This window comes from Streptomyces sp. NPDC029044, assembly GCF_040637495.1.
Classification (GTDB): Bacteria; Actinomycetota; Actinomycetes; order Streptomycetales; family Streptomycetaceae; genus Streptomyces.
In genome coordinates this window covers 1-54,524 of sequence record NZ_JBEZWN010000042.1, presented here as the reverse complement: position 1 = coordinate 54,524, position 54,524 = coordinate 1, and the positions used below count along the sequence as shown (strand labels likewise).

Sequence of the window (54,524 nt, the reverse complement as noted above, 5' to 3'; positions counted from 1 at the left end):
CGCGCCCGGCACGCCCGTGCGGCGCTTCCACGGGGCGCGGCGGGGCCTGGACGGCCTGGCGGACGGGGAGTTCGTCCTCACCACGTACGGCACGATGCGCATGGACGCGCCCCGGCTCGCCGGGGTGCCGTGGGGCATGCTCGTGGCGGACGAGGCCCAGCACGTGAAGAACCCGTACTCCTCGACCGCGCGACAGCTGCGCTCCATCGGCGCACGCGCGCGTGTGGCGCTCACCGGCACCCCGGTGGAGAACAACCTGTCGGAGCTGTGGGCGATCCTCGACTGGACGACCCCGGGTCTGCTGGGCCGGCTCGGCACCTTCCGCAGGCGGTATGCGGAAGCCGTCGAGGGCGGTCAGGACCCGGCCGCTGCGGACCGGCTGGCCCGGCTCGTACGGCCGTTCCTGCTGCGCCGCCGCAAGTCGGACCCGGGGATCGCGCCCGAGCTGCCGCCGAAGACGGAGACCGATCACGCCGTGTCGCTCACCCAGGAGCAGGTGGCGCTGTACGAAGCGGTGGTGCGTGAGGCGCTCGCGGAGATCTCCGGCGCCGGCAGCATGGCCCGGCGGGGCCTGATCGTGAAGCTGCTGACCGGTCTCAAGCAGATCTGCAACCACCCGGCGCAGTACCTCAAGGAGGAGCGTCCCGTGATCTCCGGGCGCTCCGGGAAGCTGGACCTGCTGGACGAGCTGCTCGGCACGATCCTCGCCGAGGGGGCGGGCGTCCTGGTGTTCACGCAGTACGTGCAGATGGCCCGCCTGCTCGAACGGCACCTCGCCGCCCGCGGCACGCCCTCCCAGTTCCTGCACGGGGGGACGCCCGTCGCCGAGCGTGAGGCCATGGTGCGGCGCTTCCAGGACGGCGAAGTGCCGGTGTTCCTGCTGTCGTTGAAGGCGGCGGGCACCGGGCTGAACCTCACCCGGGCCGAGCATGTCGTGCACTACGACCGCTGGTGGAACCCGGCCGTGGAGGCGCAGGCGACCGACCGCGCGTACCGCATCGGCCAGACCCGGCCCGTGCAGGTGCACCGGATCGTCGCGGAGGGAACGATCGAGGACCGCATCGCCGAACTGCTGCTGCGCAAGCGGGAACTGGCGGACGCGGTCCTGGGCGCCGGCGAGGCGGCGCTCACGGAACTGACGGACGCGGAACTGGCTGACCTGGTCGAACTGCGAGGGGGCCTGCGATGACTCGGCACGATGGCGACATGGAACGTACCTTCGCCGCGCTGCCGCCCGCGCACGGGCGGGGCTTCGCCGAGACCTGGTGGGGCCAGGCCTGGCTGAAGGCCCTGGAGGGCACCGCGCTGGACACTGCGCAGCTCAAGCGGGGCCGCCGGCTTGCCCGCGCGGGAGCTGTCGGGGTGGTGTCGGTGCGTCCGGGGCGGCTGACAGCCGTCGTCCAGGACCCCGACGGGTCGGCACACCGGGCCGACGTGCTGCTGGAGGAGCTCTCGCCCGGGCAGTGGGACCGCTTCCTGGACATGACGGCGGAACGGTCCGGTCATGTGGCTGCGCTGCTGGACCGGGAGATGCCGCCGCACCTGGTCGAGGACGCGGCCGACGCGGGGGTCGAACTGCTGCCGGGTCTGGGCGACCTGGAACCGGAGTGCGACTGCGGGGCCTGGGACCACTGCGGGCACACGGCGGCCCTCTGCTACCAGGTGGCACGGCTGCTGGACCAGGACCCCTTCGTGCTGCTGCTGATGCGCGGACGCGACGAGACCGCCCTGCTGGAGGACGTGCAGGCGCGCGGCGGGGCCGGTGCGGCGAGTTCCTCCGGGCCGGAGGGCGTCGACGCGGCCGAGGCGTACGCCGCCGGTGACATCCTGCCGCCGCTCCCGGATCTGCCGGGGCTCCCCGCTGAACCCGGTCTTCCGCCGTCCCTGGACACCGAGGCACCCCCCGGCCCCGGCGTCGACCCGGCCGCTCTGGCGTTCCTGGCCGCGCGGACGGCCGTAGGGGCGCACCGGCTGCTCGCGGAGGCGCTGCGGGGCACGGCCCACGAGGAGTTGACGACCGCGCAGGACGCCGTGCGGCTGGCCGCTGGTGACCCCGGCCGGGAGATGAGCGACCGGCTCGCCGCCGGGTCGGGACGCGGGCGGGAGGGGCTGGCGACAGCCGTGTGCGCCTGGCGTCACGGCGGGACGGGCGCACTCTCCGTCCTCGACGAGGAGTGGCGTGTGGAAGGCGAGACGCTCGCACGCGCGCGTGCCGCCCTGGAATCGGCCTGGGACGCCGCCGAACGGCCGGAGCTGCGGCCGCGGGGAAACCGGTGGACGGTCGCCGGGGCGCCGGTCCAGTTGCGCCTCGGCCGGGACGGCCGCTGGTGGCCCTACCGCAAGGAGCGCGGCCGCTGGCTGCCCGTGGCAGGCCCCGCCCAGGACCCGGCGACGGCTCTGGCCTCCGTGACGGGCCCGGCGCCGGCGGAGCTCGCCCCCACAGAAAGGGACTCCCTGTGACACTCACCCGGTACGGGCCGGACATCCTCACCGTCGCCGACGAGTTCACCGAGGCGTACGCCGAGGTCTTCACGGCACCTCCCTGGGAGCCACGGGACTTCGAGGAGACGCGGGTGGAGTTCCGTGAGCGGCTGGAGACGGACGTGCGCCGTGCGGGTTTCCGGGCGGTGCTGGCGCTGTCGGAGGACGGCGGGGTGGACGGCTTCGCCACGGGCTGGACCACCCAGGCGCCCTTCCGGACCGACCGCGCCTACGGAAAGGTGGCCCGGCGGCTCGGCGCCGAGAGGGTGAACGAACTCCTCGTCGGCCGCTTCGAGATTGACGAACTGGGCGTGCGCTCCAGGGCCCGCGGCACAGGTCTGGGGTGGCGCCTGCTCTCCGCTCTCAGCTCCGGCGCACCCGGCGGCCAGGCCTGGCTGATGACCTGGAGCGGCGCCCCGGACGCACTGGCCTTCTACCGCCGGGCCGGATGGCAGGAGCCTGAACCCCTGCCGGGTGAGGAGACGGACATGGTGGTGTTCGTCTCCCCCGCCCCGGCCTGACGGCGACATCTCCGGTTGCGGGGAGGGGAGGACGTCAGGGTCGGAGGCGTCAGGACGTCGCTCGGAAGCGTCAGGACGTCGGCTCGGAAGCCTCAGGGCGCCGGCTCGGAAGCGTCAGGACGTCGGCTCGGAGGCGTCGGGTCAGGGCGCCGGCTCGCCCTCGTCCAGGGAGGGCAGGAGCGATGCGAAGCCGCTCGGCAGATCTCTGGGCAGATCGCTGGGGAGCCGGGTCGGGAAGCCCGACGGCAGCCGGGTCGGCAGCCCAGTCGGCAGCCCACTCGGCAGCTCCGTGGGGATTCCGAAGGACGGTCCCGGTGAGCTGCTCGTGCTCCCGCCGGACGGCTCGGCGTCCGGCGAGTCGCCCCTGCCCGAGGCCATCAGCACCACGATGGACACGGCTGCCACGGCCGCGAGCACGGCGAGCAGGATCAGCAGCGGATTCCGGCGCCTGGGAGGCCGGGGCGGATGCGGCGGTACGGGCGGCAATGCCATACCGACAGAGTCGCCGCGCACCGCTCCGACCGGGAGGGGCGCACGGGAGCTGATACGGACTCATGGCGTGGATCGCACGATTCCGCGGCATGCCGGGCCCGTCGGCGTGCGGGTCCGGCCGGCCGCCGGGCCCGCACGCGCGCGTGGACTCAGCCACGTGCCCCCAGCAGATGATCCATCGCCAACTGGTCCAGGTGCTCGAAGGCCATGCCGCGCGCGGCAGCCGCCTCCACGTCGAACGCCTCGAACGCCGACCGGTCGGCGAGCAGCGCCTGGAGGCCGTCCGCGGCGGTGGGCTGGGCCAGCTCGTCGAGACGGGCCGCACGCAGGGCTTCCTGAACCTCCGGGTCGGCGCGGAAGGCGGCGGCGCGCTCCTTGAGGATGAGGTAGTTGCGCATACAGCCGGCCGCCGAGGCCCACACGCCGTCGAAGTCCTCGGTGCGCGGCGGCTTGAAGTCGAAGTGGCGCGGACCGCTGTAGCCGGCCGACTCCAGCAGGTCGACCAGCCAGAACGCGGCACGCAGGTCACCGGCCCCGAAGCGCAGGTCCTGGTCGTACTTGATGCCGGACTGGCCGTTGAGGTCGATGTGGAAGAGCTTGCCCGCCCACAGCGCCTGCGCGATGCCGTGCGGGAAGTTCAGCCCGGCCATCTGCTCGTGCCCGACCTCGGGGTTGACGCCGTACAGCTCCGGCCGCTCCAGACGCTCGATGAACGCCAGGGCGTGGCCGACGGTCGGCAGCAGGATGTCGCCGCGCGGCTCGTTGGGCTTGGGCTCGATGGCGAAACGCAGGTCGTAGCCCTGCGAGGTGACGTACTCGCCGAGCAGATCGAAGGCCTCCTTCATCCGGTCCAGGGCCGCGCGGACGTCCTTGGCGGCGCCGGACTCGGCCCCCTCGCGGCCGCCCCAGGCCACGTACACCTGGGCGCCGAGCTCGGCGGCGAGGTCGATGTTGCGGATGGTCTTGCGCAGGGCGTAGCGGCGCACGTCGCGGTCGTTGGCGGTGAACGCGCCGTCCTTGAAGACGGGGTGCGTGAAGAGGTTGGTGGTGGCCATCGGGACCTTCATGCCCGTGGCGTCCAGTGCCTGCCGGAAGCGCTTGATGTGCGCCTCACGCTCGGTGTCGCCCGAGCCGAACGGGATCAGGTCGTCGTCGTGGAAGGTCACGCCGTGGGCGCCGAGCTCGGCCAGCCGCTGCACCGTCTCGACCGGGTCGAGGGCACGCCGCGTGGCGTCGCCGAAGGGATCGCGTCCCTGCCAGCCGACGGTCCACAGGCCGAAGGTGAACCTGTCCTCGGGGGTGGGCTGGTAGCTCATGCCGCGGCTCCTTGCTCGCTGAGGCTATTTCGTCATGCCGATTTACAAATTAGTATGCGAGCACCTCTCTGGGAAGAGACAAGGTGCCTCCGAACGGAGACACGTGCCGCGCGCAGTAGGGAGAAGCCCGATGTCAGCAGCCGAGGGTCCGCTCGTCGTCGGTGTGGACTCGTCCACCCAGTCCACCAAGGCGCTGGTCGTCGACGCGTCCACCGGCCGGGTGGTGGCGAGCGGCCAGGCGCCGCACACGGTCTCCTCGGGGGCGGGGCGCGAGACCGATCCGCGCCAGTGGTGGGACGCGTTGTGCGAGGCCCTGAGCCAGTGCGGTGACGCGGCGCACGAGGCCGCAGCCGTGTCGGTCGGCGGGCAGCAGCACGGCCTGGTGACCCTGGACGGCCGGGGCGAGCCGGTGCGGCCGGCCCTGCTGTGGAACGACGTGCGTTCGGCGCCGCAGGCTCGTCGGCTGACCGAGGAACTGGGCGGCGCGAAGTTCTGGGCCGACCGCACGGGAAGCGTGCCGGCGGCCTCGTTCACGGTCACGAAATGGGCGTGGCTGGCCGAGCACGAGCCGGAGGCGGTGCGTGCCACGAAGGCCGTGCGCCTCCCCCACGACTACCTCACCGAGCGGCTCACCGGGCAGGGCACGACCGACCGCGGCGATGTCTCCGGTACGGGCTGGTGGTCCTCCGGGACGGAGACGTACGACGAGGAGATCCTCGCGCACGTGGGGCTCGACCCGGCCCTGCTGCCGCGGGTGGTCCGGCCCGGCGAGGTGGCGGGCACGGTACGCGACGGCCATGATCTGCCGTTCTCCCGGGGCACCCTGGTCGCGCCCGGCACGGGCGACAACGCCGCCGCAGCGCTGGGTCTCGGAGTGCGGCCGGGTGTGCCGGTGATGAGTCTCGGCACGTCGGGCACGGTGTACGCCGTGTCGCGGCACCGGCCCGCCGATCCGAGCGGCACGGTGGCGGGCTTCGCCGACGCCCGCGGCGACTGGCTGCCGCTGGCCTGCACCCTGAACTGCACGCTCGCCGTCGACCGTGTCGCAGCGCTGCTGGGCCGCGACCGCGAGGCGGTGGAGCCCGGTACGGCCGTGACGCTCCTGCCCTACCTGGACGGCGAACGCACCCCGAATCTGCCCGACGCCGCCGGCCTGCTGCACGGCCTGCGCCACGACACGACCGCCGGCCAGCTGCTCCAGGCCGCCTACGACGGTGCCGTGCATTCCTTGCTCGGCGCGCTCGACCTGGTCCTCGACGAGGACGCGGACCGTTCGGAACCGCTGCTGCTGATCGGCGGCGGCGCACGGGGCACGGCCTGGCAGCAGACCGTACGGCGGCTGTCGGGGCGTCCTGTGCAGGTGCCCGAGGCCAGGGAACTGGTCGCGCTCGGCGCCGCGGCGCAGGCGGCCGGGCTGCTGACCGGCGAGGATCCGGCGGCTGTCGCACGTCGCTGGGACACGGCGGCCGGGCCGGTGCTCGATGCCGTCGAGCGGGACGAGGAGACGCTGGCCAGGATCGCCGGGGTACTCTCCGACGCGGCTCCGTTGCTGGAGCGGCCCACGGACACCCACTGAGGACTGGCGTCAGCATGACCGCACCGCTGCACGAGGCCCGTTCCTCCGGACCGGGACGCGCGTTGCCCGACACTCAGCAGGGCATGCGCCGCCGCAATCTCGCCCGTGTCCTGCACGCCCTCCGCGCCGAGGGGCCGCTGTCCCGGGCCGCCGTCGCCTCACGGATCGGCCTGACCCGGGCGGCGGTCTCGACGCTCGTCGACGAGCTCATCCGCTCGGGGCTCCTCGAAGAACTGGGGCCGGAGCGGCCCGGCCGGGTGGGCCGGCCCGGTTCCGCGCTCGCCGTCAGCGGACGCGGCCCGGCGGGCATCGGCGCGGAGGTCGGCGTCGACCATCTCGCGGTCTGCGCCGTCGACCTGCGCGGCACGACCCGGGCGCGGGCGATACGGCAGGGAGCGAACCGCGACCGCTCCCCTGAACCCGTGCTCGCGGAACTCACCGAGTTGATCCGGCAAGTCGTCGCCGAGGCGGAGGCCGAGGGCCTGCGGCCGGCCGGACTCGCCGTGGCCGTGCCGGGCCTGGTGGCGCGCGACGGCCGGACGGTCGTGCGCGCCCCGAACCTCGGCTGGCACGACACGGACCTCGGCACACTGCTGCCGGCCGGACTCCCGCTGACGGTCGACAACGAGGCCAACTTCGGCGCTCTCGCGGAACTCTGGCTGGGCGAGGACACGCCCCGCGACTTCCTGCACGTCTCGGCGGAGATCGGTATCGGTGCGGCGGTCGTGGTGGACGGCGGGCTGCTCCGCGGAACCCGCGGTTTCGCGGGCGAGTTGGGTCACGTGCCGGTCCGGCCGGACGGGCCGGAGTGCGCCTGCGGCGGCCGAGGCTGCCTGGAGCAGTACGCGGGTGAGGAGGCCGTGCTGCGTGCGGCCGGGCTGGAGCCCGACGAGGACCGGGTCGGGCTGCTCGCGGGTCGGGCCGCGCAGGGCGACGAGAACGTACGCCGTGCCCTGCGCGACGCGGGGACGGCGCTCGGTGTGGCTCTGACCGGGGCGGTCAACCTGCTCGACCCGGAGAGCGTGATCCTGGGCGGGGAACTCTCGGGGCTCGCGCCCTGGCTGCTGCCCTCGCTGCGGGACGAGCTGGCACGGCGTACGGCAGGTCCGGTCTGCCCCGTTTCCGTGTCCGGGCTGGGGCCCGAGGGCCCGCTGCTGGGGGCCGCGCACTCGGTGGTCCGGGCGGTGCTGGACGATCCGGCGGCCGTCGCCGGGCAGGCCTGAAGCGGGCCGTCGCCCGCAGTCACCCGCTGGGTCCGGCCCGGTCCCCCGTCCCCGCCGTTCGTCCCCGTCCGTCCGTCCCAATCACCCGCCCGGGTGAGGGAGTTGTCCACAGTCGCGGCCCCGTCCACCGCGTTCTGCTGACCGGCCGGCAGGCGCCGTAACTTGATCACGCGGGCCACGGCCACAACGGCCGCCGCTCCGCGCAGTTGAGCAAGAGACACTCTCCCGCCGAGCCCGGAAGGCACACAGCCATGGGACGAAACACGGACCGGAACGCCGAACCGACCACCCACTTCCCCAGCCGACGAGGCATCCTCGCCGGCGCCGCCCTCACCGCCGTCCCCGCCGTCCTGCTCTCCGGCACCCGGGCCGATGCCCGGCCCCGGGCCGTCGACCACCCCGGAGCGGCGTGGCACCCCGCGAGCCGCAAGAACTACACGCCGTCGAACCGCCCGCGCGCCCACCCACTGCGCTACGTGATCATCCACGTGGCGCAGACGACCTACTCCGGCACCCTGTCCGTCTTCCGGAACCCCAGGACGAGGGTGTCGGCGCACTATGTGGTGCGCTCCTCCGACGGGCATGTCGCGCAGTGCGTGCGCGATTCCGACATCGCCTGGCACGCGGGGAACTGGGACTACAACACCCGCAGCATCGGCATCGAGCACGAAGGCTGGGTGGACCGGCCCGGGTACTTCACGGACGTCATGTACGAGCGGTCGGCCCGGCTCACCGCGTCGATCTGCGAGAGGTACGGCATCCCGAGGAACCGCGCGCACATCATCGGCCATCACGAGGTACCGGGCAGCGACCACACCGACCCGGGCCGGCACTGGGACTGGAAGCGCTACCTCAGACTCGTCAAATCCGCCTGAGAGCCAGGTCGGAAGCCCTACGTTCCACCTCACGTCCCGGTTACGAATCACTCAACCCCTGGTTGCGGACCGGTAAGCAGGCGACGATGGGGGCATGACTCTGGCCCAGCGCGCCCTGGAGCGCCTGCAGGCCTGGCCCGACCTCATGGCGGGCCCGGCGAGTTGCGGTACCGGAAAGGCGCTCCGTTCCGTCCGTGACGAGATCGTTCACTTCCACTCCTCACGGGATGTGGACCTCCACCTCACACGCCGGGCCATCCAGCGCATCCATTCCGACCTCGCCGGTTCGAGCGCGATCCACCTGCTGCCCGGATCGGGCTGGGTGACGATCCACCTCGACTGCGAGGCGGACGTCGACCTGCTGCTGAGCCTGGTGAGCATCGCCCTCAAGGCCCACCAGGCGCCCCCCGCCGACGACGACGGGCGGCGGCCCGCCGGGTGCAACTTCCGCCGGGTCACGGTGCTTCCGCGTGATGCCGTGGCGGGCGGCTGAACCTTGTCGGACGAACCGGAGGCGGTCAACGCCGAGGCCTGGGACGCGTACGGTGCGCACCATCTGCTACGGGGCACGGTCCTGCCCGAAGTGGCGGACGTCGGCTGGGGGTTCGAGGGCGGCGGGCCGGGGAGCGAGGTGCTCGGGAAGCTGACGGGCCGGCGAGTGCTGGACCTCGGGTGCGGAACGGCCCGGCACGCCGCCCACCTGGTCCGGGCCCACGGCGCGCTGGTGGACGCGGTCGACGCCTCGGCCGGACAGTACGAGCGGGCCCGGGCCCGCTACGGCGCACTGCCCGGGCTGCGGCTGGTCCTCGGCGACGCCGTGGAGCATCTGCGTGCGGCGGAGCCGTACGACGTCGTCTATTCCGTCAACGCCGTCCCGTACGTCGATCCGCACCGACTGCTGCCCGCCCTCGCCGGGGCGCTGAGGCCGGGTGGACGGTTCTGTTTCACGGTGCTGCACAGCAACAGCCGGGGTGACGGACCGTCGGACCGGGTCGTCGCCCGGCCCGAGGTGCTGCGGCTGGCGGGTGGCGGTGAGGTCACCGTCCGGATGTGGGTGCTCACACCGGAGGTCTGGACGGCGCTGCTCACGGAGTACGGGCTCCGCGTGGAGGGGATCGACGTCCTCGACGCGCCGGAGGAGGGCAACCGGGCCTCCTACCGGCTCTTCCGGGTGACCCGGCCCGTCAGGGTCTCCTCCCGGCCGCGCGTCGACAAGGCGCCGCCAGCGCACGCCGCGATCGGGGTGGGCGCCATCTTGTACGGTCCGCGCGGGCTGCTGCTGGGCCGGCACCGGCGCGGGACGTGGGAGCTGCCGGGCGGGACGGTGGAGCCCGGCGAGTCGCTGCGGGAGACGGTCGTGCGGGAGCTCGGCGAGGAGACGGGCCTCGCGGCGCGGCCCGAGGACGTCCGGCTGCTCGGGACGCTCCTGGACGACGCGGGCGGTGTCGTCCGCGTGACCGTGCCCGCCCTGGTCACCGGCTGGCGGGGGGAGCCGGCGGACCAGCCCGGGGAGAGTGTGGGCCACTGGCGCTGGTTCGCCCTGGACCGGCTGCCGGAGCACCTGTTCGTGTGCAGCGCTCAGGCCCTCACCGCCTGGCGGCCCGGCTTGCCGATCGACCACACGCCCGCGCACTACACGCCGTACGCCACCGGAACGGGCGACAACTGAAGCACCCGGAGGGGTGCGATTTTTCAGCCGTTCCCGCGAAGGAGGCGCTCGGTCGCCCTGCCTGCCCCCGCGGTCTGGTGCACTGCCCCTGAGGGTCCCGACAGTTGACGAGGCATCAGGGGGCACGATGGCAGGTCGTCGCAGGCGACGGGGTGCGGGCAGAGCGGTACTGGCGTTCGTCACGGCGTTTTGCGCGCTGACCGGTGCGGCCCTGGCGGGGGCGGCTCCGGCCGGCGCCGCCCAGAAGGGCGTACGGGTCGCACCGGGCGTGACGTACGAGGAGTTCGACATCACGGCGACCAAGGGGGTGACGCACGCACATGTGCTGAGGGTCGACCTGGGCAACCCACAGGTGCGGGTCGATCTGCTGTACCCGGGGGCGGTGGCCGCACGGGGGCGGGTCTCGACGATGGCGAACAGCCAGGGCGCGGTGGCCGGTGTCAACGGTGACTTCTTCAACATCACCGAGACACAGCACCCGGGCGTCGAGGCGACCGGCGCGAGCGTGGGTCCGGCGATCGCGGCCGGGCGGACCCTCAAGGCGGCCGTGCCGAACGGCCAGCGGTTCGGGCCGGCCCTGCCGCCCGGCACGACCACCGAGGACGTGTTCGGCGTCGGCACCGACGGGCGGGCGCGGCTGGACCGGCTGACGCTGGAGGGGTCGGTCAGTACGGCCGAGGCGCAGCTGCCTCTCGGCGGGCTCAACCAGTACGCGCTGCCGGTGGGTTCGGTCGGTGCGTTCACCTCCGAATGGGGCGGCGTCTCCCGGGTGCGTGCCACGTGTGGCACGGACACCGACCGTGCCGCTCCGTGCAGCACGGACACCTTAGAGGTGACGGTCCGCGACGGACGGGTCGTCTCGGCCGCCGGCAGCCCGGGCAGCGGTCCCATCGCCGCGGGGACGACCGTGCTGGTCGGCCGGGAGGCGGGCGCCCAGCAGCTGCGAAAGTTCTCCACCGGTGAACCGGTCGAGGTCGAGCACGGCCTCGTGGCGGCCGGCGACGGCGTCTCCTACCGGCTCGCCGTCGGCGGCTACCCGGTGCTCTCCGGCGGGCAGCCGCTGCCGGGGCTCGACGACACGACGTCGGCCGTCCGTACCGCCGTGGGGATCGCCGAGGGCGGGCGGCGCTTGCTGCTGCTCGCGCTGGACGGCGCCGCCGCCTACCGCAGCGGCCTGACGATCGCCGAAGTCGCCGGCACCCTGCGGAAGCTGGGCGCGGACGACGCCTTCAGCCTGGACGGCGGCGGGTCGTCGACCCTGGTCGCGCGCGAGCCCGGCGCGAGCGTGGTCTCCGTGCGCAACCACCCCAGCGGCGGCGCCGAACGCCCCGTCCCGAACGGGATCGGCGTGTTCTCGGGGTGAGGTCAGGGCCGCAGGCCGCTGACGATCTCGGCCGTCGCGGTGAGGCCGCTGTGGATGGTAGGGGCGACGCTGGTGCCGGCCAGTGAGAAGCCGAGCAGCAGGCAGACCAGTGCGTGGGAGATCTTCAGTCCGCCGTTGCGCAGGAAGATCACCGCAAGGATCCCGAGCAGCAGCACCACAGAGATGGAAATGGCCATCGTCAACTCCTCCGCCACGCCGCCATGTCCGGTTCACGACGTTCGGCCGCAAGTGTGGCGTAGCGGAGGGTTCGTCCGGGCGGCTGAGCTGTCCGCCGAACGTGTGGTGTCCTGCTGCCGTCCCTAGACCGCCCGCCGGGCGTCGAGGAACGCCTCCAGTCCCGCGAGGTCGTCGGTGTTGAGGTGGTCGACACCGGCGGCGAGCAGTTCGCCCCAGACGGCGTCGCGGGCGGGTCCGGCCAGATCCGGGGTGGCCCAGAACCGCACCTTCTGCCCCCGCTCGTGGGCGGTCCTGGTGATGCCCCGCAGCTTCTGCCGCTCGGCGTCCGGGAAGGCGCCGACACCCCGCCAGGTGAAGTTGAGCGTCCAGTTGTCGCTGATCAGCGGGATGAGGGAGGCCGGTGCCGGGCTGCCGAGGTCGGAGAGGCGGCCGTCGTAGAAGGCACGCCGGACGGTCTGGGCCTCCAGGGGCGCGCGGGCCGCGCGGTCGCCGGAGATCACGGCGGTGACCGGGCCGCGGCGAACGCGACCATGGGCGTACGTCGTGAACAGGTGCCGGTGGCGCCTGAGGTGGCGGTCGAGTTCGCGGTACGTCGAGGAGCCCTCGGTCTTGATGTCGATGAGCAGTTGCAGCGAGCCGCGGTAACCCCGGTACACCGTGCCCCGGTTGGAGCGGACACGGGCGGCGAGCGGGTCGAGGTAGAGGGACTCCAGGGTGCGGGCGGGGTCGAGGTCCTCCGGGTCGTGTGCGACGAGGAGCCGGTCGCCCACGAGGTGGATGTCGGCCTCGACGCTGCCGAAGCGGTGGTCGAGGGCGTCGAACAGGGGACGCGGGTGCTCGTAGTCGTTGTGGGCGTGGGCGCGCCACAACGGGCGGGGCCTGTGCGTGCGTTCGCCGGCCGGCGCCGGGGCGGCGGGGAGGGCGATCGAGCCCGCGAGGGCTGCGCCGAGGGTGGTGAGGGCCGTGCGACGGGTGGTGTGGGCCATGCTCTGCCTCCCTGGAGGTGCCGTGCGGGAACCCTGCGAGTATGAGGTCCCGGAGGCTCAAGCAGCAGGTGTGGAGACGGAGTTGGCCGGACTGCCGCCACGCGTTCACTTCGGCGGGGCGGGCGCGCGGAAAGGCCCGCCCCTGGTGGGACGGGCCTTTCCGGGAGAACTCCGGCCGTTCGGCGATGTCGGCCGGCTGGGCGTCAGGGGGCCTGGAGGTCGGCCAGCGCGGCCAGTGCCTCCCGGTGGGCGCCGGCCGTGCCGTAGGCGATCGAGTCGGCCTTGGCGCGCTTGAGGTAGAGGTGCACGGGATGCTCCCACGTCATACCGATGCCGCCGTGCAGTTGCAGGGCTTCCTCGGCGGCGTGCACGGCCACGGGTGCCGCGTAGGCCTGGGCGACGGTGACGGCCATGTCCACGTCGTCGCCGTTCGCCAGGGCGTCGGCGGCGTTGCGGGCGGCCGCGCGGGTGTTGACGACTTCCAGCCACAGCTGGGCCAGCCGGTGCTTGATCGCCTGGAAGCCGCCGACGGGCCGGTTGAACTGTTTGCGTTCCTTCAGGTAGCGGACGGTCTCCGTCAGCGTCCACTCGGCGAGCCCGAACTGCTCGGAGGCGAGCAGTCCGGCGCCGGCGCGCAGGGCTCGGCGCACGGCGGGTTCGGCGTCGCCCAGCAGCCGGCCCTGCACCCCGTCGAGGGTGACGGTGGCGAGCGGCCGGGTCAGGTCCAGGGAGGTCTGGGGCGTGACGGTCGCGGTGGTGGCGTCGACGGCGTACAGACCGCCGTCGTCGGCGGGAACGAGCAGCACGTCGGCGACGGCCGCGTCGGCGATGCCGGTCAGTTCGCCGTGCAGCAGCCCGTTCTCGTGCCGGACGACCCGGTATGCGGCGCCCGGTGCGATGTTGAGGGCGACAGCGAGGGCGCCGATCGTCGTGCCGGTCGCGAGGTCGCGCAGGAGGTCGTCGGTGCCGCAGGCCAGCAGGGCCTCGGTGGCGACGACCGCGCTCGTCAGGTACGGCACGGGGGCGATGGCGCGTCCCAGTTCCTCCAGTACGACGGCGGCTTCGCGGTGTGTGGCGCCCTGGCCGTCGAGTTCCTCGGGCACCAGCAGGCCGGCGAGGCCCATGCCGTCGGTGAGGGCCTTCCACAGGGCCAGGTGGTGCGGGGTGCCCGACTCGGTGCGGGCGATGACGCCGGGCGCGTCGCAGTGGTCGGTGAGCAGATCACGGACGGCGGCGCGCAGCGCCTCTTCCTCTTCCGAGTACAACAGGTCGCTCATCGGGCGAGGTCCTTCCAGGCGACGTCCTTGTCGGTGCGCGGCTCGGGGGGCAGGCCCAGGACGCGCTCGGCGACGATGTTCAGCAGGACCTCGCTGGTCCCGCCCTCGATGCTGTTGCCCTTGGAGCGCAGGTAGCGGTAGCCCGCTTCGCGGCCGGTGAAGTCGACCAGCTCCGGGCGCCGCATGGTCCAGTCGTCGTACAGCAGGCCCTCCTCGCCGAGGAGTTCCACCTCCAGGCCGCTGATCTCCTGGTTGAGGCGGGCGAAGGCCAGCTTCATGCCGGCGCCCTCGGGACCGGGCTGGCCCGCGACGAGCTGCTGGCGCAGCCGCTCGGCGGTGAGGCGGGAGACCTCGGACTCCACCCACACCTTCAGCAGCCGTTGGTGCAGATCGTGGGTGCGCAGCTCGGGCCGCTCGCGCCAGGTCCTGGAGATCGGGCCGATCATGCCGCCCTCGCGGGGCAGCCGCATGCCGCCGATGGCCACGCGTTCGTTGTTGAGGGTGGTCTGCGCGACCTTCCAGCCCTCGCCGACCGCACCGAGGCGCCGCGAGTCCGGGATGCGGACGTCGGTGAGGAACACCTCGTTGAACTCGGCTTCGCCGGTGACCTGCCGCAGCGGGCGCACCTCGACACCCGGATCGGTCATGTCACACACGAAGTACGTGATGCCCCGGTGCTTGGGCACGTCCGGGTCGGTGCGGGCGATGAGGATGGCCCAGCGGGCCACATGGGCGCTGGACGTCCACACCTTCTGCCCGTTGACGACCCAGTCTCCCCCGCTCCCGCCTTCGTTCGAGCGGGAGGGGCCCCCATCCTCCCGGACGGCCCGGGTGCCCAGGGCGGCGAGGTCGGATCCGGCGCCCGGCTCGCTGAACAGCTGGCACCAGACCTCCTCACCCGTCCACAGCGGCCGCAGGAACCGCCGCTTCTGCTCCTCGGTGCCGTACTGGAGGATCGTCGGCGCGGCCATGCCGAGGCCGATGCCGATGCGCCGCGGGTCGTTGTCGGGTGCCCCGGCGGCCTCCAGCTCGGCGTCCACGACGGCCTGGAGGGAGCGGGGGGCGCCGAGTCCGCCGAGGCCCTCCGGGTAGTGCACCCAGGCGAGTCCGGCGTCGAAGCGGGCCCGCAGGAACTCCAGGCGGTCGGTGGAGGCCGGCGGGTGGGAGGCCAGCAACTCCCGGGTGCGGCTGCGCAGTTCCTCGGCGTCGGTCATGCTGCCTCCTCCATGACGACCGCGATCCGGCCGGTGGTCAGACCGTCCGCCACCTTCTGCACGGCGCCGGCCGCGCCGCCGAGCGGCACGCGCTCGCTCACCAGCGGCTTGATCGCGCCCCGGGCGGCCAGGTCGGTGAGCTGCTCGTGGCAGTGCTGGACCAGTTTGGGATTCTTGGTGTTGTACAGGCCCCAGTGCAGGCCGAGGATCGAGTAGTTCTTCACCAGGGCGTGGTTCAGGCCCGGGCTGGGGATGGTGCCGCCGGCGAAGCCGACGACCACGATGCGCCCCTCGAAGGCGACGGCCTTCGTGGACTGGGTGTAGGCCTCGCCGCCGACCGGGTCGTAGATCACGTCGGCGCCCCGGCCGCCGGTGGCCTCCTTGACCGCGGCTACGACGTCCTCGGAGCGCCGGTCGATCACGACGTCACAGCCCAGTTCGCGGGCGACGGCCGTCTTCCCGGAGCCGCCGACGACACCGATGACGGTGGCGCCGGCGGCCTTCCCGAGCTGCACGGCCGCGCTGCCGACCCCTCCAGCGGCAGCGTGGACGAGCAGGGTCTCGCCGGCCTCCAGACCGGCCCGGCGGTGCAGACCGAACCAGCCGGTCTGGTAGCCGATGTGCAGAGCCGCGGCCTCGGCGTCGTCCAGGGCGTCCGGCGCGGGCAGCAGCGCGGCGGCGTCCGCGACGGCGTACTGGGCGAAGCCTCCGTGCGGCAGCGCCGGGTTGGCGATCACCCGGCGGCCGTCCTCGGTCTCGCCGCAGATCTCCACGCCCGGGGTGAACGGCAGCGGCGGCCTGACCTGGTAGTGGCCTCGGCAGAGCAGGGCGTCCGGGAAGTTGATGTTGGCCGCGCGCACCTTCAGCAGGACCTGGCCGTCACCGGGGGTGGGCGGCTCCACGTCCTGGAGCCGCATCACCTCGCCCGGCTCGCCGTTCTCGTGCACTTGCCATGCCTGCATGCGGGGCCTCCACGGGGGACTGCTGTGTCTGACCGGGGTCGGTTCGCATACTAAGCGGTCGCTTGCCCATGAGGGAACAGGTGCCGGGCAAATCCCGCCCGGAAGGTTCCCCGTGTGTCAGGCGCCCTTCGGCCGCGCCCGTACGTGCATCCGCTCGCCCTGCGGCCCGAAGAGGCTGAGGAACTCCACCGGCCCCTCCCCCGTCGACCCGAACCAGTGCGGTACCCGGGTGTCGAACTCGGCGGCCTCCCCCGCCGTGAGCACCACGTCGTGCTCACCCAGCACCAGGCGAAGCCTCCCGGAGAGCACGTACAGCCACTCGTAGCCCTCGTGCGTCCGGGGATCCGGCTCCTGCCTGCGCTTCGGTTCGAGGACCTTGTAGGCCTGTAGGCCGCCGGGCTGGCGGGTGAGCGGCCAGAGGGTGCGGCCGCCCATCACGATCGGCTTGGACCGCACGCGCGGATCACCGGCCGGCGGGGCACCGACCAGCTCGTCGAGAGCCACCCGGTGGGCGCGCGCGATCGGCAGCAGCAGTTCCAGACTGGGTTTACGCAGGCCGGACTCCAGCCGCGAGAGGGTGCTGACGGAGATGCCGGTGGTCTCGGAGAGCGCCGCCAGAGTCACCTCCCGGTCCTTGCGCATCTGCCGCAGCCGGGGGCCCACGCCCGCGAGTACCTCGTCCGTCGTCATGGCCGTATTGCAGTTTCGGCAACGACGTTTGTCAATCCCGCAGCACCGGGGCGACGCTCGGCAGCGGAGGTGGTCACATGACCGAGAAGTACGCAGTGGTCGTCATCGGCGGGGGCGCGGCGGGCCTGTCCGCCGCGCTGGTGCTGGGGCGGGCCCGGCACCGCACGCTGGTGATCGACGCGGGTGAGCCGCGCAACGCGCCGGCCGCGCACATGCAGGGCTACCTGTCCCGGGACGGCATGCCGCCCGCCGAGTTCCTCGCCGCCGGCCGGGAGGAGGTCGCGCGCTACGGCGTGGAGCTCGTGCGGGACCGGGTGGTGGAGGTGGAAAAGGGCGAGGACTTCACCGTGGTGTCGGCCGGCGGCCGGAGCGTGCGGGCCCGGCGGCTCGTCGTCGCGACCGGACTGAAGGACGAACTGCCCGCGGTCCCCGGGGTCGCCGAGCGATTCGGCCGGGACGTGCTGCACTGCCCCTTCTGCCACGGCTGGGAGGTACGCGACCAGCCGTTCGGCGTGCTGGCCACGGGCCCGGCGAGCGTGCACCAGGCGCTGATGGTGTCCCAGTGGTCGAAGGACGTGCGGTTCTTCCTCCACACCGTCGCCGAGGAGGAGCTGTCCGACGAGGATCTGCGCCGGCTCGCCGCGGCCGGGGTGGACGTGGTGCCCGGGGAGGTCGCGGAGCTGGTGACGGAGGACGACCGGCTCACCGGCGTCCGGCTCACGGACGGTACGAGGCACGCCCGCTCGGTGTTGTTCACCGCCCCGCGAGCCGTACCGCAGACCGGTCTGCTGGGGCGGCTCGGTGCCGAGCTGCACGAGACGCCGTTCGGCGCGTATCCGGTGGTCGACGCCACCGGCCTGACGACCGTGCCCGGCGTGTGGGCCGCGGGCAACGCCGTCGGCTTCTCCGAGCAGGTCGTGCACGCGGCGAGCGGCGGGTACCGGGCGGCGTCCGCGATCGTCGGGGACCTGCTCATGACGGACCTCGACGCGGCAGTGCGGCGGCAGAGCTCCGCGTGACCGCGTGCCGCCCACCGGGCCACGGCCCGGTCAGGAGAGGCGCAGGTCGATCCAAGGAACGGTGTCGCCCGGCAGCACCTACCGCTCGATCTCGACGAAGCCGTGCGGGAGGAACCCGCGTGCGCCGCGCGCGTCAACCGGATTGCCGCCGCGCCGCCGAAGCGGGGCGGTGCCCGGTGCCGTACGCCCGGCGGAGCCGCGCCGGGGCCGCCGGGCCCGGTCGCCCAGGTGTAGAGGCCCCGTCTGAGGTGCACCATGGCTGCATGCTGCTGCACCGGCTGGCCCGAGTGTCCCAGGAGGTCGCCGCCACCTCGGCGCGGTCCCGCAAGACGGCCCTGCTCGCGGAGCTGTTCCGGGACGCCGAGGCGGAGGACGTACCCATCGTCATCCCGTACCTCGCGGGACGGCTGCCGCAGGGCCGGATCGGCGTCGGCTGGAAGGTGCTGAGCCGGCCGGTCGAACCGGCCGCCGAGCCGGGCCTGACCGTCCGGGACGTGGACGCCCGGCTCGCGGAGCTCGCCGCGGTGTCCGGCCCCGGCTCCCAGGCGGAACGGACCCGGCTGGTCGCGGAGTTGATGGGCGCGGCCACCGAGACCGAGCAGCGGTTCCTGCTCGGCCTGCTCACCGGCGAGGTCCGGCAGGGCGCTCTGGACGCGGTGGCGGTCGAGGGGCTGGCCCGGGCGACCGGGGCGCCTGCCGCGGACGTACGGCGGGCCGTGATGCTCGCGGGCTCCCTCCAGACGGTGGCCGAGGCGCTGCTCGCGGACGGCCCGGCCTCCCTCGACCGCTTCCGTCTCACCGTGGGCCGCCCGGTGCTGCCGATGCTGGCGCACAGCGCCTCCTCGGTGGCCGAGGCGGTCGACAAGCTGGGCGGCTGCGCGGTGGAGGAGAAGCTGGACGGCATCCGCGTCCAGGTGCACCGGGACGGCGATGCCGTGCGGCTGTACACCCGTACCCTCGACGACATCACCGACCGTCTTCCCGAAGTGACGGCCGCCGCACTGGAGTTGCGGGGCGAGCGGTTCATCCTGGACGGCGAGGTGATCTCCTTCGACGAGGGCGGACGCCCCCGCTCGTTCCAGGAGACCGCCGGCCGGGTCGGCTCCCGCACGGACGTGGCGACGGCCGCCCGCGCGGTGCCGGTCTCCCCCGTCTTCTTCGACGCGCTCTCCGTCGACGGCCGCGACCTGCTCGACCTGCCTTTCGCGCAGCGGCACATGGAACTGGCCCGCTTGGTGCCCGAGCCGATGCGGGTGCGGCGCACGCTGGTGTCCGGGCCGGACGACACACCCGCGGCGGAGGAGTTCCTCGCCGAGACCCTGAAGCGCGGCCACGAGGGCGTCGTCGCCAAGGCGCTCGACGCCTCCTACAGCGCGGGGCGGCGCGGCGCCTCCTGGCTGAAGGTCAAGCCCGTCCACACCCTCGACCTGGTCGTCCTGGCCGCCGAGTGGGGCCACGGCCGCCGCACCGGCAAGCTGTCCAACCTCCACCTGGGCGCCCGCACCGCCGACGGCGGCCTCGCCATGCTCGGCAAGACCTTCAAGGGCATGACCGACGCGATGCTCACCTGGCAGACCGAACGCCTCCAGCATCTCGCCGTCGAAAGCAACGGCTACGTGGTGACCGTCCGCCCGGAGCTCGTCGTCGAGATCGCCTACGACGGACTTCAGCGCTCCACCCGCTACCCGGCCGGCGTGACCCTGCGCTTCGCCCGGGTGGTCCGCTACCGGGAGGACAAGCGCCCGGAGGACGCCGACACGGTCGAGGCGCTGCTGGCCGCCCATCCGGAGGTGAAGCCGTGAAGCGCAGTGCGGGTCTGCTGCTCTTCCACCCCACGGACAACGGCATCGACGTGCTGCTCGGGCACATGGGAGGCCCGTTCTTCGCCCGGCGTGACGCCGGGGCGTGGACCGTCCCCAAGGGCGAGTACGAGCCGGACGAGCCCGCCTGGGAGGCCGCCCGGCGCGAGTTCCGGGAGGAACTGGGGCTGCCCCCGCCCGACGGCGATGCCATCGATCTCGGCGAGGTGCGGCAGACCAACGGCAAGATCGTCACGGCCTGGGCGGTCCGGGCGGATCTCGACCCGGCGTCGATCGTGCCCGGCACGTTCCGGATGGAGTGGCCGCCGCGCTCCGGGCGGCTCCAGGAATTCCCCGAACTGGACCGGGTGGCGTGGTTCGGCCTCGACCGGGCCCGCGCGGTGATCGTCAAGGCGCAGGCGGCGTTTCTCGACCGGCTGGCGGAGCACTCGGCCTGAGGAGACGCTCCCGCGTTGCGGTCCCCTCCGCCGCGCGGGAAGGTCGAGACACAGCCCGCTCCGAGGGAGGTCAGCCATGCCCATCGCAACGGTGAACCCGGCGAACGGCGAGACGCTCAAGACGTACGAGGCCATGGGCGAGCAGGAGATCGAGCGCCGGCTCCAGCTCGCGGAGGCCACGTTCCGCACGTACCGGACGACGACCTTCGGCGAGCGCGCCCGGCTGCTGCACCGGGCCGCCGACCTCCTGGAAGAGGACCAGCAGGACATCGCCCGCGTGATGACCACCGAGATGGGCAAGCCGATCCAGCAGGCCCGGGCCGAGGCGGCGAAGTGCGCCAAGGCGATGCGCTGGTACGCCGACCACGCCGAGGAACTGCTCGCCGTCGAGGAGCCGGCCGACTCCGACGTGAAGGACTCCGGAGCCTCACGCGTCCGGGTGCGCTACCGCCCGCTCGGGCCGGTGCTCGCGGTGATGCCGTGGAACTTCCCGCTGTGGCAGGTGGTCCGTTTCGCCGCTCCCGCGCTGATGGCGGGCAACGTGGGACTGCTGAAGCACGCCTCGAACGTCCCGCAGACCGCCCTCTACCTGGAGGATCTCTTCCACCGTGCGGGCTTCACCGAGGGCACGTTCCAGACCCTGCTGATCGGCTCCGCCGCGGTCGACGAGATCCTGCGCGACGAGCGGGTCAAGGCCGCCACCCTCACGGGCAGCGAGCCCGCGGGCCGCGCGGTCGCCTCCACCGCCGGGGAGATGATCAAGAAGACGGTGCTGGAGCTGGGCGGCAGCGACCCGTTCGTCGTGATGCCCTCCGCCGACATCGACCGGGCCGCGCAGGTCGCGGTGACCGCGCGGGTGCAGAACACCGGGCAGTCCTGCATCGCGGCGAAGCGGTTCATCGTGCACACGGACGTCTACGACGCCTTCGCCGAGCGGTTCGCCGAAGGCATGAAGGCGCTGAAGGTCGGCGACCCCATGGCCGACGACACCGAGGTCGGACCGCTCTCCAGCGAGCAGGGGCGGCGTGATCTGGAGGAGCTGGTCGACGACGCGGTGCGCAGCGGGGCGCAGGTGCTGTGCGGTGGCGAACGGCCGGACGGGCCGGGCTGGTACTACACGCCGACGATCCTCGCCGGCATCACCCGCGAGATGCGGATCCACCGGGAGGAGGCGTTCGGGCCGGTCGCCACGCTGTACCGGGCGGCCGACCTGGACGAGGCCGTGCTGATCGCGAACGATTCGCCGTTCGGGCTGAGTTCGAACGTATGGACGCGGGACGACGACGAGGTCGACCGGTTCGTGCGGGATCTGGAGGCCGGCGGCGTGTTCTTCAACGGCATGACGGCGTCCCATCCGGCCTTCCCGTTCGGCGGTGTGAAGCGGTCCGGGTACGGGCGTGAGCTGTCCGGGCACGGAATCAGGGAGTTCTGCAACATCACCACTGTTTGGCATGGTGCGTGAGTGTTGCGGAGCTACGATCCCGTCTGTGAACCGCGAAGTGACTCTGCCTCTGATCGTCGACGACCGCGGGACCTTGCAGGTGGCTGCGGCGGATGTCAGCAAGCTGTTGCGGACCGTGGGGGGTCGGTGGGTGCGGCTGGTGGAGGGCGGGGAGTCGGGGCTGGACGAGGACACGGTCGCCGAGTTGGCCATCGAGCTGGCGAAACTGGCCGATCGGATCGACGTGGCCTGTATCGCGCACAGCAGTGGGACCGCGACCTGAGCCGTGCGGCACAGTCCGCGCCGCACCTAGGGAGTCGCACTCAGCGCGTCCCAGAACATCGCCTCGTACGTCTGTAGCAGGCGGCCGTAGGTGTGAGCTCGCTGCCGGTCGAGCCGGCCGGCGTCCAGAGCCGCCTCCACCACTGCCGCCGCCAGCCGGTCCAGATCGGGTGACGGCTCCGCGAAGAAGTCGAAGAAGGCGCAGGCCTCGTCGGTGAAGCCGTAGTGCTCGCGCAGTGCGGTGGCGATGGTCGCGCAATAGCCGCCCCACGCCGAGAAGTTGGCCGTCAGCGCCAGGACCACGTCCGCCGGTGCGGCGTTGAGCGCCAGCCAGGCCACGTACGCGGGGTAGGCCTGGCAGCCGGGAAGCGGCTCGTAGGTCGCCTCCTGCGCGCCGCACGCCCGTGCGAAGGCGGCCAGTCGCTCGCCCGCCAGCGCCTCACCCTGCGCGAGGGTCGTGAAGAAGGCCGCGGCCTCCGGCTCGGCCGCTGCGGAGCGGGCGGCCAGGTGCTCGAACGCACGACGGTCCGCGGGGATCACCCAGGTCTGTTCCAGGGCGAGCGCGGCGAGGGCGGCGCGAGGTGCCGTACCGGCGGCGATCCGGGGGACCAAGGGATTGGCGTCCGGGTCCGGGGCGAGGGCCGCCGTGATCGTCCGCAACAGGTCCCGGGCCGGGTGCGTCATCGCTTCCTCCGTCGTCGAGGTGTCGGGACGAGCCTGGCACGGCGCCCCACGCCGCGAGCAGTCCGGCACGAACTCGGCGGTTCCGCAGCGGATGTGCGGGCAGCCCGTTCGGACAGCCCGCACGCGTCGCCCACCCGCCGGACACGCCGACCACGGCCTTCGGGCAGCGCTAGCGGATGGGCACGCCGGCGAGGGTCCGGGCGATCACCAGGCGCTGGATCTCGCTCGTGCCCTCGAAGATGGTGTAGATGGCCGCGTCCCGGTGCATGCGCTCGACCGGGTACTCCCGGGTGTAGCCGTTGCCGCCGAGGATCTGGATCGCCTGGCCCGTGACCTTCTTGGCCGTCTCGCTCGCGAACAGCTTGGACATCGAGCCCTCGGCCGCGGTGAACGGCTTGCCGTTGACCGCCATCCAGGAGGCCCGCCAGACCAGGAGCCGGGCCGCGTCGATGGACGTGCGCATGTCGGCGAGCTGGAAGGCCACGCCCTGGTTGTCGACGATCGGCCGCCCGAACTGCTCCCGGGTGGTGGCGTAGTCGAGAGCGACCTCGTACGCGGCCCGGGCGGTTCCGACGGCCATGGCGCCGACGGCCGGGCGCGAGGCCTCGAACGTGGCCATCGCCGCGTTCTTCACGCGCTCCCCGCCCTGCCTGGCCTTCTCCCGGGCGCGGGCGAGCCGCTCGTCGAGCTTCTCCTTGCCGCCGAGCAGGCAGGAGCCGGGCACCCGCACGTTGTCCAGGACGACCTCGGCGGTGTGCGAGGCGCGGATGCCGTGCTTCTTGAACTTCTGGCCCTGGGACAGCCCCTCGGTGCCCGGCGGGATGATGAAGGAGGCGTGGCCCTTGGAGCCGAGCTCGGGGTCGACGACCGCGACCACGACATGGACGTTGGCGATGCCGCCGTTGGTCGCCCAGGTCTTGGTGCCGTTGAGCACCCACTCGTCCTTGGCCTCGTCGTACACGGCCCGGGTGCGCATGGAGGCCACGTCGGAGCCGGCGTCGGGCTCGGAAGAGCAGAACGCGGCGACCTTGACATCGTTGGCGTCGCCGTACATCTGGGGGATCCAGGTGCCGATCTGCTCCTCGGTGCCGTTGGCGAGGACGCCCACGGCGGCGAGGCCGGTGCCGACGATGGACAGAGCTATGCCCGCGTCGCCCCAGAACAGCTCCTCCATCGCCATGGGGATGCCGAGGCCGGTGGGGTCGAAGTACTGCTGGGCGTAGAAGTCCAGGGAGTAGATGCCGACCTTGGCGGCCTCCTGGATGACCGGCCAGGGAGTCTCCTCACGCTCGTCCCATTCGGCGGCCGCGGGGCGGATCACGTCGGCCGCGAAGCCGTGGAGCCAGTCCCGGACCTCCTTCTGTTCGTCGTTGAGCTCCATGGTGAACTCGGCCATGTCGTCCCCTCCAGCGGCACACGTGCATGTTACTTGCGGTAACAGCAGTCTGTTACCGGTGGGTAGTCGAAGTCAACTCCTACCGACCGGTCGGCACCCTTTCGGTGTCCTGGGCATGCTTCAGTGTTAGTTTGCGCAGGCGTCATCGAAACAGCACGGGTGGGGAGAGACCATGGACACCACGCAGCGGACCGATCAGCAACGGTCCGCCGATCGCCGTCGGCGTGAGCTGCTGGAAGCCGCCGACCGAGTGGTGCTGCGCGACGGCCCGCAGGCCTCGATGAACGCGATCGCGGCGGAAGCCGGCATCACCAAGCCCATTCTCTACCGGCACTTCGGCGACAAGGGCGGACTTTACGCGGCCCTTGCCATGCGGCACACCGACGCGCTGCTGGACTCGCTGCGGGCGGCGCTGGACGCGCCGGCGGACCGGCGGGAGCGGGTCGAGGCCACACTGGACACCTACCTCGCGGCGATCGAGGCGCGGCCCCAGGTGTACCGGTTCCTGATGCATCCGGCCGAGGGGGGCCAGCCGGGCGATCCGGGCTTCGATGTCGGCAAGCACAGTGCGCCGTTGCTGCGGCGGATGGGTGAGGAACTGGCGCAGGTCATCGAGGAGCGGCTGGATCTGGGGCCGGGCGGGCAGCAGCTGGCGCGCGTGTGGGGGCACGGGATCGTCGGCATGATGCATGCGGCCGGGGACTGGTGGCTGGGGGAACGGCCTTGTTCTCGTGCGGAGTTGGTGCGGAGTCTGGCTGACCTGTTGTGGGGGCGGCTTGCTGCTGCGGGGGATCGGGTCGGGGGTCCGGGGTTCTGATCGTTGTGGTTCGGCTGACCGCCGGTGGGGGTTGTTCGCGCAGTTTCCCGCGCCCCTGAGTCACTCAGCCCGGCGCCAAGAGGATCTGGCCACTTGGCGCATCAGTCTGCGGTGGCGCCAGCCCGTGAGATGGTCCGCGTAGATGCGGCCCTCCACGTGGTCGCACTCGTGCTGGAGGCAGCGGGCGAAGAAGCCCGTGCCGTGGACGGTGACCGGGTCGCCGGTCACCGTGAAACCCTCCACCACCGCGTGGTCGTGGCGTTCCGTGCCCGCTTCCAGGCCCGGCAGGGACAGGCAGCCCTCCGGGCCCCGGATCACCACGCCGTCCTTTTCGGTCAGGCGGGGATTGACCACGTGACCCACGTGGCGGACGTCCTCGTCGTCCGGGCAGTCGTAGACGAAGACCCGCAGCGGCTCGCCGACCTGGTTGGCGGCGAGGCCGACGCCCTGGGCGGCGTACATCGTGGCGAACAAGTCCTCTACGAGCCGGGCCAGTTCGGGGCCGAAGTCGGTGACCTCCGCGCAGGGTGTGTGCAGGGTGGGGTCGCCGTGCAGGGTGAGGGGTCTCACGCGGCCGTGGGTGCCGGGGATGGGGCTCTGTCGCATGGCGGCAAGAGTAAGGTCCTGTCGGTCCGCGCCTCCCACACGAGTTCGCCACAGTGCCGCGGTTCGGGAGTGCGAATGGATCTCGATAGGCTGAGGTCCACACCACGTGGCCGTCAGGCTTCAAGGCGCGGCGCGTACGCAAGGAGGATCGAGAACTGATGGCAGGCAACTCGGACCCGCTCTCGCCGCGGGCCAAGCTGGCCGTGACCGCGGGCAAGGCGGTCGCGGCGGCATCGCGCGCCGCAGGGCGCGGCAGCGGTTCGGTGATCGGCGGCCGGGTCGCGCTGAAACTCGACCCCGACCTCCTCGCCCGGCTCGCCCAGAACCTGGACGTGATCCTGGTCTCCGCGACGAACGGCAAGACCACCACCACCCGGCTCATCGCCGAGGCCCTGCGCGCGGCGGGACCGGTCGTCTCCAACGCGCTCGGCGCCAACATGCCGGCCGGCATCACCTCGGCCCTCGCCGGCAGCTCGGACGCCCGCTACGGCGTCATCGAGGTCGACGAGAAGTACCTCGCCGGCGTCGCCCGGGACACCGCCCCGAAGTGCATCGCCCTGCTCAACCTCTCGCGCGACCAGCTCGACCGGGCCGCCGAGACCCGCATGCTCGCCGAGAACTGGCGGGAGGGACTCGCGGGTTCCAAGGCCGTGGTCGTGGCCAACTGCGACGACCCGCTGGTGGTATGGGCGGCATCGTCCTCCCCCAACGTGATCTGGGTCGCCGCGGGGCAGATGTGGAAGGACGACGCCTGGTCCTGCCCGTCCTGCGGCGGCGTGATGCAGCGCCCCGGGGACGACTGGTTCTGCGGGGAGTGCGGCTTCCGCCGTCCGACCCCGAGCTGGGCGCTCTCCGGCGACCACGTGCTCGACCCGCACGGCTCGGCCTGGCCGATCCACCTCCAGCTGCCCGGCCGCGCCAACAAGGCCAACGCCGCCTCCTCGGCCGCCGTCGCCGCCGTGTTCGGGGTGCCGCCGCAGGTCGCGCTGGAGCGCATGTACCAGGTGCAGGCGGTCGCCGGGCGCTACGACGTCGTCCAGTTCCAGGGCCGTGACCTGCGGCTGCTGCTGGCGAAGAACCCGGCCGGCTGGCTGGAGACGTTCTCCCTGATCGACCCGCCGCCCACCCCGGTCATCCTGTCGGTGAACGCGCGCTCCGCCGACGGCACCGACACCTCCTGGCTGTGGGACGTCGACTACTCGCGCCTGACCGGTCACCCGATCTGCGTCGTCGGCGACCGGCGGCTGGACCTGGCGGTGCGTCTGGAGGTCGCCGACCAGCACTTCCAGGTCTACGAGAACCTCGACCAGGCGGTGGCGGCGTGCCCGCCGGGCCGGATCGAGGTCATCGCCAACTACACGGCGTTCCAGGACCTGCGCCGCCGCGTCGGCAACTGAGCACGAGACGTCAGGGGACTTTTGTGAGCGACAACCAACTGCGCATCGTCTGGATCTATCCCGACCTGCTCAGCACCTACGGCGACCAGGGCAACGTCCTCGTCGTCGAGCGCCGGGCCCAGCAGCGCGGCCTGGACGTGGCCCGGCTGGACGTGCGCAGCGACCAGCCGATCCCGACCTCCGGCGACATCTACCTGATCGGCGGCGGCGAGGACCGGCCGCAGCGGCTGGCAGCCGAGCGGCTGCGCCGGGACGGCGGCCTGACCCGGGCCGTGGAGAACGGCGCCATCGTGTTCTCCGTGTGCGCCGGCTACCAGATCCTCGGCCACGAGTTCATCAACGATCTCGGCCAGCGCGAGCCCGGCCTCGGGCTGCTGGACGTCGTGTCGGTGCGCGGCGAGGGTGCGCGCTGCGTCGGTGACGTGCTGGGCGACGTCGACCAGCGTCTCGGCCTGCCTCCGCTGACCGGCTTCGAGAACCACCAGGGCGTCACCCACCTGGGCCCCACCGCCCGCCCCCTCGCCCAGGTGCGGTTCGGCAACGGCAACGGCACGGGCGACGGCACGGAGGGCGCGTACAACGACACCGTCTTCGGCACGTACATGCACGGGCCGGTGCTCGCGCGCAACCCGCTGATCGCGGACCTGCTGCTGAAGCTGGCCCTCGACGTGAACGCGCTGCCGCCGACCGACGACCGCTGGTACGAGGCGCTGCGCAACGAGCGGATCGCCGCTGCTCAGCAGCCCGCGTAGGCACAGCGTCGCAGCGTGCCCGAGGTACGCGTCAACCTGCTGGTCAACAGCCCGTATGACGACCCATCCGCACAGGTGAGCGGGGTCGTCCAGCAGGCGGACGCGTGCTTCGGTCCGGCCCCTCGAAGCCGCTAGGGTGGCGGGGATTCCAGCCGGACAACGTGGTCCGGTCCCCGGCCCACGTTGAGAAGGTATTCGGGCTATGCGCATTGGTGTCCTCACGTCCGGCGGCGACTGCCCCGGCCTGAACGCCGTCATCCGGTCCGTCGTGCACCGCGCCGTCGTCGACCACGGCGACGAGGTCATCGGCTTCCGGGACGGCTGGAAGGGCCTCCTGGAGTGCGACTACCTCAAGCTCGACCTCGACGCGGTGGGCGGCATCCTCGCCCGCGGCGGCACGATTCTCGGGTCCTCCCGGGTCCAGCCCTCCCATCTGCGGGACGGTGTGGAGCGGGCCAGGGGCCATGTCGCGGAGCTCGGACTCGACGCGATCATCCCGATCGGCGGCGAGGGCACCCTCAAGGCCGCCCGGCTGATGTCGGACAGCGGTCTGCCCGTCGTGGGCGTGCCGAAGACCATCGACAACGACATCGCCGTCACGGACGTCACCTTCGGCTTCGACACGGCCGTGGGGGTGGCCACCGAGGCCCTGGACCGGCTGAAGACCACCGCCGAGTCGCACCAGCGGGTCCTGGTGGTCGAGGTCATGGGCCGGCACACCGGCTGGATCGCCCTGCACTCCGGCATGGCGGCCGGCGCGCACGCCATCGTCGTCCCCGAGCGGCCCTTCGACATAGAGGAGCTGACCCGCCGGGTGGGCGAGCGCTTCGAGGCGGGCAAGCGGTTCGCGATCGTCGTCGCGGCGGAGGGGGCCAAGCCCCGGGCCGGGACCATGGAGTTCGACGAGGGCGGCAAGGACATCTACGGGCACGAGCGGTTCGCCGGGATCGCCCGGCAGCTGTCCGTGGAGCTGGAGGGACGGCTGGGGAAGGAAGCCCGGCCGGTGATCCTCGGGCACGTGCAGCGGGGCGGTACGCCGACCGCCTACGACCGGGTGCTGGCCACGCGCTTCGGGTGGCATGCGGTGGAGGCGGTGCACCGGGGCGAGTTCGGGCAGATGACCGCGCTGCGCGGGACCGACATCGTGATGGTGCCGCTCGCCGAGGCCGTGAAGACGCTGAAGACCGTTCCGGACGATCGGTACGACGAGGCGGAGACCGTTCTCTGAGGTCGTGCTCGTGTGCAGGGTGCGGGTCGGGTGGCTTGTCGCGCCCACGCGGCGGAGCCGCGGACCGAACAGAGCCCCGCGCCCCTGAGGGACACTGAACCGCCCCCGGTCGTGATCACGACTGGGGGCGGTTCTACTCTTGTGGGCGGACAGATGGCTGCACACCCCCACGAAACAGGAGCCGGCGGAATGGATCACAGCGGGCACGGCATGACCATGGATCTGCCGCCGTTCACGCTGGGACGAGGGCTGGAGTGGTCGGCTGACCCGTTCTTCCTCGTCGCCTGCCTGGCCGGACTGGCCCTGTACGGGTGGGGCGTCGTACGGCTCGTCCGCCGCGGGGACAAGTGGCCCGTGGGACGGACGGTCGCCTTCGTCCTGGGCGTGCTGAGCATCATGCTCATGATGTGCACCGGGCTGAACGACTACGGCATGGTCATGTTCAGCGTGCACATGGTGCAGCACATGGTCATCAGCATGGTGTCGCCCATCCTCATCCTGCTCGGGGCGCCGATCACGCTGGCGCTGCGGGCGCTGCCGACGGCGGGGCGGGGGCGCAAGGGGCCGCGTGAGCTGCTGCTGATGTTCCTGCACAGCTGGTACATGCGGATCATCACACACCCGGCGTTCACGATCCCGCTGTTCATCGCGAGCCTGTACGGGCTGTACTTCACGCCCCTCTTCGACACCCTGATGGGCTCCAAGCCGGGGCACATCGCCATGATGGTGCACTTCCTCGCCGTCGGGCTGGTGTTCTTCTGGCCGATCATGGGCGTGGACCCGGGCCCGCATCGCCCGGGCTATCTGATGCGCATGCTGGAGTTGTTCGCGGGCATGCCGTTCCACGCGTTCTTCGGGATCGCGCTGATGATGGCGTCCGAGCCGATGATCGGGACGTTCAAGAACCCGCCCGCCTCCCTCGGCATCGAGGCCCTCGCCGACCAGAACGCCGCGGGCGGCATCGCCTGGGCGTTCAGCGAGATCCCCTCCGTGCTGGTGCTGGTGGCCCTGCTGTTCCAGTGGTACGCCTCGGACCAGCGGCAGGCCAGGCGCACCGACCGGGCCGCCGACCGCGACGGGGACAAGGAACTGGAGGCGTACAACGCCTATCTGGCCTCGCTGAACGCGCAGGGGCGCTGAAGACCTCTTCGGCACGGGCCGTGCGCGCCGGGCGTCCGCCGGGCACCATGGAGGGACCGAACCATGAGGAGGGGTGTTGCGATGCCCGGTTCCACGAACGGTTCCAACTCGACGAAGACCATGGGAGCGCTCACACTGGGCGGGCTGGTCGTGGTGACGGCCTACACGGTGGCGCTCGGGAGCAACGGCTGGCTGTGGTTCGGCTGGGTCGTCCTGGGTCTGATCACGCTGGGGCTGGTGGTGACCACGCGCAGCACCTGACGGCTCACTCCCGGGGCAGCCGGCCCGCCGGGTGCACCCCCGGCTGGTACTTCGGGAGCCGGACGGTGATCTTCATGCCCGCGCCCGCGGCGGTCTCGATGACGAGGCCGTAGTCGTCGCCGTAGACCTGGCGGAGCCGGTCGTCGACGTTGGAGAGGCCGATGCCGCCCGAGGGGCTGACCTCGCGGGCGAGGATGCGACGCAGCAGGCCGGGGTCCATGCCGGCGCCGTCGTCCTCGATGACGACGAGGGCCTCGGCGCCCGCGTCCTGGGCGGTGATCTGGATGTGGCACTTGCCGGGAGAGACGGCCTTGCCCTCCAGGCCGTGTTTGACGGCGTTCTCGACGAGCGGCTGGAGGCAGAGGAACGGCAGGGTCACCGGCAGCACCTCCGGAGCTATCTGGAGGGTGACGGAGAGGCGGTCGCCGAAGCGGGCCCGCACCAGGGCCAGGTAGTGGTCGATGGCGTGGAGTTCCTCGGCGAGGGTGGTGAAGTCGCCGTGCCGCCGGAACGAGTAGCGGGTGAAGTCGGCGAACTCCAGGAGCAGCTCGCGGGCGCGCTCGGGGTCGGTGCGGACGAACGAGGCGATCACCGCGAGCGAGTTGAAGATGAAGTGCGGGGAGATCTGGGCCCGCAGCGCCTTGATCTCGGCCTCGATGAGCCGGGTGCGGGACTGGTCGAGATCGGCGAGTTCCAGCTGGACCGAGACCCAGCGGGCTACCTCGCCCGCGGCCCGCACCAGTACCGCCGACTCGCGGGGCGCGCAGGCGACGAGCGCGCCGTGCACCCGCTCGTCGACGGTGAGCGGGGCGACGACCGCCCAGCGCACCGAGCAGTCGAGGCTGTCGCAGGTGAGCCGGAAGGCTTCCCCGCGGCCGGTCTCCAGGGGGCCCGCGAGGCGTTCCATGATCTCGGTGCGGTGGTGCGCCCCGTCGCCGTCCCAGACCAGGACCCGCCCCTGGTCGGTGAGGCAGAGGGCGTCCGTGCCGAGCAGGGAACGCAGTTTGCGGGCGGACTTGCGGGCCGTCTCCTCCGTCAGGCCGGCCCGCAGCGGGGGCGCGGCGAGGGAGGCGGTGTGCAGGGTCTCGAAGGTGGCGTGCTCGACGGGGGTGCCGAGGCCGGCGAGGCTCTTGGCGCGTGCGGTGCGGCGGCCGAGCCAGACCCCCAGGGCGAGTACCGGGAGCACGGCGACGCACAGGCCTGCCAGGAAGCCGCTCATGCCGGCACCTCCGTGCGCAGTTCCTCGGGCAGGTGGAAGCGGGCCAGGACCGCGGCGGTGCCGGGCGGCACCCTGCCGGGCGTGGCCAGGGAGACCAGGATCATGGTCAGGAAGCCCAGCGGCACCGACCACAGCGCGGGCCAGGCGAGCAGGGCGTGCAGGGGGGCGCCCTCGCCCGGGTAGCCCGCCATGGTCGCGGCGACGGCGAGCAGCGCGGAACCGCCCCCGACGAGCATTCCGGCGGCGGCGCCGGGCGGGGTCAGCCGCCGCCACCAGATGCCGAGGACGAGCAGCGGGCAGAACGAGGACGCCGACACGGCGAAGGCGAGCCCGACGGCGTCGGCGACCGGCAGCCCGCCGACCAGGACGCTCGCCGCGAGGGGTACGGCCATGGCGAGGACCGTCCCGAGCCGGAAGTGCCGTACCCCCCGGGAGGGCAGGACGTCCTGGGTGAGGACGCCCGCGACCGCCATGGTCAGCCCCGAGGCCGTCGAGAGGAACGCGGCGAAGGCGCCCCCGGCGACCAGCGCGCCCAGCAGGTCGCCGCCCACTCCCCCGATCATGCGGTCGGGCAGCAGGAGGACGGCGGCGTCCGGGTCGCCGGTGAGGGTGAGTTCGGGGGCGTAGAGGCGGCCGAGGGCACCGTAGAGGGGTGGCAGGAGGTAGAAGGCTCCGACCAGGCCGAGGACCGCGACGGTGGTGCGGCGGGCGGCGACGCCGTGCGGGCTGGTGTAGAAGCGGACCACGACGTGCGGCAGGCCCATGGTGCCGAGGAACGTGGCGAGGATCAGCCCGTACGTGGCGTACAGCGGGCGTTCCTCGCGGCTCGCGGCCTGCGACGGGGAGAGGTCGCCGCCGCCGCTGCGCTCGGCCCGGGGGACGGGGGCGCCGGCGGGGAAGGTGAGGCGGGTGCCGCTGTCGATGCGGTGGGTCCCGGCGGGGAGTTCGAGGCGGGTGCCGGTGTGCGTCCGGCCGTCGACGGTGCCGGTCACCGTGACGGTCAGGGGCCGGTCGAGGGTGAGGTCGATGGTGTCGTCGACCCGGACGACGCGCTGCTCGCGGAAGGTGGCCGGTTCGTCGAAGGCGTGCCGGGGTGCTCCGTCGCTCTGCCAGGTGAGGACCAGGAAGAGGGCGGGGACCAGCAGGGCGGTGAGCTTCAGCCAGTACTGGAAGGCCTGCACGAAGGTGATGCTGCGCATGCCGCCTGCGGCCACGGTGGCGGTGACGACGACGGCGACGATCACCCCGCCGAGCCAGTCGGACGCACCGGTCAGCACGGTCAGCGTCAGTCCGGCGCCCTGGAGCTGGGGCAGCAGGTAGAGCCAGCCGACCCCGACGACGAAGGCACCGGCGAGGCGCCGCACCGCCTGGGAGGCGAGGCGGGCCTCGGCGAAGTCGGGGAGGGTGTAGGCGCCGGAGCGGCGCAGCGGGGCGGCGACGAAGAGCAGCAGGACCAGGTAGCCGGCGGTGTAGCCGACCGGGTACCAGAGCATGTCCGGGCCCTGGACCAGGACCAGGCCCGCTATGCCCAGGAAGGAGGCGGCGGAGAGGTACTCGCCGCTGATGGCGGCGGCGTTGAGGCGGGGCCCGACGGTGCGGGAGGCGACGTAGAAGTCGGAGGTGGTGCGGGAGATGCGCAGGCCGAAGGCGCCCACCAGGACCGTGGCGACGACGACCAGGGCGACGGCGGGGATGGCGTAGCTGGAGTTCATGGGTGGGGCTTCAGCGGTCTTCGACGAGGCGTACGAAGTCGCGCTCGTTGCGCTCTGCGCGGCGGACGTACCAGCGGGCGAGCAGGACCAGGGGGGCGTAGAGGCCGAAGCCGAGGACGGCCCACTCCAGGCGGCGGGCGTCGGGCATCGTGGCGAAGAGCAGCGGGAGCGGGCCGACGAGCAGTCCGAGGACGGCGAACACCGTGAGGGCGGCGCGCAGTTGGGTGCGCATCAGGGAGCGGACGTAGGTGTGGCCGAGGGTGGTCTGCTCGTCGATCTCCGTGCGCGGGCGGTAGTAGCCGGAGGAGGCCCTGCTGCTCTGCCGGGGCGGGCCGGTGACGACGACGCGGCGTTCGGTGTGGTCCTGGGGCACGGTCACGGCCTCCTCATGAGCAGGTCGCGCAGTTCGCGCGTGTGGCGCCGGCTGACCTGGAGCTCCTCGGAGCCGATGAGGACGCTGACGGTGCCCGCGTCGAGGCGGAGTTCGCCGATGTGGCGCAGGGCTACGAGGTGGCGGCGGTGGATGCGGACGAAGCCGCGGGTGCGCCAGCGCTCCTCCAGGGTGGACAGCGGGATGCGCACCAGGTGGCTGCCCTTGCCGGTGTGCAGGCGTGCGTAGTCGCCCTGGGCCTCGACGTGGGTGATGTCCTCGACGGCGACGAAGCGGGTCACGCCGCCGAGTTCGACGGGTATGTGGTCCGGGTCGGGCTCGTGCACGGGGATGCGTGGGGCGGCGCCGCGCAGCTCGGCGGCCCGGCGGACCGCCTCGGCCAGGCGCTCCTTGCGGACCGGTTTGAGAACGTAGTCGACGGCCTTGAGGTCGAAGGCCTGCACGGCGAAGTCCTCGTGGGCGGTGACGAACACGACGAGCGGTGGCCGGGCGAAGCCGGTGAGCAGCCGGGCGAGGTCGAGGCCGTCGAGGCCGGGCATCTGGATGTCGAGGAAGACGACGTCGATGGCCTCGGGGCCGCCCGGGCCGGACTCCAGGGCGCGGTTGATGCGGCGCAGCGCCTCGGTCGCGTCGCCGGCGCCCTCCGCACTGCCGATGCGGGGGTCGGCGTGCAGGAGGTAGAGCAGCTCCTCCAGGGAGGGGCGTTCGTCGTCGACAGCCAGGGCGCGCAGCATGAACCCGGAGTGTAGGGGTGATCCGTACGTCTGGACATGTGCCGGAGGTGGACGTCCGCGCTGGATACGGTGCCCGCGCCGGGCGGGAGCGGGCCGGGATGCCGGTGGATACAGTGCCCGCATGAACAGCAGGTCCACGCCGTTCGACGAACTCGACCGGAAGATCATCACGGCGTTGATGGCGAACGCGCGGACGTCGTTCGCCGAGATCGGCACGGCGATCGGGCTGTCGGCGACGGCCGTCAAACGGCGGGTCGACCGGCTGCGCGAGACGGGTGTGATCACCGGGTTCTCGGCGACGGTGAAGCCGTCGGCGCTGGGCTGGCGCACCGAGGCCTATGTCGAGGTGTACTGCGAGGGCGCCGCCCCGCCGCGGCGGCTGGCCGAGGTCGTGCGCGACTACCCGGAGATCGCCGCGGCGATGACCGTGACCGGCGGCGCGGACGCGTTGCTGCACGTCCGGGCGCGGGATGTGGAGCACTTCGAGGAAGTGCTGGAGCGGATCCGCCAGGAGCCGTTCATCCGGAAGACGATCAGCGTGATGGTCCTCTCCCACCTGCTGCCGGAGAGCCCGGAGGCGGGCGCGAGCCATCCGGCCCCGGAAGGGCCTCCGGGCGGCGCAGCAGACGTGCGCTGAGCGGCCGGAAGACGCAGCGTTCCTGCGCGAACGCGCAATCTTTGTTTCTTGTCGCGCACCTCCGCCAGTTCCTACCGTTGTGTCAACCCCCAGTCACACACCGTGAGGAAGCGGAGGGACCCCTCTGTGCCCGACTCCCGTGTGCCGCGCCGGCGGCGCTACCTCGTCTGCGAACCCAGACACTTCGCCGTGCAGTACGCGATCAACCCGTGGATGCATCCCGACGAACCCGTCGATGTGCTCCGCGCTCTGGACCAGTGGCAGGCGCTGGTCGACACCTACCGAGCCCACGGCCATACCGTGGACAGTGTGAAACCCGTTCCGGGCCTGCCCGACATGGTGTTCGCCGCGAACGCGGCGGTCGTCGTCGACGGCCGCGTCTTCGGCTCGCTCTTCCACGCGCCCGAGCGCCGTCCCGAGTCCGTGCCCTACGAGGCGTGGTTCAAGGCGGAGGGGTACGAGGTGTACCACCCCGAGTCGGTGTGCGAGGGCGAGGGCGACCTGGTGCCGGCCGGACGCTGGATCCTGGCCGGGACGGGCTTCCGGACGACCCGGGAGGCCCACAGCGAGGTGCAGGAGCACTTCGGGACGCCGGTGATCAGCCTGACGCTGGTGGATCCGTACTTCTACCACCTGGACACGGCGCTGTTCGTCCTCGACGAGGAGAACATCGCCTATTACCCCGAGGCGTTCTCGCCGGGCAGCCGTGAGGTGCTGGCCCGGCTGTACCCGGACGCGGTGCTCGCCACCCGCGAGGACGCGATGGCGTTCGGGCTCAACTCCGTCTCCGACGGGCGCCACGTGTTCATCTCACCGGGGGCGACGAACCTGGCCGGGCTGCTGGCCGACCGCGGTTACGTCCCCGTCCCCGTCGACCTGTCCGAGTTCCAGAAGGCCGGTGGCGGCATCAAGTGCTGCACCCAGGAGATCCGGGAGACCCGCTCATGACCGCACCCGTCCGCACCGACGACGCGCAGGGGGCCCGTGACCCGCGGGAGACCCGTGGCTCGCAGGAGCTGATCCGCGCGGAGGAGCCGGTCCTCGCGCACAACTACCACCCGCTGCCGGTGGTCGTCGCGCGTGCCGAGGGCACCTGGGTGGAGGACGTCGAGGGGCGGCGCTACCTCGACATGCTCGCCGGCTACTCGGCCCTCAACTTCGGCCACCGGCACCCGGCGCTGATCGAGGCGGCACACCGTCAGCTGGACCGGCTGACGCTCACCTCGCGCGCCTTCCACAACGACCGGCTCGCCGGGTTCGCGGAGCGGCTGGCCGCGCTGACCGACATGGACATGGTGCTGCCCATGAACACCGGGGCGGAGGCGGTGGAGAGCGGCGTGAAGGTGGCCCGCAAGTGGGCCTACGACGTCAAGGGCGTGCCGGCCGATCAGGCGACGATCGTGGTCGCGGCGGACAACTTCCACGGCCGTACGACGACGATCGTCAGCTTCTCGACGGACGAGACGGCGCGGGCGGGCTTCGGGCCCTTCACCCCGGGTTTCCGGGTGGTGCCGTACAACGACCTGGCCGCGATGGAGGCGGCGGTCGACGAGACGACGGCCGCGGTGCTGATCGAGCCGATCCAGGGCGAGGCGGGGGTGATCATCCCCGACGAGGGTTATCTGGCCGGTGTGCGGGAGCTGACGCGCCGCAAGGGGTGTCTGTTCATCGCGGACGAGATCCAGTCCGGGCTCGGCCGCACGGGCCGCACCCTGGCGGTCGAGCACGAGCCGGTGGTGCCGGATGTGCTGCTGCTGGGCAAGGCGCTGGGCGGCGGCATCGTGCCGGTGTCTGCGGTGGTCGGGCGCCGGGAGGTGCTCGGGGTGCTGCACCCGGGTGAGCACGGCTCGACGTTCGGCGGCAATCCGCTGGCGGCTGCCGTGGGTACGGCGGTGGTGGAACTGCTGGAGACGGGCGAGTTCCAGCGCCGGGCGACCGAGCTGGGCGTGATCCTGCGCGACGGTCTGACGGGGCTGGTGGGCAAGGGGGTCGTCGGCTTCCGCTCGCGGGGCCTGTGGGCGGGCGTCGACGTCGACCCCGCGCTCGGCACCGGCCGCGAGATCAGCGAACGCCTGATGCGCGAGGGAGTCCTGGCGAAGGACACCCACGGCTCCACGATCCGCCTGGCACCCCCGCTCACCATCACGGGCGAGGAGCTGACGGGGGCTCTCGCGGCGCTGGAGAAGGCGCTGGGCTGAGGAGGCCGGCCACCACCTGGTGGGGAGCGGCGTCCACGCGGACGGGTCTCCCCACCGGGGTGCTGCGCGGGTTGTACCGGGGGCCCGGGGCCTTCCGACGTCCGTGACAGCGGGTTCGGGCAGACCGTGCGCATCCCGATGCGCGGGCTCCGAGCGGGGTCAGCGGCCGGCAGGGCCGAATCCGTCCCTTGTCGTCCCCTGCCCAGCGGCGCGGTGCCGCCCCGACCGGCCCTGCACAAGCCGCCCGCTGTCGCCGGAAGGGTGAAGATTGGGGCAAGAGGTGGTAGACCACTCTCAGCGACAGAGAGGTCGGCCGTGGGCGCAGACGAGGTGTACGACGTTGCCCGGCAGCGGTTCGATGTGGCCGACACGGCGCCCCTGTTGCTCGATCCGCAGGGCGTGGTGACGGGCTGGACCAGCGGTGCCCGGCGGCTGCTGGCGTACCCGGCTTCGGAGGCGGTCGGCAGGAAGCTGGCCGATCTGCTGGTCGCCGAGGACGCGCAGCGCGTGCCGGACCTGGTCGAGCGGTGCCGCAGGGACGGCGGCTGGACGGGGCTGCTGACGGTCCGCCGCAGGGACGGTGAGCCGGTGAAGGTGGCGGCCCGGATCGCCTCGGCCGAGGAGGCGCACGGTGGCTCGCGCTGGCTGATGCTCCTGTCGGAGCTGACCGACGCCCCCGGCTGGGACATGAGCCGCACGGTCCTGGAGCAGATGGCGGCGGGCGCCCCGGTCGGTATCGCGATCGTGGACACGGACCTGCGCTTCGTGTGGTCGAACGCCGCCCTGGAGCAGTTCGGCGGCGGGCCGGCCGCGCGACGGCTCGGTCTGCGCTTCGCGGACGTCCAGCCGGGCATGGACGCCCAGGCGGTCGAGGCGCAGATGCGGCACGTGCTGGAGACCGGCGAGCCGGTGGTCGGCTACGAGCACGTGGGCCACGTGCGCTCGGCCCCGTTGCGCGAGACCGCGCACATGCTGTCGTTCACCCGGCTGGAGGACGACCAGGGCCATCCGATCGGCGTGTACTACACCGTCGTGGACATGACCGAGCGGCACCGGGCGCGGCAGCGGCTGGCGCTGCTCGACCGGGCCGGTGAGAGCATCGGCCGCAGCCTGGACCTCACGCGCACGGCGCAGGAGCTGGCGGACGTGGCCGTGCCGGGGCTGGCCGACTTCGTCACCGTCGACCTGCTGGAGTCGGTGCTGCGGGGCGCCGAGCCGGCTCCCGGACCGCTCGCGGAGTCGGAGGAGCCGGTGGAGTTGCGCCGTGCCGGCTACCGGTCCGCGCAGGACGACCTCACCGAAGCGGTCATCGAGATCGGCGAGACGGTGGCCTTCCGGGCCGGAACGCCGCCCTTCCGCTGCCTGGCCACGGGACGGTCCTGGCGGGAGGAGCGGCTCGACCCGCTGACGCGGGACTGGACCACGGACACCCCGAGCGGCCGCCGGGCCACCTTCCGGGAGCTGGGCCTGCACAGCGTGATGACCGTGCCGATCCGCTCGCGCGGCACCACGCTGGGCATCACGACCTTCTACCGGCGCCGGCACCGGGAGTCCTTCGACGAGGAGGATCTGCGGCTGGCCGAGGACCTCGTGGCCCGCGCGGGCGTCTGCGTGGACAACGCCCGCCGCTACACCCGCGAGCGGGACGCCGCCCTCGTCCTCCAGCGCAGCCTGCTCCCCCACCGGCTGCCCGAGCAGGACGCCGTCGAGGTGGCGGCCTGCTACCGGCCGGCCGACGAGCTGACCGGTCTCGGCGGCGACTGGTACGACCTCATCCCGCTGTCCGGGGCCCGGGTCGCGCTGGTCGTGGGCGAGGTGCCCGGGCACGGCATCGATGCCGCGGCGGCCATGGGGCAGCTGCGGACGGCCGTGCGGACCCTGGCGGCGCTCGATCTGCCGCCCGAGGAGGTGCTGGCGCACCTCGACGACCTCGTGGGGCGGTCGGCGCGGGAGGAGGGCGGGGAGCCCGGCGCGATGGGGTCGGGCGGGGCGCGGGTCGTGGGTTCCGGGTGCCTGTACGTGGTCTACGACCCGGTCGACGGCGGCTGTGTGATGGCCGCGGCGGGACATCCCGCCCCGGCCGTGGTGCTGCCGGACGGCTCGGTCGTCTTCGCCGATCTGCCCCAGGGGCCGCCGCTCGGCGTGGGCGGGCCGCCCTTCGAGGCGGTGGAGCTGCCGCTCGCCGAGGGCAGCACGCTCGCGCTGCACACCGACGGGCTGCTGGCCCGGGGCGAGACCTGGGCCGTCGACGCCGGCCGGGAGCGGCTGCGCCGGGCGCTGGTGCGGTCGGGCCCCCTCGATGCGTACTGCCGGGCCGTGGTCGACGCGCTCGTCCCGGCCCGTCCCTACGACGACGTGGCCCTGCTGATGGCCCGGACGAAACGTCTCGGCAGCGAGCAGGTGGCAGCCTGGGAGCTGCCCTCGGACCCGGCCGTGGTCGCCGACGCCCGTCGCACGGCCACCCGGCAGCTGGCGCGCTGGGGCCTGGACGAGCTGTCCTTCACCACGGAGCTGGTGGTGAGCGAGCTGGTCACCAACGCCATGCGGTACGCCACCGGGTCCATCCGGCTCCGGCTGATCCGGGAGCGCGCGCTGGTGTGCGAGGTCCTCGACGGCGGCGCCACCGCGCCCCATCTGCGCCATCCCCGTACGACGGACGAGGGCGGACGCGGGCTCTTGCTGGTCTCGCAGCTCACGCAGCGGTGGGGCACGCGGTTCGTCCCCGAAGGGAAGATCATCTGGGCCGAGCAGTCCCTGACGGATCTCCCGGGATGAGGTCGGTTCATGTTCACCCGGACCGTGCGAAACTGGTGTGATCCCGGCGGTGGTGAGGCGACAGCCATGGCGGAGACGGCGATCGACTACGGTGCGGTGTTCAAGGCCCTGCCCGGCATGGTGGCGCTCTTGACCCCCGAGCTCGTGTACGCGGACGTCAACGAGGAGTTCGTCCGGGTCTCCGGCCGCTCGCGGGAGCAGCTGATCGGCAAGTACCTGTTCGACGTCTTCCCGGACAACCCGAACGACCCGGCCGCGACGGGGATGCGCAATCTGGAGGCCTCGCTGTACCGCGTCCTGGCCACCGGGGAGCGCGACACCATGGCCCTTCAGCGCTACGACGTCGAGGACCCGGAGCGGCCCGGCGAGTGGCAGAAGCGCTACTGGAGCCCGGTGAACGCGCCGCTGCTCGGCTCGGACGGCAAGGTCGTGCTGGTCCTGCACCGGGTGGAGGAGGTCACGGAGCTGATCCGGGCCCGGGGTGGCTCCCCGGGCAACCGGGGCAGCCGGGCCCGGGTGCTGGAGGCCGAGCTGTACACCCGCGCCCGCGAGCTTCAGGAGCTCAACGAACGGCTGCGTCAGGCGCACTCCCGGGAGCGGGAGGTGGCGCTGGCACTGCAGAAGGCGATGCTCCCCGCGCCCCGGCAGGTCCGCAATCACCCCGCCGCCGTCCGCTACCGCCCCGCCGTGGGCGCGCTCAACGTGTGCGGGGACTGGTACGACCTGGTCGACCTGGTGGGCGGTGACCGCATCGGCGTGGCCGTGGGCGACGTGGTCGGGCACGGGCTGGAGGCCGCCGGGGTGATGGGCCAGTTGCGCAGTGCGCTCAGCGCGGCCTCGCGGGTCGCCGCCGGGCCGGCGCAGGCCCTGGACGTGCTGGGGCGCTACGCCCATGTGATCGACGGAGCGGAGTCGGCGACCGCCGTGACGACCTTCGTCGACTGCGACCGCCACGTCATCACGTACAGCAGTGCCGGCCATCCCCCGCCCGTACTCGTCCACCCGGACGGCCGTACGGAGTTCCTCGACCAGGCGACGGACACACCGCTGGACGCCCGGCCGGACCCGATCCCACGGCCCCAGACCGAGACGGCGTTCACGGTGGGCGCCACGCTCGTGCTCTACACGGACGGCCTGATCGAACGGCGCCACGAGGACATCGACACGGGTCTGAACCGGCTCGCCGAGGCCCTGCGCAAGCACCGGGACCAGGACCCGGAGACGCTCGCCGACACCGTTCTGCTGGAGTTGCTGCCGCCGGGTGGCGCCACCGACGACACGGCGCTGATCATCGTGCGGCTGTGACCCGCACCGGCCGTGACCTACAGGCGGGTCCTGCCGTGGTCGAGCAGCCGGACGCGGTCGACGTTCTGCCGGTCCTCGGCGTCCGCGCTGGGCTCACCGGAGAACCACGCGTCGAGGATCTCCGTCAGCAGCGGCTGCGACGTCAGCCGCAGGCTGAGCGCGAGCACGTTGGCGTCGTTCCAGCGGCGGGCTCCGTCGGCCGTGTAGGCGTCGGTGCACAGGGCGGCCCGGACGCCGGGCACCTTGTTGGCGGCGATCGAGGCGCCGGTGCCGGTCCAGCAGCACACCACCGCCTGGTCCGCCGTGCCGTCGGCGACCTCGCGGGCAGCGGCCTCGGAGCACACCGCCCACTGCGGGTCGTCACCGGGGCGCAGCGCGCCGTGCGGACGCACCTCGTGTCCCCGCTCGCGCAGGGCGGCGACGAGGGAGCGGGCGACGGGTTCGTCCATGTCCGAGGAAACAGAGATCCGCATGCCTGGCAGGTTACTCGGCAAAGCGGCCGCGGCCACCGGCCCACAGCGAAGGACCGCGGGCAAGAGCCGCCGGCCCGCCACACACCCTCGCGTTCGCGCCAGGCCACCCGTTCGGCTTGCCCGTCACCCGGCTGCGCAGCACGCTGGTCCCGCGGTTCTCCCCAGCCGCATGAGCACCATCGGAAGCACCTTGCTGACTGACCATCAGTCAAATGGCGAAGGATCTGTGCGGTCCACCCGCACGAGGTGCCCGGTGGCCGTGCCTGCACCTACACTGGCACCCCACGACATGCCGGTTGACCTGCTGGAACGCGGCGGTTGAGTCCACCGCGAGAGTCGAGGAGCGCCCGCTTTGTTCTACTACCTGCTGAAATACGTGCTGCTGGGTCCGCTGCTGCGACTGGTCTTCCGGCCGCGAATAGAGGGCCTGGAGCACGTGCCCGCGGAGGGCGCCGCAATCGTCGCAGGCAACCACCTGTCGTTCTCGGACCACTTCCTGATGCCCGCGATCCTCAAACGGCGCATCACCTTCCTCGCGAAGGCCGAGTACTTCACGGGCCCCGGGATCAAGGGCCGCCTGACGGCGTTCTTCTTCCGCAGCGCGGGGCAGATCCCGGTCGACCGCTCCGGCAAGGACGCGGGCCAGGCCGCGATCCGCGAGGGCCTCGGCGTGCTGAGCAAGGACGAGCTGCTCGGCATCTACCCCGAGGGCACCCGCTCGCACGACGGCCGGCTCTACAAGGGCAAGGTCGGGGTGGCGGTGATGGCGCTCAAGGCCGGCGTCCCGGTGATCCCCTGCGCGATGATCGGCACGTTCGAGGCCCAGCCGCCCGGCAAGGTCATCCCCAACATCCACCCCGTCGTGATCCGCTTCGGCAAGCCCCTCGACTTCTCCCGCTACGAGGGCATGGAGAACGAGAAGGCCGTCCTGCGCGCCATCACGGACGAGATCATGTACGCGATCCTCTCGCTGTCCGAGCAGGAGTACGTCGACCGGTACGCGGCTGTGGTGAAGGCCGAGGAGGCCGCCGCCACCAAGGAACGCAAGTTCCGGCGCATGCCGCTCAGTTGAGCTCTGCTGTCGGCAGAAGCCGGTTCCCCGGGCACCTGCGGCGATCTACGGTCGCGGCATGGGACGTGCGGTGGTGATAGGTGCCGGCGGGCAGATCGGGAGGCCGGCGGTGCAGGCGCTGGCGCGGGACGGCTGGGAGGTGACGGCCGCCTCGCGCGGCGGCGGCCGGGACGAGAACTGGCCCGGCGAGGTGCGGACACTGCGGCTCGACCGCGAGGACGACACGGCGCTCGGCGCGCTGATCGGCGGCGGCTGTGACCTCGTGGTCGACCTCGTCGCCTACGGAGCCCGGCACGCACGGCAGTTGACGGGCCTGGCCGACCGGATCGGTGCGGCCGTGGTGGTGTCGAGCGTGTCGGTGTACGAGGACGGCGCGGGCCGCGGCTTCGACACCATGGGCGAGCCGGACGGCCTCCCCCGGTATCCCGTGCCGATCGGGGAGGACCAGGTGACGGTTGCACCGGGGGACGCCTCGTACAGCACCGGCAAGGTGGCCCTGGAGCGTGAACTGCTCTCGGCGGCGGGCCGGCTGCCCACCACCCTGCTGCGCCCGGGCGCGATCCACGGACCGTACAGCCCGCTCCCCCGCGAGCTGTTCTTCGTCAAGCGCAACCTCGACCGCCGGCCCAGGAGGGTGCTCGCCTTCCGGGGTGAGAGCCGCTTCCACACCTCGGCCGCCCGCAACATCGCCGAACTGATCCGGCTGGCGGCGGCCCGGCCGGGCTCGCGGGTGCTCAACGCCTGTGATCCGCGGCCGCCGACCGTGTCGGAGATCGGGGCCGCCGTGGACGCGGTCATGGGGGTGGCGACGGAGACCGTCCTGCTGGACGGGCCGGCCCAGGCGTCCGTGGGCGGTTCGCCCTGGTCGGTGGAGCTGCCGGTGGTGTGCGACATGTCCGCCGCGGAACGGGAGCTGGGCTACCGGCCGGTCGTGTCCTACCGGGACAGCCTGCCGGAGACGGTCGAGTGGCTCACCCGCCGGCTGTCCGAGCAGGACTGGCGGGACGCCTTCCCCTCGCTCGCGCGGATCTACCCGGACCTCTTCGACTACGCGGCGGAGGACGCCTGGTTCACGGCCCGAGCGGCATGAGGAAGGGGCGGCCGGTGTCCCGGCCGCCCCTCATCGCCGTCGGACGACTGCTACGGCTACGGCTTCGGCGTGGCGTGCGGCGCGCACGTCACGTCGGCGGCGTCCAGCTTGCCGGTGAGCAGGTAGTCGTCCACCCGGGGGTTGATGCACGGGTTGACCAGACCGGTGACACCGTGGGAGCCCGCGCCCTTCTCCGTGATCAGGCGAGAGCCCTTGAACCGCTTGTGCAGCTCCACGGCACCCCCGTACGGGGTCGCCGCGTCCCGCTCCGACTGGACGATGAGCACGCCGGGCAGACCCTTGCCGGTCTTGACGTTCACCGGCGTCTGCTGCTTGGCCGGCCAGGTCGCGCAGGGCAGGTTCATCCACGCGTTGGCCCACGTCATGAAGGGATGGTCCCGGTGGAGCCGCGTGTTGTCGCGGTCCCACGTGCGCCAGCTGGTGGGCCACTTGGCGTCGGCGCACTCCACGGCCGTGTAGACGGCGTTGCCGTTCTCCGAGACCGCGTTGCCCGCCGTGTCGGACAGGTCCGGGGCGGCGGCATCGACGAGCGCCTGGGTGTCGCCGGCGACGTACTTGCTGAAGACCGAGGCGGTCGAAGCCCAGGTGGAGTCGAAGTACGGAGCGCTCTGGAAGAAGGAGATGAGCTCGGCCGGACCGACGACGCCGCCGATGGGGTTCTTCTTCGCGGTGGCGCGCAGTTCGAGCCATTTCGCATGGACGGCGGCGCGGGTGGTGCCGAGGTGGTAGGTCGCGTCGTTCGCGGCGACCCAGTCCTGCCAGTCCTTCCAGCGGCCCTCGAAGGCCACGTCCTGGTCCAGGTTCGCCTGGTACCAGATCTTCTCGCGGGACGGGTTGACGACGCTGTCGACGATCATGCGGCGCACGTGGCCCGGGAAGAGGGTGCCGTAGACGGCGCCCAGGTACGTGCCGTAGGAGACGCCGAGGAAGTTGAGCTTCTTCTCACCGAGGGCGGCGCGGATGACGTCGAGGTCGCGCGCGGTGTTCGGCGTGGTCATGTGCGGCAGCATCCAGCCGCTGCGCTCCTGGCAGCCCTCGGCGTACTCGCGGGCCAGTTTGCGCTGGGCGAGCTTGTCGGCCTCGGAGTCGGGCACCGGGTCGGCCTTGGGTGCCTTGACGAACTCCTGCGGGTCCACACAGGAGATGGGCGTCGACTTGCCGACGCCGCGCGGGTCGAAGCCCACGAAGTCGTAGGCCTTGGCCGCGTTGGCCCAGACGGCGTTCTTGCTGGTGACCCGGGCCGGGAAGCGCAGTCCGGAGCCGCCGGGGCCGCCGGGGTTGTAGATGAGCGCGCCCTGACGCTCGGCCTTGGTGCCCGTGTTGCCGATGCGGTCGACGGCGAGCTTGATCTGCTTGCCGTACGGCTTGGCGTAGTCGAGCGGCACGGTGACGTAGCCGCACTGGATCGGCTTGGCCAGATTCCAGTCGGCGGGGCAGTCCTGCCAGTCGATGCCGGCCTTCGCGGCCCGGGCTGCGGCGATCGCGGTGCCCCGGGCTTCCCGGTCCTGGCCGTGGCCGCCGCCCGCGTTCGCGTTCGCCGTGGGCGCCGCGGCGGCACCGGCTATCAGCGTGGCCGTGACGAGCGCGCCGGCCGAACCGAGCGCCGCCACCCGCCTCTTCGGTCTCGAACCCCTCAAGGGGGACCTCCCCGTACCTCGTTGCGATCAGTACGGGGGATCCTCTCGGTTGTGAGGTCCCTGACAACAGAGGCGGACACCCTTCTTTGCCAATCCGATAAACGGAGAGCCTGTGCTGCTCTGCGGACGCCTATGTCTGTGCGAGCGACGCGAGAGCCTCGTCGAGCAGCCGCCGCAGCCCGAGGGCGTCCGGCGCCACCGCCGTCACCAGGGCGGCGGGCCCGGCGAGCGGCACCACCGAGGCCCCCTCCCCCAGCACCCCGGCGATCACCGGCGCGGCAGCGAACTCCGGCCGCACGACGATGAGTTGACCGACCGCCCGGTGCCCCGCCAGCACGGCGGGCCCGTCCCAGCCGGCCGGCGCGCCGGGTCCGCAGGCCAGTTCCTGGTCGAGCACGGCCTGCCCGGCCACCCGCACGGTCAGACGGCTCGTGAGCCTCCCGGGTTCCTCACCGACGCGTCCGAGGACCTGCTCCTCGCGCAGCACGAGCCGGGCGGTCGCGGCGAGCTCGACCCGAGTGGAGACATGCAGGTCACTGCCGTGGGCGGAGATCAACTGTTCGGGCAGCCAGTGCAGCTCTCCGCCGTCGGCGACTTCCAGCCGGACGTCGTAGCGGGCGTCGCCCTTCGCCTGCCCGGGCAGCGCGATGGTGGCGGCGGCGGATCCGACGGACAGGCGCGCTCCCTCCTCCACCCGGCCCTCCACGGTGAGGTGGTCACCGCCGAGCGGTCCGCTCATCGCTCCGACCAGCATGACCCGCGCCGCGGAGCCGGTGGCCCGGGTGCGCCGCAGCGCCAGGGGCCCGTCGCTCTCCAGCACGGGCAGCGAGGTCCCCCCGCGCCCGTCGGCGCGGGCGACGATCCGCGCGACGGACCGCACCCCGGCCCCGGCACGCCCGCTCACGCGGTCCACGCGGCGAGCTGCGCGCGCACCCACGCGGCGACGTCCGCCACCCCGGTCTCGCTCCGCAACGACTGGAAGACCACCGGCAGTTCGGCGCGCTGCGCCTTGGCGTCGGCCGCCATCCGGGCGAGGTCGGAGCCGACGTAGGGGGCGAGGTCGGTCTTGTTGACGACGAGCAGGTCGGCGGTGGTGACGCCGGGGCCGCCCTTGCGTGGGATGTCGTCACCCCCGGCCACGTCGATCACGAAGATCTGGGCGTCGACGAGGCCCTTGGAGAAGGTCGCTGTGAGGTTGTCCCCGCCGGACTCCACGAGCACCAGGTCCAGCGGCCCCACCGCGTCCTCCAGGTCCTCCACAGCTTCCAAGTTCGCGGAGATGTCGTCGCGGATCGCGGTGTGCGGGCAGGCGCCCGTCTCGACGGCGGTGATCCGCTCCGGGGGCAGCACGGCCTCACGGAGCAGGAACTCGGCGTCCTCCCGGGTGTAGATGTCGTTGGTGACGACGGCGAGCGCCAGCTCGTCCCGCAGCGCCCGGCAGAGTGCGGCGACGGTGGCGGTCTTCCCGGAACCCACGGGGCCGCCGAGCCCGATGCGGAGGGCCCGGCGGGTGCCGTCGGGGCGGTGGGCGTCCGCGCTGAGGGCGGTGGGGGCGTCGGGGTGGTGGTCGAGGTGCATGTGCGGCTCCTGGTGAGGCCGGCCCGGCTGTGCGGACGACGGGGTACGGGGTGGCGTGCGCTGGTGTCGGAGTGCGGGTGGTGGGGGCCGGTCGCGCTCGCGCGGCGGAGCCGCACATCGAACAAGCCCAGCGCCCCAGGGTGGTTGGTCCTGCGCGGCGGTCGTAAGGCGGCTACGAGGCGAACAGCCGTACCGGCCACCCCGCATGCACCTCCGCGCCGATCTCCAGCAGAGGCGCCGACCCCGCCGGCAAGGCGTCGGCTCCGTCATCGACCGCCCTGCGGGCCGCCTCCACCGCCCGGTCCGCGACCCGGTCCACCTCCGGCGCCAGCCGGGCCAGCGCCCGCGTCGCGTCGAAGGGGTCCAGACTCAGCAACCGCACTGTCGCAGAGGCGGGCCCGCTCACACTTTCGTACGCCGCGCAGTACGCCGCGTCCACCGGCCCCAGCCCTGCCGACCGGGCCGCCAGCCCCAGCACCACCGGCTGGTGCGCTCCCTTGGGGAACTCCCGGCCGAGGGCGTCCAGTTCGGCGGAGGGCCAGGTCGCCCGCGCGGCCCGCAGCAGCTGCCGTCCCAGCTTCCGGGCGGCGACCCGCAGCGCGGGCGACGGGGTTCGCGCGTCCGCGGCACGGTCCAGTGCGACGGGATCGATCCCGAGCGCCGCGGCGGCGGACAGTCCTGCCGCCGTCAGCCCCGCCGTGTGCAAACGCCCCCGGCAGAACTCCTCCAGGCTCGCCGCCCCACTGATCCGCCCGGCCTTGACCGCCGCCTCGGCACCGCCGGAGTGCGCGTGCCCTCCGGCGGGGAACCGGCCGTCGGCCAGGACGAGAAGCGCCGCACGCGACATCAGACCACCTCAGAACAGGAAGTACCGCTGGGCCATGGGGAGTTCGGCGGCCGGCTCCGCCTCGACCAGTTCCCCGTCGATGTGCACGGCGAAGCTGTCGGGGTCGACCCGCACCTCGGGCCGCACGTCGTTCTCCCGCATGTCGGCCTTGGTCACACCGCGCGTCGACTCGATCGCCACAAACCGCTTCCCGAGCCCCAGCCGCTCCGGCAGCCCGTGCTCGACGGCCAGCGGGGCGACGAAGTTCAGGGAGTTGGCGGCGGGCGCCCGCCCGATCGCCCCGTACATCGGGCGCGGCAGGATCGGCTGCGGAGTGGGGATCGAGGCGTTCGCGTCGCCCATCTGCGCGTAGGCGATCTGCCCGCCCTTGATGACGAGCTGCGGCTTGACGCCGAAGAACGCCGGTTCCCACAGGACCAGGTCGGCCAGCTTGCCGCTCTCGACCGATCCGATCTCGCGGGCCAGGCCCTGGGCGAGCGCCGGATTGATCGTGTACTTGGCGACGTAGCGACGCACCCGGCGGTTGTCGGCGCGTCCGTCACCGGGCAGCGCGCCCCGCCGGCGCTTCATCACGTGCGCGGTCTGCCAGGTCCGCATGACGACCTCGCCGACGCGCCCCATGGCCTGGGAGTCGGAGGAGATGATCGAGATCGCGCCCAGGTCGTGCAGCACGTCCTCCGCCCCGATCGTGGAGGGCCGGATCCGCGACTCGGCGAAGGCCAGGTCCTCCGGCACCGCCGGGTTGAGGTGGTGGCACACCATCAGCATGTCGAGGTGCTCCTCGGCGGTGTTGACGGTGAACGGCCGGGTCGGGTTCGTGGAGCTGGGCAGCACGTAGGACTCGGAGACCACGGTCATGATGTCCGGCGCGTGCCCGCCGCCCGCGCCCTCGGTGTGGTACGCGTGAATGCCCCGCCCGGCGATCGCGGCGAGGGTGTCGCCGACGAACCCGGCCTCGTTGAGCGTGTCGGTGTGGATCGCGACCTGGATGCCCGTCTGCTCCGCGACGGTGAGCGAGGCGTCGATGACGGCCGGGGTCGATCCCCAGTCCTCGTGCAGCTTCAGGCCGAGGGCGCCGCCCCGGATCTGCGACAGCATCGCCTCGTGGGAGACGGTGTTGCCCTTGCCGAGCAGGCCGATGTTGAGCGGGTAGGCCTCCATCGCCTCCAGCATCCGCGCGAGGTGCCAGGGGCCGGGGGTCACCGTGGTGGCCTTGGACCCCTCGGCGGGGCCCGTTCCACCGCCGACGAGGGTCGTGATGCCGGAGGACAGCGCCTCGTCGGCGATCTGCGGGCAGATGAAGTGGACGTGCGCGTCGATCGCTCCGGCCGTGAGGATCCGCCCGTTGCCGGCGATGATCTCGGTCTCGGGGCCGATGACCAGGTCCGGGTGGACGCCGTCCATGGTGTCGGGGTTGCCGGCCTTGCCGATGCCGGTGATCCGGCCGTCGCGGATGCCGACGTCGGCCTTGACGATTCCCCAGTGGTCGATGATCACGGCGCCGGTGATGACCGTGTCCGGGGTGCCCTCCGCACGCGTGGCACGGGCCTGGCCCATCGACTCGCGGATGACCTTGCCGCCGCCGAACACGGCCTCGTCACCGGCGCGTCCCGGGCCGCCGGAACGGTCCTCCTCGATCTCGACCAGCAGGTCGGTGTCGGCCAGGCGGATCCGGTCGCCGGTGGTCGGGCCGAACAGGTCGGCGTAGGCGGCACGCGAGATCTCAGGCATCGAGGGCACCTCCGGTCTCCCCGCGCAGACCGGGCACCACGCGGGCGCCCGCCAGCGGAACGAGTTCGACCTCGACGGGGATCCCGGGCTCGAAGCGCACGGCCGTGCCGGCGGCCACGTTCAGCCGCCTGCCGTGCGCGGCGGCACGGTCGAACTCCAGGCCGGGGTTGGCCTCGGCGAAGTGATAGTGGGAGCCGACCTGCACGGGCCGGTCGGCGGCGTTGAGGACGGTGAGCCGGACGGCCTCGCGGCCCTCGTTGTAGGCAATCGGCCCGTCGGCGAACAGGATCTCTCCGGGAATCACGGCGGCCTCCCCGTCAGACGATGGGCTCATGGACGGTGACGAGCTTGGTGCCGTCGGGGAAGGTGGCCTCGACCTGGACGTCGTGGATCATCTCCGGGATGCCGTCCATGACGTCGTCCCTGGTCAGGACCTTGCGTCCGGAGGACATGAGTTCCGCGACGGTCCGGCCGTCCCTCGCGCCCTCGAGGATGTGCGAGGTGATGAGCGCGACCGCCTCGGGGTGGTTGAGCTTCAGTCCCCGGGCCCGGCGCTTCTCGGCCACGTCGGCCGCCACGTGGATCAGCAGTCGTTCTTGCTCGTGCGGGGTCAGTTGCACGTCCCACCTCACAGTCCTCGCTCCGGGCCGTGCGGGGCCCGGCTGCCGCGGCCACGGGGCAAAGTGCCAGGTGGCGTGGAGCGGCAGGCTAGTTGGACCGCGTTTCGGGCACGTTAACCAAGCTGTGATCCACCGGTCGGGGCGTCCACGTCCCGCATGTCGATCAGCGCCCGCAGGCCGTCCCTGAGGACCTCGACCGGTGCCGGTCCGAAGAGGGACTGCTGGGCGATGAAGCCGAGTACACAGGCGATCATCGTGCGGGCCACATGGTCCGGAGCCACGTCGGCGCGCATCATCCCGGCCCGCTGGTAGCCCTCGACGATCTCGCCCCAGGCCGCGCGGATCGAGCCGTAGCCCTCCCGCAGGACGAGCGCCAGCTCCTCGTTGCGCAGGGTCTCCGTCCACACCTGGATGACGAGTCGCGGAAAGGCGGGCCGGCCGTCGACGACCAGGGACTCGCGAGCGGCCAGGGTCCTGCCGAGGACGGCGGCGACGAGCTGGTCCGGCGGCGGGGGCGGGCTCTTGCGCACCGCCTCCTCGAAGGCCTCGCGGACCGAACCGATCACCTCGGCGACGATCGCGCCGATCAGCTCCTCCTTGCCACTGAAGTAGCGGTACACCGCGCCCGCCGACAGATCGACCTCCTTCAGCACGTCCTGCATGGACGTGGCGTGGAAGCCGTTGCGGGCGAAGCACAGCGCGGCGCCGTCGAGGATCTGGCGGCGGCGGGCGTCGAGATGTTCCTGGGACACGCGAGCCATGGTCCCCAACGTAAAACGAATATTCATTCTTGACAAGGCGCCGCGAGCGGAGCACGGTGAGAGCAGAGAAGAACGAACGATCCTTCTTTTTAGCGTTCCGGTCCGCTCACCCCAGGAGACCCTCATGCCTTCCCGCAACCGCCATGTGATCGCGGTCGTCGTCCTCGTACCCGTCCTGGCCGCTCTCGCCCTGTGGGCCTTCGCCTGGCCGGCCTCCCGTGTCGCGCCCCGCGACCTGCCGCTCGGCGTCGCCGGGCCACCGGCCGCGGCGGCCCAGGTCGAAAAGCAGCTGGAGCGGCACGAGGGCGCCTTCGAGATCCACCGCTACGCCGACGAGGCCGCCGCCCGGGACGCCATCGAGGACCGGAGCGTGTACGGCGCGGTCGTGGTCACGCAACAGGGGCCCGAACTGCTCACCGCGTCCGCGGCCGGACCGGCCGTCGCGCAGTTCCTCCAGCAGGCCGTGGGACAGCAGGCCGCCGCCGGGGGCGCACAGGTCAGGACGGTCGATGTCGTCCCCACCCCGGCCGGCGATCCGCGCGGCGCCGCACTGAGCGCCGCCGTGCTGCCGCTCGCCCTGGCCGGCATCGCGGCGGGCGCCGTGGTCACCCTGCTCGGGCTGCGCGGCGTCCGGGCCGCGCTCGCACTGATCGGCGCGTCCGCGCTCGTGGGCGTGGCCGCCGCCGGGATCGCGCACAGCTGGCTCGGGGCGCTCGGCGGCGACTGGTGGACGGAAGCGGGGGTGCTCGCGCTGTCCACGCTGGCCGTCGGCGGCGCCGTCGCCGGACTCGCCGCCCTGGTCGGCCCCGCCGGTACGGGCAGCGCGGCCGCCGTGGTGATGCTGATCGGCAACCCCTTCTCCGGCGCCACTTCGGCCCCGCAGATGCTGCCGGAGCCGGCCGGCGCGATCGGCCAGTGGCTCCCGCCCGGCGCGGGGACGACCCTGCTGCGCTCGGTGTCGGCCTTCGACGGCGCGGCGGCGACCGGCCCCGCCCTGACCCTGGCCTGGTGGGCGGCCCTCGGCCTGGGCGCCGTACTGCTCGGCAGCTCGCTCAGGGCCCGGAGGACGGGCAGCGAACCCGCGGCCGACCGGCGGGAGCTCTCCGCCGTCGCCTGACCGCCGGCCGACGCGCGCGAGCGCTGTCACACCGTGCGTCCCCGCCGTAGCGGACGGGGGCGCACGGTCTTCCGTCCGTCGGGTCGGACCTAAGCCGGGCCGGCCCTGCGGTGCTCCGCCGCGATGCCGAACCGCTGCGGTTCGCCAGGAGCGGACGCGACCTCGCGAACCGCGGAGACCGCGCTGATCACCTGCTCCTCCGCCGACCCGGCGAGCTCCCGGGCCTCTTCGAGTCGACGCAGGTCATCGGCCGAGACGAGGGCGACGAGGGGCTTGCCGTGCCGGGTGACGACGACGCGTTCGCCGCCGTACACCACGCGGTTGATCAGGTCGGCGAGCTCAGCCCTGGCTTGCGTCACCGGAATCTCGTAGGCCATGTCCCCATCATAACGTGACGTACGTCCTGTACATTTTTTACAGAGACAGCCGTCATCGGAGACGGCTGCGCCGCGAGGAGGGGTTCGCCATGACCCGACCGTCCGCCCGCCATGCGCTGCCCGAGTTCACCGAACGCACCGGGTCCGGACAACGGACGATGGATCCGTACTCGAAGCTCCTGGAGGAGCGGATCGTCTTCCTCGGGGCGCCCGTGGACGAGACCTCGGCGAACGACGTCATGGCCCAGTTCATGCACCTGGAGCACCAGGCCCCGGAGCGCGACATCTCGCTCTACATCAACTCCCCCGGCGGCAGCTTCCACGCCATGACGGCGATCCACGACACGATGCAGTACGTCTCCTGCGACGTGGAGACGATCTGCCTGGGGCAGACCGGCGCCGCCTCCTCGGTGCTGCTGGCGGCGGGCACGCCGGGCAAGCGATTCACGCTGCCCGACGCCCGCATGGTGATCCATCAGCCCGCGCTGCCCGAGCCGGTCCGGGGGCAGGCCGGCGATCTGGCGATCCAGGCCGACGAGTTGACGCGCATCCGGATCCGGATGGAGGAGCTGCTCGCGCTGCACACGGGCCGCACCCGGGAGCAGGTGAGCACGGACATCGAGCGGGACAAGATCCTGACCGCCCGGGAAGCGGTGGAGTACGGCCTGGTGGACGGCATCATCCCCAGCCGCAAGGCCACCCTCGCCCCGCCGACCGGACGGTGAGGCCCCGGTGCTCCCGCCCGAACTGCCGCCGCTGCCCGCCCTGACCCGCGCCGAGGCGGAACTGATCGACCGTTACCTCGACGTCGTCGACCTGCTCGGCCGCATCAACCCGGCCCAGGACGGCGACACCTACCGAGGACTGCGCGCGGCCCAGGCACTGGTCGGCAAGGCGACCGCGCTGCGCGACGCGTTGGCCCTGATGCATCAGCGGGGCGAGACGGAACTGCACGCCGGGACCCTGGCCCGAGCGCTACGGGTGCTGGACGGCGAGCGGCGCACGGCCCGGCTCACCCTGCCCCCGGAGTCCGTCAGTTGACGCGGGACCGTCGGCCCGCACGCCCGCACCGATGCCGGAGCGTCCGGAGCTGAGTCGAAACGGCCCAAAAGACGTACCCCTGTTCGGAGTAGGCGGGAGACCTGTTTTGGGACCGTTCCGGTTGCGCAACGCGCGTAGTCCGGGGACGGAATGGGGCATTCCGTCGCTGGTCCGGGGGGCCGCGAATCCGTGGACAGTGGCTCGAACGCACACGTGTCCACCCGAAGGGGTGAGTGGTGAGTAACAACACAAATCCCCGGTTCCGTTGGGAAATCCGGACAGGCATGCGCCAAGATCCCTGTCTGACGACAAGCCCCCGCCGCTGTGGCGGGGCGATCCGGGCGGACGCCGAGTCCTGCCGCCGCCCGGATGACCGGTCGACAGGAGTGGATCGGCAGGAGTGGAGGACCCAAGCACGACGGGTCGCCGGGACGGTCACGCCATGACCTCGCCCGAGCAGCCCTTGGGGTGAAGCCGCGTCAGCGGCCGGGCAACTTCGCCAGCCCGAATCCGACAGGTCATCCTTCACAGGCGGCTGACGAAGGGTTGCGCATGACTGCGCTCAATCGTGTCCCGTCGCTCATGGTCCGGGCCGGCACGGCCTCGGCGCTCACCATCGCCGCCGTGGGCGGTTCGATCGTGGCGCCCGGCTTCACCTCCGAGGCCGCGGCAGCCACGCCGGCGACCAAGGCACTCCAGATCGCGGCCTCCAAGAAGGGTTCGCCCTACAAGTACGGGGCCACCGGTCCGCACCGGTTCGACTGCTCCGGGCTCACGCTCTACTCGTTCAAGAAGGCCGGCAAGAAGCTCCCCCGCACGGCTGCCCAGCAGTACAACAAGACACGCCACATCTCCGCCAAGAACCGCAAGGCGGGCGACCTGGTGTTCTTCCACTCGGGCAGCAACGTGTACCACGTCGGTATCTACGCGGGTAAGAACAAGCTCTGGCACTCCCCGAAGAGCGGGGACGCCGGTGCGACGAGTCGTAGCCGAAGGTCGTCTTCCTGCCCTCGGTGTCGGTGAACGTCGACAGGTCGTTGCCGTCCCATGTGTAGCTCACGAAGC

At 72.4% G+C, this 54,524-nt stretch carries 56 protein-coding genes and 1 riboswitch (1 of these 57 running past the window's edge); of the genes, 31 read left to right on the top strand and 25 right to left on the bottom strand.

Going from position 1 to position 54,524, the window contains the following annotated elements; translation table 11 throughout:
* The 3 genes in view from AB0E85_RS27775 to AB0E85_RS27765 are tightly spaced (each overlapping or abutting the next) and all read left to right on the top strand, a layout consistent with a single transcriptional unit that may run on beyond the window.
* A protein-coding gene (locus tag AB0E85_RS27775; RefSeq protein ID WP_361932478.1) for a DEAD/DEAH box helicase crosses the window boundary here: on the top strand, positions 1-1,189 show its end. The gene continues 1,742 nt to the left of window position 1, outside the view; 1,189 of the gene's 2,931 nt are visible here — the last part of the coding sequence; the start codon falls outside the window, past its left edge; it ends in the stop codon at positions 1,187-1,189.
* Complete coding sequence (locus AB0E85_RS27770; protein ID WP_361932476.1) at positions 1,186-2,460, top strand: SWF or SNF family helicase; 1,275 nt, start codon at positions 1,186-1,188, stop codon at positions 2,458-2,460. The genes AB0E85_RS27775 and AB0E85_RS27770 overlap by 4 nt, the downstream gene beginning before the upstream one ends.
* Positions 2,457-3,002, top strand: a complete 546-nt coding sequence (locus AB0E85_RS27765) for a GNAT family N-acetyltransferase (RefSeq protein WP_361932473.1) — start codon at positions 2,457-2,459, stop codon at positions 3,000-3,002. Before AB0E85_RS27770 ends, AB0E85_RS27765 begins: the two co-directional genes overlap by 4 nt.
* Before the next feature lie 141 nt (positions 3,003-3,143).
* On the opposite strand, the gene AB0E85_RS27760 is transcribed toward AB0E85_RS27765, so the two are convergent.
* Positions 3,144-3,494, bottom strand: a complete 351-nt coding sequence (locus AB0E85_RS27760; RefSeq protein ID WP_361932471.1) for a hypothetical protein — start codon at positions 3,492-3,494, stop codon at positions 3,144-3,146.
* Between the two features lie 149 nt (positions 3,495-3,643).
* Positions 3,644-4,810, bottom strand: coding sequence for a xylose isomerase (gene xylA / locus AB0E85_RS27755; RefSeq protein WP_361932468.1), 1,167 nt, complete (start codon positions 4,808-4,810; stop codon positions 3,644-3,646).
* Positions 4,811-4,940: 130 nt separating this feature from the next.
* Here xylA and xylB point away from each other — a divergent pair, with 130 nt between their 5' ends.
* The 6 genes from xylB (at position 4,941) to AB0E85_RS27725 (ending at position 11,516) form a co-directional block, all read left to right on the top strand.
* Positions 4,941-6,386 (top strand): xylulokinase, encoded by a 1,446-nt coding sequence (xylB, locus tag AB0E85_RS27750; RefSeq protein WP_361932465.1) that lies wholly within the window; start codon positions 4,941-4,943, stop codon positions 6,384-6,386.
* A gap of 14 nt (positions 6,387-6,400) precedes the next feature.
* A complete protein-coding gene (locus AB0E85_RS27745; protein WP_361932462.1) occupies positions 6,401-7,609 on the top strand; it encodes an ROK family transcriptional regulator in 1,209 nt (402 codons plus the stop codon).
* Positions 7,610-7,860: 251 nt separating this feature from the next.
* A complete protein-coding gene (locus AB0E85_RS27740) occupies positions 7,861-8,484 on the top strand; it encodes an N-acetylmuramoyl-L-alanine amidase (protein ID WP_361932460.1) in 624 nt (207 codons plus the stop codon).
* A 94-nt stretch (positions 8,485-8,578) separates the two neighbouring features.
* Positions 8,579-8,977, top strand: coding sequence for a luciferase family protein (locus AB0E85_RS27735; RefSeq protein WP_361932457.1), 399 nt, complete (start codon positions 8,579-8,581; stop codon positions 8,975-8,977).
* A gap of 3 nt (positions 8,978-8,980) precedes the next feature.
* Positions 8,981-10,153, top strand: a complete 1,173-nt coding sequence (locus tag AB0E85_RS27730) for an NUDIX domain-containing protein (RefSeq protein ID WP_361932454.1) — start codon at positions 8,981-8,983, stop codon at positions 10,151-10,153.
* Positions 10,154-10,280: 127 nt separating this feature from the next.
* Positions 10,281-11,516: a phosphodiester glycosidase family protein gene (locus AB0E85_RS27725; RefSeq protein ID WP_361932451.1), complete on the top strand. Its 1,236-nt coding sequence runs from the start codon at positions 10,281-10,283 to the stop codon at positions 11,514-11,516.
* A 2-nt stretch (positions 11,517-11,518) separates the two neighbouring features.
* On the opposite strand, the gene AB0E85_RS27720 is transcribed toward AB0E85_RS27725, so the two are convergent.
* From AB0E85_RS27720 to AB0E85_RS27695, 6 genes are all read right to left on the bottom strand, one after another.
* Positions 11,519-11,713 carry a hypothetical protein gene (locus AB0E85_RS27720; protein ID WP_361932448.1) on the bottom strand — a complete coding sequence of 65 codons (195 nt, stop codon included), beginning with the start codon at positions 11,711-11,713 and terminating at the stop codon, positions 11,519-11,521.
* A 123-nt stretch (positions 11,714-11,836) separates the two neighbouring features.
* Positions 11,837-12,700: a phosphatidylinositol-specific phospholipase C/glycerophosphodiester phosphodiesterase family protein gene (locus AB0E85_RS27715; protein ID WP_361932445.1), complete on the bottom strand. Its 864-nt coding sequence runs from the start codon at positions 12,698-12,700 to the stop codon at positions 11,837-11,839.
* Between the two features lie 203 nt (positions 12,701-12,903).
* The gene (locus AB0E85_RS27710) at positions 12,904-13,977 is read right to left on the bottom strand and encodes an acyl-CoA dehydrogenase family protein (protein ID WP_361932443.1); all 1,074 of its coding nucleotides are present in this window, start codon (positions 13,975-13,977) and stop codon (positions 12,904-12,906) included.
* A complete protein-coding gene (locus AB0E85_RS27705; protein WP_361932440.1) occupies positions 13,974-15,191 on the bottom strand; it encodes an acyl-CoA dehydrogenase family protein in 1,218 nt (405 codons plus the stop codon). The genes AB0E85_RS27710 and AB0E85_RS27705 overlap by 4 nt, the downstream gene beginning before the upstream one ends.
* Complete coding sequence (locus AB0E85_RS27700; protein ID WP_361932438.1) at positions 15,188-16,153, bottom strand: NADPH:quinone oxidoreductase family protein; 966 nt, start codon at positions 16,151-16,153, stop codon at positions 15,188-15,190. The genes AB0E85_RS27705 and AB0E85_RS27700 overlap by 4 nt, the downstream gene beginning before the upstream one ends.
* A 117-nt stretch (positions 16,154-16,270) precedes the next feature.
* Positions 16,271-16,843 carry an XRE family transcriptional regulator gene (locus AB0E85_RS27695; protein ID WP_361932435.1) on the bottom strand — a complete coding sequence of 191 codons (573 nt, stop codon included), beginning with the start codon at positions 16,841-16,843 and terminating at the stop codon, positions 16,271-16,273.
* A 77-nt stretch (positions 16,844-16,920) separates the two neighbouring features.
* Here AB0E85_RS27695 and AB0E85_RS27690 point away from each other — a divergent pair, with 77 nt between their 5' ends.
* The 5 genes from AB0E85_RS27690 (at position 16,921) to AB0E85_RS27670 (ending at position 21,843) form a co-directional block, all read left to right on the top strand.
* Positions 16,921-17,862, top strand: a complete 942-nt coding sequence (locus tag AB0E85_RS27690; protein WP_361932433.1) for an NAD(P)/FAD-dependent oxidoreductase — start codon at positions 16,921-16,923, stop codon at positions 17,860-17,862.
* A gap of 263 nt (positions 17,863-18,125) precedes the next feature.
* Positions 18,126-19,664 (top strand): ATP-dependent DNA ligase, encoded by a 1,539-nt coding sequence (locus tag AB0E85_RS27685; RefSeq protein WP_361932430.1) that lies wholly within the window; start codon positions 18,126-18,128, stop codon positions 19,662-19,664.
* Positions 19,661-20,119: an NUDIX domain-containing protein gene (locus AB0E85_RS27680; protein ID WP_361932427.1), complete on the top strand. Its 459-nt coding sequence runs from the start codon at positions 19,661-19,663 to the stop codon at positions 20,117-20,119. The genes AB0E85_RS27685 and AB0E85_RS27680 overlap by 4 nt, the downstream gene beginning before the upstream one ends.
* Before the next feature lie 76 nt (positions 20,120-20,195).
* Entirely contained in the window at positions 20,196-21,581 is a 1,386-nt protein-coding gene (locus AB0E85_RS27675; RefSeq protein ID WP_361932425.1) for an NADP-dependent succinic semialdehyde dehydrogenase, read from the top strand.
* 25 nt (positions 21,582-21,606) lie between these two features.
* Positions 21,607-21,843, top strand: a complete 237-nt coding sequence (locus AB0E85_RS27670; RefSeq protein WP_033307522.1) for a DUF6213 family protein — start codon at positions 21,607-21,609, stop codon at positions 21,841-21,843.
* 26 nt (positions 21,844-21,869) lie between these two features.
* On the opposite strand, the gene AB0E85_RS27665 is transcribed toward AB0E85_RS27670, so the two are convergent.
* Positions 21,870-22,526, bottom strand: coding sequence for a transcriptional regulator (locus tag AB0E85_RS27665; protein ID WP_361932423.1), 657 nt, complete (start codon positions 22,524-22,526; stop codon positions 21,870-21,872).
* Between the two features lie 169 nt (positions 22,527-22,695).
* Positions 22,696-23,922, bottom strand: coding sequence for an acyl-CoA dehydrogenase family protein (locus AB0E85_RS27660; protein WP_184843052.1), 1,227 nt, complete (start codon positions 23,920-23,922; stop codon positions 22,696-22,698).
* Positions 23,923-24,094: 172 nt separating this feature from the next.
* Between AB0E85_RS27660 and AB0E85_RS27655 the strand changes: the two genes are divergently transcribed.
* On the top strand, positions 24,095-24,739 hold the full coding sequence (locus AB0E85_RS27655) for a TetR family transcriptional regulator (protein ID WP_361932419.1): 645 nt from the start codon (positions 24,095-24,097) through the stop codon (positions 24,737-24,739).
* Between the two features lie 60 nt (positions 24,740-24,799).
* Here the strand turns inward: AB0E85_RS27655 and def are convergent, their stop codons facing one another.
* Complete coding sequence (def, locus tag AB0E85_RS27650) at positions 24,800-25,345, bottom strand: peptide deformylase (RefSeq protein ID WP_361932417.1); 546 nt, start codon at positions 25,343-25,345, stop codon at positions 24,800-24,802.
* 158 nt (positions 25,346-25,503) lie between these two features.
* On the opposite strand from def, the gene AB0E85_RS27645 reads away from it, so the two are divergent.
* The 5 genes from AB0E85_RS27645 to AB0E85_RS27625 all read left to right on the top strand — a co-directional run bounded on the left by AB0E85_RS27645 (position 25,504) and on the right by AB0E85_RS27625 (position 30,123).
* Positions 25,504-26,742, top strand: coding sequence for a MurT ligase domain-containing protein (locus AB0E85_RS27645; protein ID WP_033307230.1), 1,239 nt, complete (start codon positions 25,504-25,506; stop codon positions 26,740-26,742).
* A gap of 23 nt (positions 26,743-26,765) precedes the next feature.
* On the top strand, positions 26,766-27,494 hold the full coding sequence (locus AB0E85_RS27640; RefSeq protein WP_033307231.1) for a glutamine amidotransferase: 729 nt from the start codon (positions 26,766-26,768) through the stop codon (positions 27,492-27,494).
* A 202-nt stretch (positions 27,495-27,696) separates the two neighbouring features.
* Positions 27,697-28,722 (top strand): 6-phosphofructokinase, encoded by a 1,026-nt coding sequence (locus AB0E85_RS27635; protein WP_361932414.1) that lies wholly within the window; start codon positions 27,697-27,699, stop codon positions 28,720-28,722.
* A gap of 189 nt (positions 28,723-28,911) precedes the next feature.
* Positions 28,912-29,862: a cytochrome c oxidase assembly protein gene (locus AB0E85_RS27630; RefSeq protein ID WP_361932412.1), complete on the top strand. Its 951-nt coding sequence runs from the start codon at positions 28,912-28,914 to the stop codon at positions 29,860-29,862.
* 81 nt (positions 29,863-29,943) lie between these two features.
* Positions 29,944-30,123: a hypothetical protein gene (locus AB0E85_RS27625; protein WP_030835374.1), complete on the top strand. Its 180-nt coding sequence runs from the start codon at positions 29,944-29,946 to the stop codon at positions 30,121-30,123.
* 4 nt (positions 30,124-30,127) lie between these two features.
* Here AB0E85_RS27625 and AB0E85_RS27620 read toward each other — a convergent pair whose 3' ends face one another.
* The 4 genes from AB0E85_RS27620 to AB0E85_RS27605 are packed head-to-tail and all read right to left on the bottom strand — an operon-like array spanning position 30,128 to position 34,179.
* Entirely contained in the window at positions 30,128-31,342 is a 1,215-nt protein-coding gene (locus AB0E85_RS27620; RefSeq protein WP_361932410.1) for a histidine kinase, read from the bottom strand.
* Entirely contained in the window at positions 31,339-33,054 is a 1,716-nt protein-coding gene (locus tag AB0E85_RS27615) for a cation acetate symporter (RefSeq protein ID WP_361932408.1), read from the bottom strand. Before AB0E85_RS27615 ends, AB0E85_RS27620 begins: the two co-directional genes overlap by 4 nt.
* A gap of 10 nt (positions 33,055-33,064) precedes the next feature.
* A complete protein-coding gene (locus tag AB0E85_RS27610; protein ID WP_361932514.1) occupies positions 33,065-33,427 on the bottom strand; it encodes a hypothetical protein in 363 nt (120 codons plus the stop codon).
* Between the two features lie 2 nt (positions 33,428-33,429).
* Complete coding sequence (locus AB0E85_RS27605; protein ID WP_361932406.1) at positions 33,430-34,179, bottom strand: LytTR family DNA-binding domain-containing protein; 750 nt, start codon at positions 34,177-34,179, stop codon at positions 33,430-33,432.
* 121 nt (positions 34,180-34,300) lie between these two features.
* Between AB0E85_RS27605 and AB0E85_RS27600 the strand changes: the two genes are divergently transcribed.
* The 5 genes from AB0E85_RS27600 (at position 34,301) to AB0E85_RS27580 (ending at position 41,094) form a co-directional block, all read left to right on the top strand.
* Positions 34,301-34,816 carry an Lrp/AsnC family transcriptional regulator gene (locus AB0E85_RS27600; RefSeq protein ID WP_361932404.1) on the top strand — a complete coding sequence of 172 codons (516 nt, stop codon included), beginning with the start codon at positions 34,301-34,303 and terminating at the stop codon, positions 34,814-34,816.
* Between the two features lie 126 nt (positions 34,817-34,942).
* Positions 34,943-35,764 carry a dimethylargininase gene (ddaH, locus tag AB0E85_RS27595; RefSeq protein WP_361932402.1) on the top strand — a complete coding sequence of 274 codons (822 nt, stop codon included), beginning with the start codon at positions 34,943-34,945 and terminating at the stop codon, positions 35,762-35,764.
* Positions 35,761-37,014, top strand: coding sequence for an ornithine--oxo-acid transaminase (rocD, locus tag AB0E85_RS27590; protein ID WP_361932399.1), 1,254 nt, complete (start codon positions 35,761-35,763; stop codon positions 37,012-37,014). Before ddaH ends, rocD begins: the two co-directional genes overlap by 4 nt.
* Positions 37,015-37,329: 315 nt before the next feature.
* Positions 37,330-39,789: a SpoIIE family protein phosphatase gene (locus AB0E85_RS27585; protein ID WP_361932397.1), complete on the top strand. Its 2,460-nt coding sequence runs from the start codon at positions 37,330-37,332 to the stop codon at positions 39,787-39,789.
* A gap of 66 nt (positions 39,790-39,855) precedes the next feature.
* Positions 39,856-41,094 (top strand): SpoIIE family protein phosphatase, encoded by a 1,239-nt coding sequence (locus AB0E85_RS27580; protein ID WP_361932394.1) that lies wholly within the window; start codon positions 39,856-39,858, stop codon positions 41,092-41,094.
* Between the two features lie 17 nt (positions 41,095-41,111).
* On the opposite strand, the gene AB0E85_RS27575 is transcribed toward AB0E85_RS27580, so the two are convergent.
* On the bottom strand, positions 41,112-41,567 hold the full coding sequence (locus AB0E85_RS27575) for an RpiB/LacA/LacB family sugar-phosphate isomerase (protein WP_361932391.1): 456 nt from the start codon (positions 41,565-41,567) through the stop codon (positions 41,112-41,114).
* A 352-nt stretch (positions 41,568-41,919) separates the two neighbouring features.
* On the opposite strand from AB0E85_RS27575, the gene AB0E85_RS27570 reads away from it, so the two are divergent.
* Together AB0E85_RS27570 and AB0E85_RS27565 are read left to right on the top strand one after the other, a co-directional pair.
* Positions 41,920-42,639, top strand: a complete 720-nt coding sequence (locus AB0E85_RS27570; protein ID WP_361932388.1) for a lysophospholipid acyltransferase family protein — start codon at positions 41,920-41,922, stop codon at positions 42,637-42,639.
* A 58-nt stretch (positions 42,640-42,697) separates the two neighbouring features.
* Positions 42,698-43,729 carry an NAD-dependent epimerase/dehydratase family protein gene (locus AB0E85_RS27565; protein WP_361932385.1) on the top strand — a complete coding sequence of 344 codons (1,032 nt, stop codon included), beginning with the start codon at positions 42,698-42,700 and terminating at the stop codon, positions 43,727-43,729.
* Positions 43,730-43,785: 56 nt separating this feature from the next.
* On the opposite strand, the gene AB0E85_RS27560 is transcribed toward AB0E85_RS27565, so the two are convergent.
* From AB0E85_RS27560 to AB0E85_RS27525, 8 genes are all read right to left on the bottom strand, one after another.
* The gene (locus AB0E85_RS27560) at positions 43,786-45,387 is read right to left on the bottom strand and encodes an alpha/beta hydrolase (protein ID WP_361932383.1); all 1,602 of its coding nucleotides are present in this window, start codon (positions 45,385-45,387) and stop codon (positions 43,786-43,788) included.
* Positions 45,388-45,517: 130 nt separating this feature from the next.
* Positions 45,518-46,300, bottom strand: coding sequence for an urease accessory protein UreD (locus tag AB0E85_RS27555; RefSeq protein ID WP_361932380.1), 783 nt, complete (start codon positions 46,298-46,300; stop codon positions 45,518-45,520).
* Entirely contained in the window at positions 46,288-46,965 is a 678-nt protein-coding gene (ureG, locus tag AB0E85_RS27550; protein WP_361932377.1) for an urease accessory protein UreG, read from the bottom strand. The genes AB0E85_RS27555 and ureG overlap by 13 nt, the downstream gene beginning before the upstream one ends.
* Positions 46,966-47,137: 172 nt before the next feature.
* Positions 47,138-47,812 (bottom strand): urease accessory UreF family protein, encoded by a 675-nt coding sequence (locus AB0E85_RS27545; RefSeq protein ID WP_361932374.1) that lies wholly within the window; start codon positions 47,810-47,812, stop codon positions 47,138-47,140.
* 9 nt (positions 47,813-47,821) lie between these two features.
* Positions 47,822-49,543: an urease subunit alpha gene (locus AB0E85_RS27540; RefSeq protein ID WP_361932371.1), complete on the bottom strand. Its 1,722-nt coding sequence runs from the start codon at positions 49,541-49,543 to the stop codon at positions 47,822-47,824.
* A complete protein-coding gene (locus AB0E85_RS27535; RefSeq protein ID WP_062925550.1) occupies positions 49,536-49,847 on the bottom strand; it encodes an urease subunit beta in 312 nt (103 codons plus the stop codon). The genes AB0E85_RS27540 and AB0E85_RS27535 overlap by 8 nt, the downstream gene beginning before the upstream one ends.
* Before the next feature lie 13 nt (positions 49,848-49,860).
* Positions 49,861-50,163 (bottom strand): urease subunit gamma, encoded by a 303-nt coding sequence (locus tag AB0E85_RS27530; protein WP_361932368.1) that lies wholly within the window; start codon positions 50,161-50,163, stop codon positions 49,861-49,863.
* Positions 50,164-50,276: 113 nt separating this feature from the next.
* Entirely contained in the window at positions 50,277-50,924 is a 648-nt protein-coding gene (locus tag AB0E85_RS27525; RefSeq protein WP_361932365.1) for a TetR/AcrR family transcriptional regulator, read from the bottom strand.
* A 124-nt stretch (positions 50,925-51,048) separates the two neighbouring features.
* On the opposite strand from AB0E85_RS27525, the gene AB0E85_RS27520 reads away from it, so the two are divergent.
* The gene (locus tag AB0E85_RS27520) at positions 51,049-52,041 is read left to right on the top strand and encodes an ABC transporter permease (protein ID WP_361932363.1); all 993 of its coding nucleotides are present in this window, start codon (positions 51,049-51,051) and stop codon (positions 52,039-52,041) included.
* An 89-nt stretch (positions 52,042-52,130) separates the two neighbouring features.
* Here the strand turns inward: AB0E85_RS27520 and AB0E85_RS27515 are convergent, their stop codons facing one another.
* A complete protein-coding gene (locus AB0E85_RS27515; protein WP_361932360.1) occupies positions 52,131-52,418 on the bottom strand; it encodes a type II toxin-antitoxin system Phd/YefM family antitoxin in 288 nt (95 codons plus the stop codon).
* An 89-nt stretch (positions 52,419-52,507) separates the two neighbouring features.
* Here AB0E85_RS27515 and AB0E85_RS27510 point away from each other — a divergent pair, with 89 nt between their 5' ends.
* From AB0E85_RS27510 to AB0E85_RS27500, 3 genes are all read left to right on the top strand, one after another.
* Positions 52,508-53,143 carry an ATP-dependent Clp protease proteolytic subunit gene (locus AB0E85_RS27510; RefSeq protein WP_361932357.1) on the top strand — a complete coding sequence of 212 codons (636 nt, stop codon included), beginning with the start codon at positions 52,508-52,510 and terminating at the stop codon, positions 53,141-53,143.
* Between the two features lie 7 nt (positions 53,144-53,150).
* Positions 53,151-53,459: a hypothetical protein gene (locus AB0E85_RS27505; protein WP_184562765.1), complete on the top strand. Its 309-nt coding sequence runs from the start codon at positions 53,151-53,153 to the stop codon at positions 53,457-53,459.
* Between the two features lie 336 nt (positions 53,460-53,795).
* Positions 53,796-54,008, top strand: a riboswitch (cyclic di-AMP (ydaO/yuaA leader).
* A gap of 3 nt (positions 54,009-54,011) precedes the next feature.
* The gene (locus AB0E85_RS27500; RefSeq protein ID WP_361932354.1) at positions 54,012-54,482 is read left to right on the top strand and encodes a C40 family peptidase; all 471 of its coding nucleotides are present in this window, start codon (positions 54,012-54,014) and stop codon (positions 54,480-54,482) included.
* The last annotated feature ends 42 nt before the right edge of the window (positions 54,483-54,524 follow it).

What these genes read in the sequence shown, in the direction of transcription:
- AB0E85_RS27770 (WP_361932476.1), top strand. Translation starts at nt 1,186, where the DNA reads ATGACTCGGCACGATGGCGACATGGAACGTACCTTCGCCGCGCTGCCG.
- AB0E85_RS27760 (WP_361932471.1), bottom strand. Translation starts at nt 3,494, where the DNA reads ATGGCATTGCCGCCCGTACCGCCGCATCCGCCCCGGCCTCCCAGGCGC.
- xylA (WP_361932468.1), bottom strand. Translation starts at nt 4,810, where the DNA reads ATGAGCTACCAGCCCACCCCCGAGGACAGGTTCACCTTCGGCCTGTGG.
- xylB (WP_361932465.1), top strand. Translation starts at nt 4,941, where the DNA reads ATGTCAGCAGCCGAGGGTCCGCTCGTCGTCGGTGTGGACTCGTCCACC.
- AB0E85_RS27745 (WP_361932462.1), top strand. Translation starts at nt 6,401, where the DNA reads ATGACCGCACCGCTGCACGAGGCCCGTTCCTCCGGACCGGGACGCGCG.
- AB0E85_RS27740 (WP_361932460.1), top strand. Translation starts at nt 7,861, where the DNA reads ATGGGACGAAACACGGACCGGAACGCCGAACCGACCACCCACTTCCCC.
- AB0E85_RS27735 (WP_361932457.1), top strand. Translation starts at nt 8,579, where the DNA reads ATGACTCTGGCCCAGCGCGCCCTGGAGCGCCTGCAGGCCTGGCCCGAC.
- AB0E85_RS27725 (WP_361932451.1), top strand. Translation starts at nt 10,281, where the DNA reads ATGGCAGGTCGTCGCAGGCGACGGGGTGCGGGCAGAGCGGTACTGGCG.
- AB0E85_RS27720 (WP_361932448.1), bottom strand. Translation starts at nt 11,713, where the DNA reads ATGGCCATTTCCATCTCTGTGGTGCTGCTGCTCGGGATCCTTGCGGTG.
- AB0E85_RS27715 (WP_361932445.1), bottom strand. Translation starts at nt 12,700, where the DNA reads ATGGCCCACACCACCCGTCGCACGGCCCTCACCACCCTCGGCGCAGCC.
- AB0E85_RS27710 (WP_361932443.1), bottom strand. Translation starts at nt 13,977, where the DNA reads ATGAGCGACCTGTTGTACTCGGAAGAGGAAGAGGCGCTGCGCGCCGCC.
- AB0E85_RS27705 (WP_361932440.1), bottom strand. Translation starts at nt 15,191, where the DNA reads ATGACCGACGCCGAGGAACTGCGCAGCCGCACCCGGGAGTTGCTGGCC.
- AB0E85_RS27700 (WP_361932438.1), bottom strand. Translation starts at nt 16,153, where the DNA reads ATGCAGGCATGGCAAGTGCACGAGAACGGCGAGCCGGGCGAGGTGATG.
- AB0E85_RS27695 (WP_361932435.1), bottom strand. Translation starts at nt 16,843, where the DNA reads ATGACGACGGACGAGGTACTCGCGGGCGTGGGCCCCCGGCTGCGGCAG.
- AB0E85_RS27690 (WP_361932433.1), top strand. Translation starts at nt 16,921, where the DNA reads ATGACCGAGAAGTACGCAGTGGTCGTCATCGGCGGGGGCGCGGCGGGC.
- AB0E85_RS27685 (WP_361932430.1), top strand. Translation starts at nt 18,126, where the DNA reads ATGCTGCTGCACCGGCTGGCCCGAGTGTCCCAGGAGGTCGCCGCCACC.
- AB0E85_RS27675 (WP_361932425.1), top strand. Translation starts at nt 20,196, where the DNA reads ATGCCCATCGCAACGGTGAACCCGGCGAACGGCGAGACGCTCAAGACG.
- AB0E85_RS27665 (WP_361932423.1), bottom strand. Translation starts at nt 22,526, where the DNA reads ATGACGCACCCGGCCCGGGACCTGTTGCGGACGATCACGGCGGCCCTC.
- AB0E85_RS27660 (WP_184843052.1), bottom strand. Translation starts at nt 23,922, where the DNA reads ATGGCCGAGTTCACCATGGAGCTCAACGACGAACAGAAGGAGGTCCGG.
- AB0E85_RS27655 (WP_361932419.1), top strand. Translation starts at nt 24,095, where the DNA reads ATGGACACCACGCAGCGGACCGATCAGCAACGGTCCGCCGATCGCCGT.
- def (WP_361932417.1), bottom strand. Translation starts at nt 25,345, where the DNA reads ATGCGACAGAGCCCCATCCCCGGCACCCACGGCCGCGTGAGACCCCTC.
- AB0E85_RS27645 (WP_033307230.1), top strand. Translation starts at nt 25,504, where the DNA reads ATGGCAGGCAACTCGGACCCGCTCTCGCCGCGGGCCAAGCTGGCCGTG.
- AB0E85_RS27635 (WP_361932414.1), top strand. Translation starts at nt 27,697, where the DNA reads ATGCGCATTGGTGTCCTCACGTCCGGCGGCGACTGCCCCGGCCTGAAC.
- AB0E85_RS27630 (WP_361932412.1), top strand. Translation starts at nt 28,912, where the DNA reads ATGGATCACAGCGGGCACGGCATGACCATGGATCTGCCGCCGTTCACG.
- AB0E85_RS27625 (WP_030835374.1), top strand. Translation starts at nt 29,944, where the DNA reads ATGCCCGGTTCCACGAACGGTTCCAACTCGACGAAGACCATGGGAGCG.
- AB0E85_RS27620 (WP_361932410.1), bottom strand. Translation starts at nt 31,342, where the DNA reads ATGAGCGGCTTCCTGGCAGGCCTGTGCGTCGCCGTGCTCCCGGTACTC.
- AB0E85_RS27615 (WP_361932408.1), bottom strand. Translation starts at nt 33,054, where the DNA reads ATGAACTCCAGCTACGCCATCCCCGCCGTCGCCCTGGTCGTCGTCGCC.
- AB0E85_RS27605 (WP_361932406.1), bottom strand. Translation starts at nt 34,179, where the DNA reads ATGCTGCGCGCCCTGGCTGTCGACGACGAACGCCCCTCCCTGGAGGAG.
- AB0E85_RS27600 (WP_361932404.1), top strand. Translation starts at nt 34,301, where the DNA reads ATGAACAGCAGGTCCACGCCGTTCGACGAACTCGACCGGAAGATCATC.
- rocD (WP_361932399.1), top strand. Translation starts at nt 35,761, where the DNA reads ATGACCGCACCCGTCCGCACCGACGACGCGCAGGGGGCCCGTGACCCG.
- AB0E85_RS27580 (WP_361932394.1), top strand. Translation starts at nt 39,856, where the DNA reads ATGGCGGAGACGGCGATCGACTACGGTGCGGTGTTCAAGGCCCTGCCC.
- AB0E85_RS27575 (WP_361932391.1), bottom strand. Translation starts at nt 41,567, where the DNA reads ATGCGGATCTCTGTTTCCTCGGACATGGACGAACCCGTCGCCCGCTCC.
- AB0E85_RS27565 (WP_361932385.1), top strand. Translation starts at nt 42,698, where the DNA reads ATGGGACGTGCGGTGGTGATAGGTGCCGGCGGGCAGATCGGGAGGCCG.
- ureG (WP_361932377.1), bottom strand. Translation starts at nt 46,965, where the DNA reads ATGCACCTCGACCACCACCCCGACGCCCCCACCGCCCTCAGCGCGGAC.
- AB0E85_RS27545 (WP_361932374.1), bottom strand. Translation starts at nt 47,812, where the DNA reads ATGTCGCGTGCGGCGCTTCTCGTCCTGGCCGACGGCCGGTTCCCCGCC.
- AB0E85_RS27540 (WP_361932371.1), bottom strand. Translation starts at nt 49,543, where the DNA reads ATGCCTGAGATCTCGCGTGCCGCCTACGCCGACCTGTTCGGCCCGACC.
- AB0E85_RS27525 (WP_361932365.1), bottom strand. Translation starts at nt 50,924, where the DNA reads ATGGCTCGCGTGTCCCAGGAACATCTCGACGCCCGCCGCCGCCAGATC.
- AB0E85_RS27520 (WP_361932363.1), top strand. Translation starts at nt 51,049, where the DNA reads ATGCCTTCCCGCAACCGCCATGTGATCGCGGTCGTCGTCCTCGTACCC.
- AB0E85_RS27515 (WP_361932360.1), bottom strand. Translation starts at nt 52,418, where the DNA reads ATGGCCTACGAGATTCCGGTGACGCAAGCCAGGGCTGAGCTCGCCGAC.
- AB0E85_RS27510 (WP_361932357.1), top strand. Translation starts at nt 52,508, where the DNA reads ATGACCCGACCGTCCGCCCGCCATGCGCTGCCCGAGTTCACCGAACGC.
- AB0E85_RS27500 (WP_361932354.1), top strand. Translation starts at nt 54,012, where the DNA reads ATGACTGCGCTCAATCGTGTCCCGTCGCTCATGGTCCGGGCCGGCACG.